General features: G+C 71.9%; 52 protein-coding genes and 5 pseudogenes (1 of these 57 cut by a window edge). 32 read left to right on the top strand and 25 right to left on the bottom strand.

Translation table 11 applies throughout. The features are described 5' to 3' along the window. Positions 1 to 872, bottom strand: partial view of a serine/threonine-protein kinase gene (locus ACZ3KP_RS27685; protein ID WP_467502505.1) — the start only. The gene continues 1,234 nt to the left of window position 1, outside the view; only the first 872 of its 2,106 coding nucleotides appear in the window; its start codon is at positions 870 to 872; its stop codon lies beyond the left edge, outside the window. Between the two features lie 158 nt (positions 873 to 1,030). Further along, complete coding sequence (locus ACZ3KP_RS27680; protein ID WP_467502504.1) at positions 1,031 to 2,335, bottom strand: DUF6986 family protein; 1,305 nt, start codon at positions 2,333 to 2,335, stop codon at positions 1,031 to 1,033. A gap of 197 nt (positions 2,336 to 2,532) precedes the next feature. On the opposite strand from ACZ3KP_RS27680, the gene ACZ3KP_RS27675 reads away from it, so the two are divergent. After that, positions 2,533 to 3,477 (top strand): endonuclease/exonuclease/phosphatase family protein, encoded by a 945-nt coding sequence (locus ACZ3KP_RS27675; protein WP_467502502.1) that lies wholly within the window; start codon positions 2,533 to 2,535, stop codon positions 3,475 to 3,477. A gap of 100 nt (positions 3,478 to 3,577) precedes the next feature. On the opposite strand, the gene ACZ3KP_RS27670 is transcribed toward ACZ3KP_RS27675, so the two are convergent. The 4 genes from ACZ3KP_RS27670 to ACZ3KP_RS27655 all read right to left on the bottom strand — a co-directional run bounded on the left by ACZ3KP_RS27670 (position 3,578) and on the right by ACZ3KP_RS27655 (position 6,731). Continuing rightward, positions 3,578 to 4,540 (bottom strand): electron transfer flavoprotein subunit alpha/FixB family protein, encoded by a 963-nt coding sequence (locus tag ACZ3KP_RS27670; protein ID WP_132887446.1) that lies wholly within the window; start codon positions 4,538 to 4,540, stop codon positions 3,578 to 3,580. Positions 4,541 to 4,592: 52 nt separating this feature from the next. Next, positions 4,593 to 5,381, bottom strand: coding sequence for an electron transfer flavoprotein subunit beta/FixA family protein (locus ACZ3KP_RS27665; RefSeq protein ID WP_358973480.1), 789 nt, complete (start codon positions 5,379 to 5,381; stop codon positions 4,593 to 4,595). Between the two features lie 218 nt (positions 5,382 to 5,599). Continuing rightward, entirely contained in the window at positions 5,600 to 6,109 is a 510-nt protein-coding gene (locus tag ACZ3KP_RS27660; protein ID WP_467502499.1) for a flavin reductase family protein, read from the bottom strand. A 208-nt stretch (positions 6,110 to 6,317) separates the two neighbouring features. Next, entirely contained in the window at positions 6,318 to 6,731 is a 414-nt protein-coding gene (locus tag ACZ3KP_RS27655; RefSeq protein ID WP_467502825.1) for a TlpA family protein disulfide reductase, read from the bottom strand. A gap of 105 nt (positions 6,732 to 6,836) precedes the next feature. On the opposite strand from ACZ3KP_RS27655, the gene ACZ3KP_RS27650 reads away from it, so the two are divergent. Together ACZ3KP_RS27650 and ACZ3KP_RS27645 are read left to right on the top strand one after the other, a co-directional pair. After that, the gene (locus ACZ3KP_RS27650; protein WP_467502497.1) at positions 6,837 to 7,253 is read left to right on the top strand and encodes a DUF4395 domain-containing protein; all 417 of its coding nucleotides are present in this window, start codon (positions 6,837 to 6,839) and stop codon (positions 7,251 to 7,253) included. Between the two features lie 188 nt (positions 7,254 to 7,441). Further along, a complete protein-coding gene (locus tag ACZ3KP_RS27645; RefSeq protein ID WP_358973473.1) occupies positions 7,442 to 8,170 on the top strand; it encodes a lysophospholipid acyltransferase family protein in 729 nt (242 codons plus the stop codon). Between the two features lie 16 nt (positions 8,171 to 8,186). Here ACZ3KP_RS27645 and ACZ3KP_RS27640 read toward each other — a convergent pair whose 3' ends face one another. The 4 genes from ACZ3KP_RS27640 to ACZ3KP_RS27625 form a co-directional block, all read right to left on the bottom strand. Beyond that, positions 8,187 to 8,780 (bottom strand): transglutaminase domain-containing protein, encoded by a 594-nt coding sequence (locus tag ACZ3KP_RS27640; protein WP_467502495.1) that lies wholly within the window; start codon positions 8,778 to 8,780, stop codon positions 8,187 to 8,189. Between the two features lie 69 nt (positions 8,781 to 8,849). After that, positions 8,850 to 9,923 carry a threonine aldolase family protein gene (locus ACZ3KP_RS27635; RefSeq protein ID WP_467502493.1) on the bottom strand — a complete coding sequence of 358 codons (1,074 nt, stop codon included), beginning with the start codon at positions 9,921 to 9,923 and terminating at the stop codon, positions 8,850 to 8,852. Further along, positions 9,920 to 10,666 carry an SDR family NAD(P)-dependent oxidoreductase gene (locus tag ACZ3KP_RS27630; protein WP_360565200.1) on the bottom strand — a complete coding sequence of 249 codons (747 nt, stop codon included), beginning with the start codon at positions 10,664 to 10,666 and terminating at the stop codon, positions 9,920 to 9,922. The genes ACZ3KP_RS27635 and ACZ3KP_RS27630 overlap by 4 nt, the downstream gene beginning before the upstream one ends. Positions 10,667 to 10,707: 41 nt before the next feature. Continuing rightward, positions 10,708 to 12,105 carry a DUF6421 family protein gene (locus ACZ3KP_RS27625; RefSeq protein ID WP_467502491.1) on the bottom strand — a complete coding sequence of 466 codons (1,398 nt, stop codon included), beginning with the start codon at positions 12,103 to 12,105 and terminating at the stop codon, positions 10,708 to 10,710. Positions 12,106 to 12,517: 412 nt separating this feature from the next. On the opposite strand from ACZ3KP_RS27625, the gene ACZ3KP_RS27620 reads away from it, so the two are divergent. Beyond that, on the top strand, positions 12,518 to 13,201 hold the full coding sequence (locus ACZ3KP_RS27620) for a glycerophosphodiester phosphodiesterase (RefSeq protein ID WP_387146258.1): 684 nt from the start codon (positions 12,518 to 12,520) through the stop codon (positions 13,199 to 13,201). Between the two features lie 33 nt (positions 13,202 to 13,234). On the opposite strand, the gene ACZ3KP_RS27615 is transcribed toward ACZ3KP_RS27620, so the two are convergent. Next, positions 13,235 to 13,774, bottom strand: a complete 540-nt coding sequence (locus tag ACZ3KP_RS27615; RefSeq protein ID WP_467502824.1) for a GNAT family N-acetyltransferase — start codon at positions 13,772 to 13,774, stop codon at positions 13,235 to 13,237. A gap of 117 nt (positions 13,775 to 13,891) precedes the next feature. Here ACZ3KP_RS27615 and ACZ3KP_RS27610 point away from each other — a divergent pair, with 117 nt between their 5' ends. Beyond that, complete coding sequence (locus tag ACZ3KP_RS27610) at positions 13,892 to 14,284, top strand: VOC family protein (protein ID WP_467502489.1); 393 nt, start codon at positions 13,892 to 13,894, stop codon at positions 14,282 to 14,284. Between the two features lie 10 nt (positions 14,285 to 14,294). Here ACZ3KP_RS27610 and ACZ3KP_RS27605 read toward each other — a convergent pair whose 3' ends face one another. Continuing rightward, a complete protein-coding gene (locus ACZ3KP_RS27605) occupies positions 14,295 to 14,915 on the bottom strand; it encodes a MarR family winged helix-turn-helix transcriptional regulator (protein WP_467502487.1) in 621 nt (206 codons plus the stop codon). Continuing rightward, positions 14,912 to 16,558 (bottom strand): FUSC family protein, encoded by a 1,647-nt coding sequence (locus ACZ3KP_RS27600; RefSeq protein ID WP_467502486.1) that lies wholly within the window; start codon positions 16,556 to 16,558, stop codon positions 14,912 to 14,914. Before ACZ3KP_RS27600 ends, ACZ3KP_RS27605 begins: the two co-directional genes overlap by 4 nt. A 227-nt stretch (positions 16,559 to 16,785) precedes the next feature. Between ACZ3KP_RS27600 and ACZ3KP_RS27595 the strand changes: the two genes are divergently transcribed. From ACZ3KP_RS27595 to ACZ3KP_RS27565, 7 genes are all read left to right on the top strand, one after another. Next, positions 16,786 to 17,352, top strand: a complete 567-nt coding sequence (locus ACZ3KP_RS27595; protein ID WP_467502484.1) for a DUF5134 domain-containing protein — start codon at positions 16,786 to 16,788, stop codon at positions 17,350 to 17,352. Between the two features lie 95 nt (positions 17,353 to 17,447). Further along, the gene (locus ACZ3KP_RS27590) at positions 17,448 to 18,383 is read left to right on the top strand and encodes a M56 family metallopeptidase (RefSeq protein WP_467502483.1); all 936 of its coding nucleotides are present in this window, start codon (positions 17,448 to 17,450) and stop codon (positions 18,381 to 18,383) included. A 55-nt stretch (positions 18,384 to 18,438) separates the two neighbouring features. Next, positions 18,439 to 19,134 (top strand): phosphatase PAP2 family protein, encoded by a 696-nt coding sequence (locus tag ACZ3KP_RS27585; protein WP_467502481.1) that lies wholly within the window; start codon positions 18,439 to 18,441, stop codon positions 19,132 to 19,134. Further along, on the top strand, positions 19,131 to 19,853 hold the full coding sequence (locus tag ACZ3KP_RS27580) for an HAD family hydrolase (RefSeq protein ID WP_467502479.1): 723 nt from the start codon (positions 19,131 to 19,133) through the stop codon (positions 19,851 to 19,853). Before ACZ3KP_RS27585 ends, ACZ3KP_RS27580 begins: the two co-directional genes overlap by 4 nt. 135 nt (positions 19,854 to 19,988) lie before the next feature. Beyond that, positions 19,989 to 20,669, top strand: coding sequence for a TetR/AcrR family transcriptional regulator (locus ACZ3KP_RS27575; protein ID WP_467502477.1), 681 nt, complete (start codon positions 19,989 to 19,991; stop codon positions 20,667 to 20,669). Between the two features lie 116 nt (positions 20,670 to 20,785). Beyond that, complete coding sequence (locus ACZ3KP_RS27570; RefSeq protein ID WP_467502475.1) at positions 20,786 to 22,156, top strand: FAD-dependent oxidoreductase; 1,371 nt, start codon at positions 20,786 to 20,788, stop codon at positions 22,154 to 22,156. A 119-nt stretch (positions 22,157 to 22,275) separates the two neighbouring features. Next, on the top strand, positions 22,276 to 23,628 hold the full coding sequence (locus ACZ3KP_RS27565) for a nucleobase:cation symporter-2 family protein (RefSeq protein ID WP_467502473.1): 1,353 nt from the start codon (positions 22,276 to 22,278) through the stop codon (positions 23,626 to 23,628). A 16-nt stretch (positions 23,629 to 23,644) separates the two neighbouring features. On the opposite strand, the gene ACZ3KP_RS27560 is transcribed toward ACZ3KP_RS27565, so the two are convergent. After that, a complete protein-coding gene (locus ACZ3KP_RS27560) occupies positions 23,645 to 24,970 on the bottom strand; it encodes an SGNH/GDSL hydrolase family protein (protein WP_467502471.1) in 1,326 nt (441 codons plus the stop codon). 375 nt (positions 24,971 to 25,345) lie between these two features. On the opposite strand from ACZ3KP_RS27560, the gene ACZ3KP_RS27555 reads away from it, so the two are divergent. After that, positions 25,346 to 26,140, top strand: a complete 795-nt coding sequence (locus ACZ3KP_RS27555) for a pectate lyase (protein WP_467502469.1) — start codon at positions 25,346 to 25,348, stop codon at positions 26,138 to 26,140. Positions 26,141 to 26,201: 61 nt separating this feature from the next. On the opposite strand, the gene ACZ3KP_RS27550 is transcribed toward ACZ3KP_RS27555, so the two are convergent. From ACZ3KP_RS27550 to ACZ3KP_RS27540, 3 genes are all read right to left on the bottom strand, one after another. Further along, complete coding sequence (locus ACZ3KP_RS27550; RefSeq protein ID WP_358973422.1) at positions 26,202 to 26,549, bottom strand: hypothetical protein; 348 nt, start codon at positions 26,547 to 26,549, stop codon at positions 26,202 to 26,204. Positions 26,550 to 26,719: 170 nt separating this feature from the next. Further along, a complete protein-coding gene (locus tag ACZ3KP_RS27545) occupies positions 26,720 to 27,601 on the bottom strand; it encodes an alpha/beta fold hydrolase (protein ID WP_467502467.1) in 882 nt (293 codons plus the stop codon). A 47-nt stretch (positions 27,602 to 27,648) separates the two neighbouring features. Then, on the bottom strand, positions 27,649 to 28,404 hold the full coding sequence (locus ACZ3KP_RS27540) for a PaaX family transcriptional regulator C-terminal domain-containing protein (protein WP_467502822.1): 756 nt from the start codon (positions 28,402 to 28,404) through the stop codon (positions 27,649 to 27,651). A gap of 72 nt (positions 28,405 to 28,476) precedes the next feature. Here ACZ3KP_RS27540 and ACZ3KP_RS27535 point away from each other — a divergent pair, with 72 nt between their 5' ends. Further along, positions 28,477 to 30,150 carry a DNA alkylation response protein gene (locus ACZ3KP_RS27535; RefSeq protein ID WP_467502466.1) on the top strand — a complete coding sequence of 558 codons (1,674 nt, stop codon included), beginning with the start codon at positions 28,477 to 28,479 and terminating at the stop codon, positions 30,148 to 30,150. A 127-nt stretch (positions 30,151 to 30,277) separates the two neighbouring features. Continuing rightward, a complete protein-coding gene (locus ACZ3KP_RS27530; RefSeq protein ID WP_467502464.1) occupies positions 30,278 to 32,257 on the top strand; it encodes a HEAT repeat domain-containing protein in 1,980 nt (659 codons plus the stop codon). A 44-nt stretch (positions 32,258 to 32,301) separates the two neighbouring features. Here ACZ3KP_RS27530 and ACZ3KP_RS27525 read toward each other — a convergent pair whose 3' ends face one another. Then, a complete protein-coding gene (locus ACZ3KP_RS27525; RefSeq protein WP_467502463.1) occupies positions 32,302 to 32,937 on the bottom strand; it encodes an Rv1733c family protein in 636 nt (211 codons plus the stop codon). A gap of 282 nt (positions 32,938 to 33,219) precedes the next feature. Between ACZ3KP_RS27525 and ACZ3KP_RS27520 the strand changes: the two genes are divergently transcribed. Together ACZ3KP_RS27520 and ACZ3KP_RS27515 are read left to right on the top strand one after the other, a co-directional pair. Continuing rightward, entirely contained in the window at positions 33,220 to 34,305 is a 1,086-nt protein-coding gene (locus ACZ3KP_RS27520; protein ID WP_467502462.1) for a WD40/YVTN/BNR-like repeat-containing protein, read from the top strand. Positions 34,306 to 34,431: 126 nt separating this feature from the next. Further along, positions 34,432 to 35,181 (top strand): IclR family transcriptional regulator domain-containing protein, encoded by a 750-nt coding sequence (locus ACZ3KP_RS27515; protein WP_467502460.1) that lies wholly within the window; start codon positions 34,432 to 34,434, stop codon positions 35,179 to 35,181. A gap of 36 nt (positions 35,182 to 35,217) precedes the next feature. Here ACZ3KP_RS27515 and ACZ3KP_RS27510 read toward each other — a convergent pair whose 3' ends face one another. Further along, complete coding sequence (locus ACZ3KP_RS27510; protein ID WP_467502458.1) at positions 35,218 to 36,060, bottom strand: IclR family transcriptional regulator; 843 nt, start codon at positions 36,058 to 36,060, stop codon at positions 35,218 to 35,220. A gap of 121 nt (positions 36,061 to 36,181) precedes the next feature. Here ACZ3KP_RS27510 and ACZ3KP_RS27505 point away from each other — a divergent pair, with 121 nt between their 5' ends. The 5 genes from ACZ3KP_RS27505 to ACZ3KP_RS27485 all read left to right on the top strand — a co-directional run bounded on the left by ACZ3KP_RS27505 (position 36,182) and on the right by ACZ3KP_RS27485 (position 40,641). Beyond that, the gene (locus ACZ3KP_RS27505; protein WP_467502456.1) at positions 36,182 to 37,087 is read left to right on the top strand and encodes an ABC transporter substrate-binding protein; all 906 of its coding nucleotides are present in this window, start codon (positions 36,182 to 36,184) and stop codon (positions 37,085 to 37,087) included. Next, positions 37,084 to 37,914, top strand: a complete 831-nt coding sequence (locus ACZ3KP_RS27500) for an amino acid ABC transporter permease (protein ID WP_467502454.1) — start codon at positions 37,084 to 37,086, stop codon at positions 37,912 to 37,914. Before ACZ3KP_RS27505 ends, ACZ3KP_RS27500 begins: the two co-directional genes overlap by 4 nt. Further along, positions 37,914 to 38,663, top strand: a complete 750-nt coding sequence (locus ACZ3KP_RS27495) for an amino acid ABC transporter ATP-binding protein (protein ID WP_132887690.1) — start codon at positions 37,914 to 37,916, stop codon at positions 38,661 to 38,663. Before ACZ3KP_RS27500 ends, ACZ3KP_RS27495 begins: the two co-directional genes overlap by 1 nt. After that, entirely contained in the window at positions 38,660 to 39,580 is a 921-nt protein-coding gene (gene mmuM, locus ACZ3KP_RS27490; RefSeq protein WP_467502452.1) for a homocysteine S-methyltransferase, read from the top strand. The genes ACZ3KP_RS27495 and mmuM overlap by 4 nt, the downstream gene beginning before the upstream one ends. Before the next feature lie 77 nt (positions 39,581 to 39,657). Beyond that, positions 39,658 to 40,641, top strand: a complete 984-nt coding sequence (locus tag ACZ3KP_RS27485) for an isopenicillin N synthase family dioxygenase (RefSeq protein WP_467502450.1) — start codon at positions 39,658 to 39,660, stop codon at positions 40,639 to 40,641. 39 nt (positions 40,642 to 40,680) lie between these two features. Here ACZ3KP_RS27485 and ACZ3KP_RS27480 read toward each other — a convergent pair whose 3' ends face one another. Further along, the gene (locus tag ACZ3KP_RS27480; protein ID WP_358973389.1) at positions 40,681 to 41,358 is read right to left on the bottom strand and encodes a uracil-DNA glycosylase; all 678 of its coding nucleotides are present in this window, start codon (positions 41,356 to 41,358) and stop codon (positions 40,681 to 40,683) included. A 206-nt stretch (positions 41,359 to 41,564) separates the two neighbouring features. Here ACZ3KP_RS27480 and ACZ3KP_RS27475 point away from each other — a divergent pair, with 206 nt between their 5' ends. Both ACZ3KP_RS27475 and ACZ3KP_RS27470 read left to right on the top strand, forming a co-directional pair. Beyond that, the gene (locus ACZ3KP_RS27475) at positions 41,565 to 42,569 is read left to right on the top strand and encodes an N-acetylglucosamine kinase (RefSeq protein WP_467502448.1); all 1,005 of its coding nucleotides are present in this window, start codon (positions 41,565 to 41,567) and stop codon (positions 42,567 to 42,569) included. Between the two features lie 142 nt (positions 42,570 to 42,711). Next, positions 42,712 to 43,635, top strand: a complete 924-nt coding sequence (locus ACZ3KP_RS27470) for a sirohydrochlorin chelatase (protein ID WP_358973386.1) — start codon at positions 42,712 to 42,714, stop codon at positions 43,633 to 43,635. A 143-nt stretch (positions 43,636 to 43,778) separates the two neighbouring features. Here ACZ3KP_RS27470 and ACZ3KP_RS27465 read toward each other — a convergent pair whose 3' ends face one another. From ACZ3KP_RS27465 to ACZ3KP_RS27455, 3 genes and pseudogenes are all read right to left on the bottom strand, one after another. After that, the gene (locus ACZ3KP_RS27465; protein WP_467502446.1) at positions 43,779 to 44,810 is read right to left on the bottom strand and encodes a lactonase family protein; all 1,032 of its coding nucleotides are present in this window, start codon (positions 44,808 to 44,810) and stop codon (positions 43,779 to 43,781) included. Positions 44,811 to 44,953: 143 nt separating this feature from the next. Continuing rightward, a pseudogene (locus ACZ3KP_RS27460) lies at positions 44,954 to 45,588 on the bottom strand (FUSC family protein); the annotation flags it as partial. Positions 45,589 to 45,709: 121 nt separating this feature from the next. Further along, positions 45,710 to 46,279 (bottom strand): TetR/AcrR family transcriptional regulator, encoded by a 570-nt coding sequence (locus ACZ3KP_RS27455; protein ID WP_467502444.1) that lies wholly within the window; start codon positions 46,277 to 46,279, stop codon positions 45,710 to 45,712. A 291-nt stretch (positions 46,280 to 46,570) separates the two neighbouring features. Here ACZ3KP_RS27455 and ACZ3KP_RS27450 point away from each other — a divergent pair, with 291 nt between their 5' ends. The 3 genes from ACZ3KP_RS27450 (at position 46,571) to ACZ3KP_RS27440 (ending at position 49,842) form a co-directional block, all read left to right on the top strand. Beyond that, positions 46,571 to 47,947: a carboxypeptidase regulatory-like domain-containing protein gene (locus ACZ3KP_RS27450; protein WP_467502442.1), complete on the top strand. Its 1,377-nt coding sequence runs from the start codon at positions 46,571 to 46,573 to the stop codon at positions 47,945 to 47,947. A 225-nt stretch (positions 47,948 to 48,172) separates the two neighbouring features. Continuing rightward, a complete protein-coding gene (locus ACZ3KP_RS27445; protein ID WP_467502440.1) occupies positions 48,173 to 49,084 on the top strand; it encodes an NAD(P)H-binding protein in 912 nt (303 codons plus the stop codon). Between the two features lie 440 nt (positions 49,085 to 49,524). After that, positions 49,525 to 49,842, top strand: a complete 318-nt coding sequence (locus ACZ3KP_RS27440) for a hypothetical protein (protein ID WP_467502439.1) — start codon at positions 49,525 to 49,527, stop codon at positions 49,840 to 49,842. A gap of 742 nt (positions 49,843 to 50,584) precedes the next feature. On the opposite strand, the pseudogene ACZ3KP_RS27435 reads toward ACZ3KP_RS27440, so the two are convergent. After that, positions 50,585 to 51,336 (bottom strand): annotated as a pseudogene (locus tag ACZ3KP_RS27435) (transposase). 248 nt (positions 51,337 to 51,584) lie between these two features. Further along, a pseudogene (locus tag ACZ3KP_RS27430) lies at positions 51,585 to 52,754 on the bottom strand (FMN-binding glutamate synthase family protein); the annotation flags it as partial. A gap of 546 nt (positions 52,755 to 53,300) precedes the next feature. On the opposite strand from ACZ3KP_RS27430, the gene ACZ3KP_RS27425 reads away from it, so the two are divergent. From ACZ3KP_RS27425 to ACZ3KP_RS27405, 5 genes and pseudogenes are all read left to right on the top strand, one after another. Continuing rightward, complete coding sequence (locus ACZ3KP_RS27425; RefSeq protein ID WP_467502437.1) at positions 53,301 to 53,579, top strand: hypothetical protein; 279 nt, start codon at positions 53,301 to 53,303, stop codon at positions 53,577 to 53,579. A gap of 168 nt (positions 53,580 to 53,747) precedes the next feature. Further along, positions 53,748 to 53,978, top strand: a pseudogene (locus ACZ3KP_RS27420) (IS982 family transposase); the annotation flags it as partial. Positions 53,979 to 54,075: 97 nt separating this feature from the next. Next, positions 54,076 to 54,354, top strand: a complete 279-nt coding sequence (locus ACZ3KP_RS27415) for a transposase (RefSeq protein ID WP_159014958.1) — start codon at positions 54,076 to 54,078, stop codon at positions 54,352 to 54,354. After that, the gene (locus ACZ3KP_RS27410) at positions 54,351 to 55,271 is read left to right on the top strand and encodes an IS3 family transposase (RefSeq protein WP_467502435.1); all 921 of its coding nucleotides are present in this window, start codon (positions 54,351 to 54,353) and stop codon (positions 55,269 to 55,271) included. Before ACZ3KP_RS27415 ends, ACZ3KP_RS27410 begins: the two co-directional genes overlap by 4 nt. Positions 55,272 to 55,305: 34 nt before the next feature. Next, a pseudogene (locus tag ACZ3KP_RS27405) lies at positions 55,306 to 55,399 on the top strand (IS982 family transposase); the annotation flags it as partial.

Genomic DNA, 55,399 nt, shown 5'->3' with positions numbered 1-55,399 from the left:
GGGGTGTCCGGGCCCGGTTCCCGCGCCACCTCCCGCAGCAGTTCGCAGGCCTCCTCGGCGCCCGGTCGGGCTTCGGGGCGTTTGGCCATCAGGCGCCGCAGGACGGGGGCGAGCGGTCCGGCCCGGTGGGGTTCCGGGAGGGGCTCGTCGACGATCGCGGTGAGCGTCGAGAAGGTGGACGTACGGCTGAAGGGTGAGGCTCCCTCGACGGCCGCGTAGAGGGCGGCGCCGAGCGCCCAGACGTCGGCGGCCGGGCCGGGATCGGCGCCCCGGGCCCGCTCGGGGGCCATGTAGTCGAGCGAGCCGACGAGTTCGCCGCCGCGGGTCAGATGCGTGGCGGAGCCGTCACCGGGGTCGGCCATGGTGGCGATGCCGAAGTCGGTGAGGACGACCCGGCCCGAACGGTCGAGGAGGATGTTGCCCGGCTTGACGTCCCGGTGCAGGACGCCGACCCGGTGGGCCGCGGCCAGGGCGTCCAGGACCTCGGCGCCGATGCGGGCGGCCTCGCGGGGGCCCACGGTGCCGCGCTCGCGCAGCACGTCGTCCAGAGAGGGTCCGTCGACCAGTTCCATGACGATGAGCGGCCGGCCCTCGACCTGGGTGATGTCGTGCACCACGATCACCGCGGGATGGCGCACCCGGGCGGCCGCCCGTGCCTCACGCTGCATCCGCAGCCGCAGGTCGGCCAGTTCGGGCCCCGCGCTGTCCGTGTAGGCACGCAGTTCCTTGACGGCGACCTCGCGGCCGAGAACCTCGTCCAGGGCGCGCCACACCACACCCATGCCGCCGCGCCCGAGCCGGGCCACGACCCGGTACCGCCCGGCCAGCAGGCGACCGGTCCCGTCAGCCTGTCCGTACGTACCCGACACCACAGCCCCGCTCCTGACACTCCGTGAATGGCGCACCAGAGTACGGGGCGGTGACAGGGACGGTTCAAGTGGCCCGCGCATGCTGTGACTTGGCCGCTACCTGACCGTGCCACGGCGCTGCCCGACGAGGGTGTGGACCCGGGCGGGGTCGACGAGGGGATCTAGTGTGCGGAAGTCGTCAGGTCGCCGCGCCTGGGTGTCGCGAAGCCGTCCAGGTCGGCGCGGGTCAGACCGGTCAGGTGTGTCACCTCGGCGGTGTCGAGGGCACCGCAGTCCAGGCCGCGCAGCAGGTAGCCGCTGAGGGCCTTGGCGGTGGCGGGCTCGTCCATGACGTCGCCGCCGGTGCGGTTGGCGTACCGGGCGAGTCTGGCGGCGGCCTGCTCCAGGCCCTCGCGGTAGAAGGCGAAGACGGCCGCGTACCGGGTGGGGAGGTGACCGGGGTGCATGTCCCAGCCCTGGTAGTAGGCGCGGGCCAGGGCGCGGCGGGTGAGGCCGTAGTGCAGCCGCCAGGCTTCGTGCACGTGGGCGGTGGGCCCGACCGGCAGCAGGTTGGTGGAGCCGTCGGACACGCGGACCCCGGTGCCCGCCGCGGCGACCTGCATGACCGCCTTGGCGTGGTCGGCGGCGGGATGGTCGGCGGCCTGGTAGGCGGCCGAGACGCCGAGGCAGGCGCTGTAGTCGAAGGTTCCGTAGTGCAGTCCGGTGGCGCGGCCGTCGGCGGCCTGGATCATCCGGGCGACGGTGGCGGTGCCGTCGGCGGCCAGGATGGCCTGGCTGGTCTCGATCTGGATCTCGAACCCGATCCGGCCGGGCGCCAGGCCGTGCACCTTCTCGAAGGCCTCCAGGAGCCGGGCCATCGCGGTGACCTGCTCGGGGTACGTCACCTTGGGCAGGGTCAGCACCAGCCCGTCGGGCAGGCCGCCGGCCTGCATCAGGCCGGTGAGGAAGATGTCCAGGGTGCGGATGCCCCGGTCCCGCACCGCGGCCTCCATGCACTTCGTGCGGATGCCCATGTACGGCGCCGCGGTCCCGATCCGGCAGGCCTCCGCGATCAGCCGGGCCGCCCTGGCCGCCGCCGCGTCCTCCTCGGGGGCGGGGCGGGGGCCGTAACCGTCCTCGAAGTCGACGCGCAGGTCTTCGACCGGCTCGCGTTCCAGTTTGGCGCGGACGCGGGAGTACACGGGTTCGGCGAGGTCCTCGGACAGGCCGAGCACGGCGGCGAAGGAGGCGGCGTCCGGGGCGTGTTCGTCGAGGGCGGCGAGCGCCCGGTCACCCCACGAGCGGATGGTGCCGGCCTCGAAGGCGTCCGCGGGGACGTACACGGTGTGGACGGGCTGGCGGGTCCCGGGATCACCCGGATAGCGGCGCTCGAGTTCGGCGTCGACGGGGGCGAGGGAGGCGCCGATCTCCTCGCTGACGGCGCCCGCGAGGCTCGTCGCCACCTTCTCCTGCTGGCCCTGGCCCATCCCACACCCTCCTGTTTTCCACTGTACGGAATCAACAATCCGTTGAGTGAAGTTATCCGGGTGCCTTCGCGGCGGTCAACACCATGTCCACGGGACGACACGCCCCCATCTGGGCATGTTCACGCTCATCACACACCTGGGTATCAGACTGCTCGTCGCCCGCCCGTCCGGCTTGTGCCCCCCCTGAAGGAGCCGTCGTGCCGAACCAGCGCCGAGTCACCCGCCGGCTGGGACTGCAGGTCCTGTTGGCCGCAGCGGTCACCCTGCCCCTCTCCAGTGCCGCCGTCACCGCCTCGTCCGCCTCCTCCGCCGCACCGCGCGCCCGCCGGACCGCCGCCCTCGCGGCACCGGCCGGGCCGGCACCCCGCCTCGACGTCATGACCTTCAACCTGCGGTACGCCGACACCGCCGAGCCGAACAGCTGGGCCGACCGCCGACCGGTGATGCGTGAACTGCTGCACCGGGCGCGGCCCCAGGTGATCGGCACGCAGGAGGGGCTCTACCAGCAACTGCTCGACATCGGCGCCGACCTCGGGCCGCACTACGACTGGATCGGCACCGGCCGCGAGGGCGGCAGCCGGGACGAGTCCACCGCCGTCTACTACGACCTGCGCCGGCTGGCTCCCGTGGAGCACTACACCTTCTGGCTCTCCGACACCCCGGAGGTCATCCGCTCCAACACGTGGGGCGCGGCCTTCCCCCGCATCGTCACCTGGGTCCGCTTCCGCGATCTCGCCGACGACGGACGGGAGTTCTACGTCGCCAACACCCACTTCGACCAGCGGAGCCAGTACGCGCGCGAGCGCAGCGCCACGCTCCTCGCCAAGCGGATCGCCGAGTTCGACCCGGCGCTGCCGGTCGTGGTGACCGGCGACTTCAACGCCTACGCCCACAAGAACCCGGCCTACGACACCCTGCTGGACTCCGGGCTCGTCGACACCTGGGACGCGGCGGAGCACCGCGGCCCCCGGTACGCGACCTTCCACGGTTACCGCCGGCTCAAGCCGGACGGCGACCGGATCGACTGGATCCTGACCTCGCCGGGTGTGATCACGCACCGGGCGACGATGGACACCTTCTCGATGCACGGCCAGTTCCCGAGCGACCATCTGCCGGTACAGGTCTCGCTGAGCCTGCGCTGACGAGCCTGCGCCGATGAGGCTGCTCCGATGAGGCTGTGCCACACGTAGAGGCCCCCGTGACCGGTGCCGGTCACGGGGGCCTCGGGCAGCCTGGTGGCGGTCAGCCCTTGCGGGCCTTGACCTCGTCGGTGAGCTGCGGGACGACGTCGAAGAGGTCGCCGACCACGCCGAAGTCGACCAGCTCGAAGATCGGGGCCTCGGCGTCCTTGTTGACGGCCACGATCGTCTTGGAGGTCTGCATGCCCGCGCGGTGCTGGATGGCGCCGGAGATGCCGTTGGCGATGTACAGCTGCGGGGAGACGGACTTGCCGGTCTGGCCGACCTGGTTGGTGTGCGGGTACCAGCCGGCGTCGACGGCGGCACGCGAGGCGCCGACGGCCGCGCCGAGGGAGTCGGCGAGGGCCTCGATGATCGCGAAGTTCTCGGCGCCGTTGACGCCGCGGCCACCGGAGACCACGATCGCGGCCTCGGTCAGCTCCGGACGTCCGGTCGACTCACGCGGGGTGCGGCCGGTCACCTTGGTACCGGTCGCCTTGTCCGAGAAGGTCACCGCGAGCGCCTCGACCGCACCGGCGGCCGGGGCGGCCTCCACGGCGGCGCTGTTGGGCTTGACCGTGATGACCGGCGTGCCCTTGGAGACACGGGACTTGGTCGTGAAGGAGGCAGCGAACACCGACTGGGTGGCCACCGGACCCTCGTCGCCGGCCTCCAGGTCGACGGCGTCGGTGATGATGCCCGAACCGAGGCGCAGCGCCAGACGCGCGGCGATCTCCTTGCCCTCCGCGGAGGACGGGACCAGGACGGCGGCCGGGGACACGGCGGCGACGGCGGCCTGGAGCGCGTCCACCTTCGGCACGACCAGGTAGTCGGCGTACTCGGACGCCTCGTGGGTGAGGACGCGGGTCGCGCCGTGCTCGGCGAGCGCGGCGGCGGTCTCCGCGGCGCCCGCGCCGAGGGCGACCGCGACGGGCTCGCCGATGCGGCGGGCCAGGGTCAGCAGCTCCAGGGTGGGCTTGCGGACGGCACCGTCCACGTGATCGACGTAGACGAGGACTTCAGCCATGGGATTGCTCTCCTGCGAAACGAAGTTGAGGTGCGGTCGGCGGCTGCGGGGCTCAGATGAACTTCTGGCCCGCGAGGAACTCGGCGAGCTGCTTGCCGCCCTCGCCCTCGTCCTTGACGATCGTGCCCGCGGTACGGGCCGGACGCGCGGCGGCGTCCTCGACCTTGGTCCAGGAACCCTCCAGACCGACCTCCTCCGCCTCGATGTCGAGGTCGGACAGGTCCCAGGAGGTCACCGGCTTCTTCTTGGCCGCCATGATGCCCTTGAAGGACGGGTACCGCGCCTCACCCGACTGGTCGGTCACCGACACGACGGCCGGAAGCTGCGCCTCCAGCTGCTCGGAGGCGGCGTCGCCGTCCCGGCGGCCCTTGACCGTGCCGTCCTCGACCGAGACCTCCGAGAGCAGGGTGACCTGCGGGACGCCGAGGCGCTCGGCCAGCAGCGCCGGGACGACGCCCATCGTGCCGTCGGTGGAGGCCATACCGGAGACCACCAGGTCGAAGCCGGCCTTCTCGATGGCCTTCGCCAGCACCAGCGAGGTGCCGATCGCATCGGTGCCGTGCAGGTCGTCGTCCTCGACGTGGATCGCCTTGTCCGCGCCCATCGACAGCGCCTTGCGCAGCGCGTCCTTGGCATCCTCGGGGCCGACGGTCAGGACGGTGACCTCGACGTCGTCGTCCGAGTTCTCCGAGATCTGCAGCGCCTGCTCGACCGCGTACTCGTCCAGCTCGGAGAGCAGACCGTCCACGTCGTCCCGGTCGACGGTCAGGTCATCGGCGAAGTGCCGGTCGCCAGTGGCGTCGGGCACGTACTTCACAGTGACAACGATCCTCAGGCTCACGCCGGCTCTCCTACTGCATCGTCTTTTCTGGGCTGCCTCTTGCAGGCAGCATAGGCTCCTGAAGCGGCCGATCCCGGTCGGGGCGGCCGCGCGCTCCGAACGAAATATTACTCGTCAGTACACTCAGTTCGTTCCCGCTAAGCAAGCGCTTTGAACTGTGACCTTCGCAACGCAGCGTAACCGGAACTCGACGCCCGCGCGGAACCAGGGACGCGTGATCAATCCCGCAGGCCGTTGAAGCCGCCCTGGTGGTAGAGGAGCGGGCGGCCGGCCCGGGAGGGATCGCCGAGGACCACCTCGGCCAGCACGATGCGATGGTCGCCGGCCGGGACCCGGGCGACGATCCGGCACACCAGCCAGACCAGGACGTCGTCGAGGACGGGAACACCCGCGTGCCCCTCGCGCCAGCCGGTGGACGCCCCGAAGCGGTCGGCGCCGCTGCGCGCGAAGGTGGCCGCGAGCTCCGCCTGGTGCTCGCCGAGGATGTGGACGCCGATGTGCTCGGCGGTCGATATCGCGGGCCAGCTGGAGGCGCCCGTGCCGATGCCGAAGGAGAGCATCGGCGGCTCGGCGGAGACGGACACCAGGGAGGTGGCGGTGAAGCCGACCGGGCCGCCGGCGCCGGGTGCGGTGATCACCGCGACGCCGGCCGCGTGCCGCCGGAAGGCGGAGCGGAGCAGATCGGGAGAGGCGAGCTGGGGCGTGCCGAGGTCGGGCGTGGCCGTCATGGAGATTTCCTTCTGCGGGAGGCGGTCTTCGGGGCCGTGGCTGCTCAACGGCCCGGACAGCGCGCGCTCGCGGTGCGTGCCAGGTCCACGTGGACCCGTCCGAAGAGAAGGAGTTCCTGAGGCATACGGTCAGGCTGACGATAGGTGGTGCGCCCAGTCAAGTACGTCCCGGCATATGGGAGCTGCCTCACCGTCATCAGCACGTCCGTCAGACCGCCTCTCCCAGCGCCGCTATGACATCCGCCCGGCGGGGCTGTCCGGTGGCCCGGCGCACCACTCGCCCCTGCGCGTCGAGCACCAGTACGGTGGGCGTCTTGAGGATGTCCAGCTCGCGTACGAGGTCGAGATGCGCCTCCGCGTCGATCTCGACGTGCGCCACGCCGGGGACCATTCCCGCGACCTCGTCCAGGACCCGTCGGGTGGCCCGGCACGGGGCGCAGAACGCGCTGGAGAACTGCACCAGCGTGGCCCGCTCACCCAGTTCGCCGCCGAGTTGCGCCGCTCCGAGCCGCTTTCCCTCGTCCCGCCCGCGCACCCGTATCCTCCCGCTCCGCCGCCTGTGCAGCACTCCGTAGACGCCCGCCGCCGCGAGCACCGCCACGCACACCACCAGTCCGGTCACCATCCGGACAGGTTGACACGCGGCGGCCCGTCACCGGCAGCAGCGTTCACAAGACTGCAAAGATTCCCGGCCCCACCACGGCCTCCGGGGCGGAATCCTTGGTTCATGGACATCGACGCACGTGGGCCGCGGTTCGGCGCGGCCGTGACGACGGTCGTGCTGGCCGCCGCACTGATCACCCGCAACCCCTGGATCCTGGCCTGGCAGACGCTGGCGTTCGCGTTCGGCGCGGCCGGCGGGGTGGGCCGCTCACCGTACGGCTGGGTCTTCCGGACCGTCGTACGCCCGAGGCTCGCTCCCCCGACGGAGTTCGAGGCGCCGGAGCCGCCCCGGTTCGCGCAGGCGGTGGGGCTGGTCTTCGCCGGGCTGGGTCTGGTCGGATTCACCCTCGGTCCGGAGTGGTTGGTGCTGGCGGCGACCGGGGCCGCGCTCGCCGCGGCTTTCCTCAACGCGGCGTTCGGATACTGCCTGGGGTGCGAGATGTTCCTGCTCGTACGGAGGCTGACGGTACGTGCAGAGTAAAGGATGGTTAAAAGTCCAAGGTGGATCACTAGGCCAACGTGACGAGGATCTCGCCGCTCCACGGCACCAGGGCTGGCTCCCCGTCCGTTCTTCGGGCACGATCTGCGAGACGCCGTAAAACCTACGGCTGCGTAACTTCCCGCCGGGAACCCCTTCCCCAGGCAGAGCAGAAAGGGTCCGTCCCGCCCATGGCAGAGCTGGTCTACCGTCCCGTCATCGGTTTCGCCAAGACGCTGTTCAAGGTCTGGGACCTGAAGATCGACTGCCAGGGGTCGGAGAACATCCCGCGCTCGGGCGGTGCGGTGCTGGTGAGCAATCACATCAGCTACCTCGACTTCGTCTTCGACGGCCTGGCGGCACTGCCGCAGAAGCGCCTGGTGCGGTTCATGGCGAAGGAGTCGGTCTTCCGGCACCGCATCTCGGGTCCGCTGATGCGCGGGATGAAGCACATCCCGGTGGACCGCGCGCAGGGCGAGACGGCGTACGAGCACGCGCTCGACTCGCTGAAGTCCGGTGAGATCGTGGGGGTCTTCCCGGAGGCGACCATCTCCCAGTCCTTCACCCTGAAGAGCTTCAAGTCGGGCGCCGCCCGCCTCGCCCAGGAGGCCGGGGTCCCGCTCGTGCCGATGGCACTGTGGGGCACCCAGCGCATCTGGACCAAGGGCCAGCCGCGCAACTTCAAGCGCAACCACCTCCCCGTCACCATCCGGGTCGGCGAGCCGGTCGAGGCGCCCCGTGACCAGTACGCGGGCGCCATCACCCGCCGGCTGCGCGGCCGCGTCCAGGAGCTGCTGGAGGCCGCCCAGCGTGCCTACCCGGCCCGCCCGAAGGACACCACGGACACCTGGTGGCTCCCGGCCCACCTGGGCGGCTCGGCCCCCACCCCGGAGCAGCTGAAGGCAGCCGAGGCGATCTGAGCCCCACCTCACCGCCTCAGAGCGCGGTGGGCAGTGTCCTCCAGAGGTGGGCGCGGTCTCGTGCCGCTTTGAGGGCGCCGAGCACGGCCGGGTGCGGTTCGGCGTACAGGAACGGATAGTCCACCTCGCCGCACTCCCGGTCCGGGACCCAGGCCAGCCGCTCGCCGTCGAGGGAGAAGCGGGCGTCGACGCCCGGTTTGTTGCCGCGCGGGTCCTGCCGGCGCCAGGCGCCGTGGAAGCGGACGGCGACCAGACCGTGCACCGCCCAGCCCGCGCCGTCGTCGTGCGCCAGCCGCTGGTAGCACAGGGCCGCCGGGACGTCCTCGGCCCGCAGCAGGGCGGCGAGGGCGTGGGCCTTGGCGTAGCAGATGCCGGTGCGCCGCTCCAGGACGTCCGAGGCGCGCCAGGTGACCCGGGGGTCGCCGGAATCGGCGGAGTGCGGGATCGCGTCCCGGACGAACTCGTATGCCGCCCGCGCATAGGCATACGAGTCCTCGGCCTCCCCCGCCAGCCTCGCGGCCGCCTCGCGCACCACCGGGTGGTGGTGGTCGATCGCCTCGTCGGCAGCCAGATATGCGGACAGGTCGGCGTTGTTCTGGATCAGCTCCATGGCGGCAGAGCATAGAAAAGCGATCACCCGAGCGTCAATGACCTTTCGAATGACCGCATATCTATGCATCTACTGGCGCGCCATCTCCTCCTTGAGCGCGGCCACGAAGGCGTCCACGTCCTCCTCGGTCGTGTCGAAGGCGCACATCCAGCGCACGTCGCCGGCGGCCTCGTCCCAGAAGTAGAACCGGAACCGCTTCTGCAGGCGCAGGCTCACGTCGTGCGGGAGCCGGGCGAAGACGCCGTTGGCCTGCACCGGGTAGAGGATCTCCACGCCGTGCACGGCACGGACGCCCTCGGCGAGCCGCTGGGCCATGTCGTTGGCGTGCCGGGCGTTGCGCAGCCACAGGTCCCTGGCGAGCAGGGCCTCCAGCTGCACCGACACGAAGCGCATCTTGGAGGCGAGCTGCATGGACAGCTTGCGCAGGTGCTTCATGTGGCTGACCGCGTCCTGGTTGATCACCACGACCGCCTCGCCGAACACGGCGCCGTTCTTGGTGCCGCCCAGGGAGAGGATGTCCACGCCGACGGCGTTGGTGAACGTGCGCATCGGCACGTCCAGGGAGGCCGCCGCGTTGGCTATCCGGGAGCCGTCCAGGTGCACCTTCATCCCGTGCGCGTGGGCGTGCTCGCAGATCGCGCGGATCTCGTCCGGGGTGTAGAGGGTGCCCAGCTCGGTGCTCTGGGTGATGGACACGACCTGCGGCATCGCTCGGTGTTCGTCGTCCCAGCCGTACGCCTGCCGGTCGATGAGCTCCGGGGTGAGCTTGCCGTCGGGGGTGGGCATGGTGAGCAGTTTGAGGCCGCCCATGCGCTCGGGGGCGCCCCCCTCGTCGACGTTGATGTGCGCGCTCTCGGCGCAGATCACCGCGCCCCAGCGGTCGGTGACCGCCTGGAGCGCGACGACGTTCGCCCCGGTGCCGTTGAACACCGGGAAGACCTCGGCGGTGGCCCCGAAGTGGCTGCGGATGATCCGCTGGAGGTTCTCGGTGTACTCGTCCTCGCCGTAGGCCACCTGGTGGCCGCCGTTGGCCAGGGCCAGGGCGGCCAGCACCTCGGGGTGCGCACCGGCGTAGTTGTCACTGGCGAAACCGCGGACCTGCGGGTCGTGGTGGCGACGCGCGTCGGTCTTGGGAGGGTTCACGGCTTCTCGGTCAGCCACAGACGGTTTCCGTTCAGTTCGGCGGCGGGCTTGCTCCAGACGCCCTCGATGGCCTCGGCCAGGTCCTTGACGTCGGTGAAGCCCGCGAACTTCGCGTTGGGCCGCTCGGCGCGCATCGCGTCGTGCACCAACGCCTTCACCACCAGGATGGCAGCGGCCGAGGTCGGGCCCTCGGGCCCCCCGGCCTTGCGGAAGAAGTCGGCCAGGGCGAGCGTCCACGCCTCCGCGGCGGCCTTGCCCGCGGCGTACGCGGCGTTGCCCGCGGTGGGCCTGCTCGCGGCGGCCGCGCTGATCAGGACGTACCTGCCGCGCTCGCTGCGCTGCAGCGCCTCGTGGAAGGCGAGGGAGGTGTGCTGCACGGTCTTGACGAGCAGCAGTTCCAGGAAGTCCCAGTCGTCCAGGCTGGTCTTGGTGAAGGTCTCGCTGCCCCGCCAGCCGCCGACCAGGTGCACCAGGCCGTCGACGCGGCCGAAGTCCTTCTCGACGTGGGTGGCCCAGTCCCGGGTGGACCGGAGGTCGAGCAGGTCGACCGTGTCCCCGATGACGCTGGCGCCGCCGGACGCGTAGCGGGCCGCGTCCACGGCCTCCGACAGCCGCTGCGGATCGTTGTCCGCCCCTACGACGGTCGCGCCCGCCTCGGCCAGACGCAGCAGCGTCGCCCGGCCCGCGGGGCCGCCCGCGCCCGCCACCGCGATCACCGCACCACTGAGAGACCCGTTGCCCACCATGTGCTTCCCCTCTTGAGCGGAGTTCCGCGGCCGCTCGCTCACGCGGCGACCGGCTCGGCGCTGTCCGCGGTGATGCCCTTGGTCTCGGCGATCACCGTCTTCAGCTTCTTGGACAGGGCCTCGTAGAACATGCTCAGCGGAAACTCGTCCGGAAGCACGTCGTCCACGAGCTTGCGGGGCGGCAGGCTCAGGTCCAGGGCGTCCGGGCCCTTGGCCCACTTGGAGCCGGGGTGCGGGGCGAGGTAGGTGGCGACCAGTTCGTAGCCGGCGAACCAGTGCACGAGCTTCGGGCGGTCGATGCCGTCCTTGTACAGCTTCTCGATCTCGGCGCACAGCTGGTTGGTGACCAGCGGGGCGCGCTCCCAGTCGATGGCGAGCTTGTTGTCGGTCCAGCGGACCACGTCGTGCTTGTGCAGGTAGGCGAAGAGCAGCTGACCGCCGAGCCCGTCGTAGTTGCGGACCCGGTCGCCGGTGACCGGGAAGCGGAACATGCGGTCGAAGAGCACCGCGTACTGCACGTCACGGGCCTGCGGGACGCCGTCGGCCGCCAGCTTGACGGCCTCCTTGAAGGCGGTGAGGTCGCAGCGCAGCTCCTCCAGGCCGTACATCCAGAACGGCTGGCGCTGCTTGATCATGAACGGGTCGAACGGCAGGTCGCCGTGGCTGTGGGTGCGGTCGTGGACCATGTCCCACAGCACGAAGGCCTCCTCGCAGCGCTTCTGGTCGTGGACCATGGCGGCGATGTCCTCGGGCAGGTTCAGGCCCAGGATGCCGACGGCCGCGTCGGTGACCCGGCGGAACCGGGCGGCCTCGCGGTCACAGAAGATGCCACCCCAAGAGAAACGTTCCGGCGCCTCGCGCACGGCGATGGTCTCGGGGAAGAGGACGGCAGAGTTGGTGTCGTAGCCGGCCGTGAAGTCCTCGAACTTGATGCCGCAGAACAGCGGGTTGTCGTAGCGGGTGCGCTCCAGCTCGGCCAGCCAGTCCGGCCAGACCATGCGCAGCACGACCGCCTCCAGGTTGCGGTCCGGGTTGCCGTTCTGCGTGTACATCGGGAAGACGACCAGGTGCTGGAGGCCGTCCGCGCGGTTCGCGGCGGGCTGGAAGGCCAGCAGCGAGTCCAGGAAGTCGGGCACCTGGAAGCCGCCGTCGGCCCACGCACGGAGGTCGCGGACCAGGGCCCGGTGGTACTCGGCGTCGTGCGGCAGCAGCGGCGAGAGCTCCTCCACGGCGTCGATCACGACGTCCACGGCCCGCCCGGCGTCGCCGCGGGCCGGCGCGCCCTCGGCGGCGAAGTCGATGGAACCGTCCTTGGACTGCCATGGCCGGATCCGCTCCACGGCATTCTTGAGCATGGGCCACGCGGGGTGCTCGACCACCCTGGTCACGGGAGGAACCTGCTCCTCCGAGCCCACCTGCACAAGAATTTCCGTCATGATCCATCCTCCACGGGAGATGCTTCCGTTAGGACACCGTATGCATACGGGGTTTCTCCCAGCAAGAGGGCCCTCAGGAAATTATCCTGCACCACCGCACCTTCACCGCGCTTTTTCCTGTGCGAAACCGTGAATGCAGTCACATCCACGAGAAGAGGTGAGAGAGCGTCAGCTCCGGGGCACCGCATGGATCCGGCCGGTCAATGCACGGCGCAACGCGCCCACCACCGGGTGACCGCCAGTGGGGTCAGGGACCAGACGCCGCGCGCCCGGCGCTCCAATCCCCCCGTGTAGATACGGGTTCATCGTGACGAGCGGCCATTAGGCTGCGCCCAGCCGCGTGGACAGCGACGTCCCGTCGTACGGTCCGCGCGCACCCCCACCGCCGCCGTCGACGGAAGCGAGATGAATCTTGAACTTCCTTACCATCGGTCATCGCGGAGTCATGGGCGTCGAGCCCGAGAACACCCTCCGTTCCTTCGTCGCCGCGCAGCAGGCCGGCCTCGACCTGATCGAACTCGATCTGCACCTCAGCAAGGACGGCGCCCTGGTCGTCATGCACGATGCCGAGGTGGACCGCACGACCGACGGCTCCGGCCCGATCGCCGAGAAGACCCTGGAGGAACTGCGCGCCCTTGACGCGGGCCGGGGTGAACGGGTGCCGGTGTTCGAGGAAGTCCTGGAGGCGGTGCAGTCCCCACTACAGGCCGAGATCAAGGACGTCGCGGCGGCCCGCGCGCTGGCCGAGGTCATGCAGCGGCGGGACCTGGTGTCCCGGGTGGAGGTGTCCTCGTTCCACGACGAGGCCGTCGCCGAGATCGCCAGGCTGGTGCCGGGGGTACGGACCGCACTGATCGCCAGCCGGTACGGCACCGACGTGGTGGAGCGGGCCCGGGAGGCGGGGGCGGCGACCCTCTGCCTCAACATCCGGCGGCTGACCCTGGAGGTCGTCGAGCACGCCCGCAAGGCGGACCTGCGGGTGATCGGCTGGGTGGTGAACACCCAGGACCAGCTGCGGCTGGTCCGCGCCCTGCAGCTGGACGGCGCGACCACCGACTACCCGGAGATCAAGCGCACCGCCCGCTTCACCGCCTGAGGTCACACCGCCTGAACTCACACCGCCCGAGGGTCACACCAGGGGCTTGACCAGCAACTCGAACCGCAGATCGGCGCGCAGCGGGATGCCGAAGCGCTCGTCGCCGTACGGGAACGGGGTCATCTCTCCCGTACGGCGGTAGCCGCGCCGCTCGTACCAGGCGATCAGGTCGTCGCGGACGGAGATCACCGTCATGTGCATCTCCGTGGCGCCCCAGTCCTGCCGGGCCCGGCGCTCCGCCTCGGCGATGACGGCCTTGCCGAGCCCGGCGCCCTGGAGGGCGGGGCTGACCGCGAACATGCCGAAGTAGGCGTGGGTACCGCGGTGTTCGAGCTGGCAGCAGGCGACGACCCGGCCGTCCCGCTCGACGGTGAGCAGTTCGCTGTCCGGCGACTTGATCACCTGGAGGACGCCCTCGGGGTCGGTCCGCTGCCCGTCCAGGATGTCCGCCTCGGTGGTCCAGCCGGCGCGGCTGGCGTCGCCCCGGTAGGCCGACTCGATCAGCGCGACCAGCACGTCCACGTCGGCGTCGGTGGCGGCGCGGAAGGCCAGTGCGGCGGGGGCGTTGTCCATGGGCTCCATGGGCGGGTTCTCCGATCTCGGGCGCGGTGAGCCGGGGACGAGCCTATCGCCGCTGTTCGGCTCCGGGTTCCCGGGACCGTCCACGGCCGGGCACTACGCTCCGGTCCCATGGTGCACGTACTCAGCAGCCGTACCCTGGTCCACCCCACCGACCCCGAGCGCTCCCGTGCCTTCTACGGCGAGCAGCTCGGCCTCCCCGTCTACCGCGAGTTCGGTACGGGACCGGAGCGGGGCACGGTCTATTTCCTCGGCGGCGGATTCCTGGAGGTCTCCGGGCGCTCGGACGCCGCCGCCGCGCCGGCCGTGCAGCTGTGGCTCCAGGTCGCGGACGCCGCGGCGGCGCACGAGGAGCTGGTGGCGAAGGGCGTCGAGATCGCACGGCCGCCGGTGCGGGAGCCATGGGGGCTGGTCGAGATGTGGATCACCGACCCGGACGGCATCAGGATCGTGCTGGTGGAGGTGCCGGACGACCATCCCCTGCGCTACCGGCCGGGGATCTGACGGCAGGGGCTCAGGCCCGCAGCGCGCCCATCCTGCCCTCCAGCCGGCCCAGCAACTCGGCGAGCAGTCCAGCGAGTTCGCCCTGGCCCTGCGGGGCGAGGACGGACAGAACGGCCGTCTCGTAACCGAGCTGCTCGGGGAGGATGCCGTCGACGAGTTCACGGCCCGCGTCGGTGAGGCGGAGGTGGGCGACCCTGCGGTCCCGGGCGTCACCGCGCCGCTCGACCAGGCCGCGCTCGGTGAGCTGCTTGAGGCGTTTGGTGACGGCGGCGCCCGAGGAGAAGGTCTCCTTGGCGAGTTCGCTCGGGGTCAGCTCGTGGCCGGTGCGGCGCAGCGCGCCGAGCAGGTCGAACTCGGGGCGGCTGAGGCCCGCCCGGCGCAGCGGGGCGTCCTCGGCCTGCTGGAGGAGGGCGGCGCAGCGGTTGATCCGGCCGATCACCTCCATGGGCCCGGTGTCCAGGTCGGGATGGACGGACCGCCACTGCCGGACGACCGCGGCGACGGTGTCGTCCCGGCCGGCGATCCGGTCCGGGCCCCGCGTGGCCTCGCCGGCCGCGCTCCGTGCCCCGCTGCCTGCCGCTTCCCTCCCCGTCCCGCCGTCGGCCGCCGGTCGTCCGTGGGTCGCCGTCATGGCCGTACGTCCTCCGTTGTCCTCGCGCTGTCCCAGGTGTGCGGTCCCTGGCGTCGTACCGTCGCGGCGAGCGTACGGTGTCCGGACTGTTCGGCGAGCACGACCCGCTCCTGGGGCAGCGCGCGTTGCCACCACTCGCCGGACGCGGCGTCGGCCGTGGCGCGCAGCTCGGCGAGGGCGGCGGACAGGGTGCGCCGGGCGGTTTCCAGGGCGCGGGGGGCCGGCTGCGGCTCGGCGAGCAGGCGGGCGGCCTGTTCACGGGCCCGCTCGACGGCGGTCAGCGCGTGTTCGAGGCGGTCGCCGGCCCGGCGGTTGGTGACGATGACCGCCGTGCCGAAGCCGACGAGCGCGCCGACCAGCGTGTCGACGACCCGTTCGGTGATCAGCTGTCCGGCGTCCTGGGCGCGGGCGAACTCGGTGACGAGCAGGGCCATGGGGGTGACGCAGACGCTGCCGAGCCAGTAGTTGCGGCTGATCAGCGCCTCGGCGCCGAAGTTGAAGGCGAGACAGCACAGCACCAGGGCGGCCGGGTGCAGATGGGCGAGCGGTACGACGGCGGCGAAGACGAGGACGCCGAGGACGTTGCCGACGACGCGCTGGACGCCCCGGCTCCAGGTGAGGGTGACGTTGGCCTGGTAGAGGGAGGCGGCGGTGACCAGCGCCCAGTAGGGGCGGCCGACACCGAGGGCCAGGGAGGCGTAACCGGCGAGGGCGCAGCCGAGCACGGTGCGGGCGGCGAGGGGGGCGAGCGGGCCCAGTCGGCGCCACAACGGGCTGTGCGGCGCGGCGAGTTCGGCGTCGAGGCCGAGGAGTTCGTCGTCGGCTCCGGCCACCCGGGGGACGCGTCCGGTGCCGCGCAGGGCGCGGGCCCAGCCACGGAGCGGGGCCGGGTCGGCGTCGGCGGGTGCGGCGAGGGCGACCTCGGCGCGGACGACGAGGTGTTCGAGGGCGCGGCGGGTGCGGTCGGTGCGGGCCCCGGTGGCCAGCAGGGACTGCCAGGCGGCCTGTACGGCGGCGGCCGCTGCGGCGCGGGCCTTCGCGTGGCCGTCCGCCGTGCCGCGTGTGTCGGCGTAGGCGGCGGTGGCGTCGAGGGCGTGTGCGGTGGCCCGGCGCTCCGGGCCGTGCGGGCGCAGCAGCCCCGGGGCCATGCCGACGAGCCAGGCCCAGGCGCCCGTCGCCAGGGCCAGCGCGACATGGCCGGGGACCTGGCCGGGGGTTTGCGGCGCGAACAGCGAGGCGGAGCTGATGAAGGTGAGGACCACGTTCCCGGGCGGGCCGACGCGGGTGGCGTCGCAGAGGGCCTTCTGCACGGCGGCCAGGAGGGCGCCGGCGGTGACCAGGACGACCGCGTTCGTGGTGAGCGAGGCGGTGGTGAGGGCCACGGCGAGACCGGCGACCATGCCGAGGATCACCCCGGCCAGCGTGCGGGCGCGGGCCGGGTAGGGACGGTTGTGGCCGTAGAGGGCGCACAGCGATCCGGCCATCGTGTACATCGCCAGGTCGAGGCGGCCGAGGGCCAGCAGGGCCAGGTTGGGCGGGGCGACCGCGGCGACCACGCTGAGGGCGGGCTTGAACCAGATGTCGGAGGGCCGGCCGAGGCGCAGCACCCCGGCGAGGGGAAGGGGACGGGTCGCGGTGCTCATACCAAGCAATTTAGCATGTGTTTTACTCGTAAAACACTCGCGAACGCCCTCGCGAACGCACTCGCGGGCGGCCGGACCGGCACGCTCGGCGCGACGCGGCGTGGGACAGCCCCTGCTCACCCGCCGTGCTCCGGCGAATGCTCCCCGTGTACACCCTTGCGCTGGCGTGCGCGCTGCCTGGCCGGGGCATCGCATCCATCGATGCGACGTCGAGCGGGGAGGTGCGCGTGCACGGACCGGCTTCGCCCGGCTGGCTGCTGGTCGCGCTGTGCGCGGCGACCGGGGCCTACTGTCTGCTGCGGATGCGCAGCAGCGTCGAGGCACAGCGGCGCGCCGCGGGCGGCGAGGCGCTGATGGGGTTCGGCATGGCCGCGATGGCCGTGCCCCCGGCCGACTTCACCCCGCCGGTGTGGGCCTGGCCCCTGTACGCGGCGGTGTTCGGGGCGGCGGCGCTGCGCGCGCTGTGGAGCGTCCGCGGCGGCCCGCACCATCTGCACCACCTGGTCGGGGCCGCGACGATGGTCTACATGGCGGTGGCGATGGCGGCCTCCCCCGGCGGCCACCACCACGGCGGCTCCGGAGTCCCGCTGCTGACCGGGCTGTTGCTCCTCTACTTCACCGGCTACGTCCTGCTGGCCGGGGCGCGGCTGGTGCCCGGCGCGGTGGCGGCCGCCGGTGCCGGGGCCGCCGGAGCCGGAGCCGGCGCGACCGGCTGGGGCGACCGGCCCGAACTGGCCCGCGCGTGCCGGTTGTCGATGGGGATCGGCATGGTGGCGATGCTGCTGGCGCTGTGAGGAAGTGACGGCTCTCGCGGCGCAAACGTTGCTTGCGTCACTTTGGCGCAACAGGCTGTACCCCTGTGCGGTTCCCCGCTCATAGGGTGCTGGCCATGATGGTCCCTGTGGCACTGCTGCTGCTCGGCGCCCTGACCGCCGTCGTCGGCCCGCGGCTGCTCGCCCGCGCCGACTGGACGGAGCGGGAGCCGGTGGTCGCCCTGTGGACGTGGCAGTGCGTGGTGGCGGCCGTACTGCTGTGCTGCGCGCTGTCGATGACGCTGAGCGCGGCGGCGGCCTGGCGGGCGGTGCGCGGGCACGTGTTCGCGACTGCCCCGAGCGGGGTGGCGGACGCCTACCCGCTCGGTACCGACGGACCGTGGGCGGCGGCGACCGCGGTGGCCCTCGCCTGCGCGGGGCTGTGGAGCGGGGCGATGCTGGTGCGCGAGGTACTGCGGGCCAGGGCCCGGTTGCGCCGTCGCCGGGCCGAACTCCTGCTGCGGGCGCCGCTGTTGCCCGGTGAGGAACCGGCGGGCGGCCGGCTCGTCGTCCTGGAGGGCGAGCGTGCCGACGCGTGGTGGCTGCCCGGCCCGGCGCCTCGACTCGTCGTCACCACGGCCGCGCTACGGCGACTGAAGGGCCGCCGGCTGGACGCGGTGCTCGCCCACGAGCAGGGGCACGCACAGGCCCGGCACGACTGGCTGCTGCACTGCTCGGCCGCGCTGGCGGACGGGTTCCCGCAGATCCCGGTGTTCGCCGCGTTCCGCGAGGAGATGCACCGCCTGGTCGAGCTGGCCGCCGACGACATGGCCTCCCGGCGACACGGCCGCCTCACCACCGCGCTCGCCCTGGTCGAACTGAACGAGGACCGGGGCGTGTTCGGCCCCGGACCCAGCCCGCACGCCCATGTCCCGCACCGCGTCCAGCGGTTGCTCACCGCCCCCGACCGGCTTCCGGCCCGGCACCGGTTGCGGCTGACCGCGACGGCCACCCTGGTCCCGGTGATCCCTGTGCTGGTGGCGCTCGTACCGGGGCTGCGCGCGCTCGGGTAAGCCTTGTCCGGCAGACCAATTGGCCTTCGGGCAATGATTCGGCAAAGATCACGCCATGCCACCCGCACCCAGCGACCGCCCCGCCCCGCTCCTCACGACCGCCGTTCTGGCCCTGTCCTCGGCGCTGCTGCTCGCCCTCGTCGCGGGCGAGTGGCCACCTCTTCTCGCGGTGGACGAGAGCATCGCCGGCACCACCCACCGCTGGGCCGTGGCGGACCGGGACACCACCCACGTGCTGCGCATCCTCGCTGACTGGGTCTGGGACCCGCTGACCATGCGCCTGCTCTGCGCGGCCGTCGCGGCGTGGCTGGTGTGGCGGCACGCGGCCTGGTGGACCGCGCTGTGGCTGGCCCTGACCTGCGCGCTGGGCACGGTCGCCCAGCAGTCCCTCAAGGCCGCCGTCGGCCGTCCGCGCCCGCAGTGGCCGGACCCGGTGGACTCGGCGCACTACGCCGCCTTCCCCTCGGGTCACACGATGACGGCGACGGTGGTCTGCGGCCTGCTGCTGTGGCTGCTGCACCGCTGCGGCACCGGCCGTGCGGTGTGGCGTACGGCGCTGGTGGCGGCCTGGGTGTCGGTCACCGGCGTCGGCGTGACCCGGGTCTGGCTCGGTGTGCACTGGCCCTCGGACGTGCTCGGCGGCTGGCTGCTCGGCGCGCTGGTGGTGGCCCTGGCGGTGCTGGCCTACGAGTGGGAGCGCGGCGGCCGGGAGCATGCGTGGCCGGCGCCGTCGGTAGAGTCCGGCGCATGACTGCCGTGCTCTTCGACTTCTCCGGGACCCTCTTCCGCGTCGAGTCCACCGAATCCTGGCTCCGGGCGGTGCTCGCCGCAGCCGAAGTGGGCTACTCGGAAGGGGAGTTGCTGGACGCCGCGCGAGCGCTCGAGGTGGCCGGGGCACAGCCCGGCGGGGCGAACCCGGTCGCGCTGCCCGAGGAGCTGGCCGGGGTGTGGGCGGTGCGGGACGAGAGCGCGGAACTGCACCGGGCCGCCTACACCGGCCTGTCCCGTCGGGTGACACTGCCGGACCCGGCCCTGCACGACGCGCTCTACGAGCGGCACATGACCCCGGCGGCCTGGACGCCGTACCCGGACACCGAGGAGGTGCTGCGCACGCTGCGCGGGCACGGCGTCGGCATCGGTGTGGTCAGCAACATCGGCTGGGACCTGCGCCCGGTCTTCCGCGCGCACGGGCTCGACGCGTACGTGGACACCTACGTCCTGTCCTACGAGCACGGGATCCAGAAGCCGGACCCGCGGCTCTTCGCGGTCGCCCTGGACGCGCTCGGGGCCGAGCCGGCCGGGACGGTGATGGTCGGGGACAGCAGGACCGCCGACGGCGGGGCGGCGGCGCTCGGGTGCCGGGTGCACTTCGTGGACCACCTGCCGGTGGACGAGCGGCCGGACGCACTGCTGCCGGTCCTCGATCTGGTGGGCGTGGCCCGCCGACCGGCCACGCCCACACAGGCCTGACCGGCCGCGCGTCCGCCCGAGACGCTCCCCCGTGTCGCCCCGGGCGGACGGCAGCCCTGACCCGGCCCCGCGCAGTGCGGTGCCCGCCGCGTCGATTATAGTTGGCTGGCAGCCAGTCAACGCAGGAGTTCCAGGATGTCCCCGCGCAGCGCATCGGTCAATGAAGAGTTGCGCCGGCGTTCCCGGGAGCGGCTGCTGCAGGCCGCGGTCGAGCTGGTCGACGAGCACGGCTTCGAGGCCACCACGCTGGGCGACATCGCCGACCGGGCGGGATCGGCGCGCGGACTGGTGTCGTACTACTTCCCCGGCAAGCGACAGCTGGTCCAGTCCGCCGTGCACCGGCTGATGCACCGGACGCTGGAAGAGGCGCTGGAGCACGAGCCGCACACCGAGGACGGCCGGGAGCGGCTGGCGCGGGCCATCGACGCGATCCTCGGCCTCGCCGACGAGCGGCCGGTGCTGATGCGCCAGCACATGGCGGGGCTGCTCCAGGCCGAGGGGTTCGTGCAGTGCCCCGAGCAGCGCCGGCTGGCGGAGCTGCTCGGCGACACCGTCGCCCGGTACGGCTCGCAGAACGTGACGACCGACTACCCGATGCTGCGGGCCCTGCTGATGGGGGCCGTGTACGCGGCGCTGGTCCCGGGCGCCCCGATGCCCGTACCGGTCCTGCGGGCGGAGCTGTTCGCACGCTACGGCCTCGACCGGGAGCTGGGTCTTCCGCCGGATGCCGCGCCGTCGGCCGCACGGCGGGACCTGTCCCGGTTCTTCGCCACGGAGGACCGGACGGGTCACCGCCAGGACACCACTGAGCGATAACATCATCACACTCCGCGCACGTTGACCCGCGTCCGCTTCACCCCTGCGGCCCCTGTCGAGGTCGCCGGGCCGGTGGGATGCTGGAGCCACCAGCCCCTCGGGCAAGGAGTCTCCTCGTGTTGCGTGTCGCCGTCGTCGGCTCCGGGCCGAGCGGGTGCTACACCGCCCAGAACCTCGTCCAGCTCGACTCCACGGTGCGGGTGGACGTCCTGGACCGGCTCCCCTGCCCGTTCGGGCTGGTGCGGTACGGGGTCGCCCCGGACCACGAGAAGATCAAGTCACTGCAGGGCAACCTGCGCACCGTCCTGGAGCACGAGCGGGTGCGGTTCCTCGGCGGGGTGCGGGTCGGCGGGCCGGGCGGAGTGCCGGTGGAACGGCTGCGGGAGCTGTACCACGCGGTGGTGTACTGCGTCGGGGCGGCCACCGACCGGCGGCTCGGGATCCCCGGCGAGGACCTGCCGGGCAGCTGGTCGGCGACCGAGTTCGTGTCCTGGTACAGCGCCCATCCGGACGCCGTCGACGCCGGGTTCGTACGCGACGCCCGGTCGGCGGTGGTCATCGGGGTCGGCAATGTCGCGGTCGACGTGGCGCGGATGCTGGCCCGGGGCGCGGCGGAGCTGAGCCCGACGGACATGCCGCAGGCGGCCCTGACGGCGCTGACACGGAGCCGGATAAGAGAGGTCCACGTGGTGGGCAGGCGGGGTCCGTCGCAGGCCCGGTTCACCACCAAGGAGCTGCGCGAGCTCGGCGGCCTACCCGGCACCGAAGTCATGGTGGAGCCGGGCGAGTTGGCACTCGACCCGGACTGCGCCGAGCCGTCGGCGCTGCCCGCCGCCCAGCGCCGCAACGTGGAGGTGCTGCGCGGCTGGGGCGACCGCGGCGGCGGGGCCGGCGACCGCCGCATCCGGTTGCGCTTCTTCCTGCGCCCGGTCGAAGTGCTCGACGACGACGGCCGGGTGGGCGGGGTGCTCTTCGAACGCACCGAGCCGGACGGATTCGGCGGTGTGCGGGGCACCGGCCGCTACGAGACCGTCGAGGCGCAGTTGGTGCTGCGTTCGGTGGGATACCGCGGAGTGCCGCTGGACGGACTCCCGTTCGACGAGGAGAGCGGGACCGTGCCGCACGAGGCGGGCCGCGTCCTGCACAGCTGCTTCGGCGTGTCCGGTGACTACGTGGCGGGCTGGATCAAACGGGGTCCGACCGGTGTCATCGGCACCAACCGGCCCGACGCCAAGGAGACGGTGACGTCCCTCCTGGCGGACACCCCCGTGCTGCTGCGCAGGGAAGTGGCACGGGATCCGGTCGCTGCGCTGCGCGCGGAGGGCGTCGAGCCGGTCGAGTGGACGGGGTGGCAGGCCATCGAGCGGGCCGAGGCGGCGCTCGGCGCCCGGCTGGGCCGGAGCGTGGTCAAGCTCGCCGACTGGGACTCCCTGCTGGCGGCGGCGCGGACGGGGTCACGGCAGGCAGCGGTGCGGACGGAGTCGTAGCGGACCCCATCGCGCCCGGTGGGCTCGACACGTATCGGCAACCCCCCAGAAATCAACAAACCGTTCAAGCCGCTTACGGTCTCGTGCTGTCCGGATGTCGTCCCCGCTCTGGAGTACCCGTGGCCACGACCACCGCCCCCGTCCATCCCGTCGACGAGGTCCCGCCCGTACGGCAATTGGCCGCGTTCGGCCTGCAGCACGTGCTCGCGATGTACGCGGGCGCCGTCGCCGTGCCGCTCATCGTGGGCGGTGCGATGAAGCTGTCGCCGGCCGACCTGGCGTACCTGATCACCGCCGATCTGTTGGTGTGCGGGATCGCGACGCTCATCCAGTGCGTCGGTGTCGGGCGGTTCGGCGTACGGCTGCCGATCATGCAGGGCTGTACGTTCGCGGCGGTCTCGCCGATGGTCCTCATCGGTACGACGGGCGGCGGGCTGCCCGCGATCTACGGCTCGGTGATCGTGGCGGGGCTGGCGATCATGCTGCTCGCGCCGGTCTTCGGCAGGCTGTTGCGTTTCTTCCCGCCCCTGGTCACCGGCACCGTGATCCTGATCATCGGACTCTCCCTGCTGCCGGTCGCGGGCAACTGGGCGGCGGGCGGCGTCGGTGCCAAGGACTTCGGGGAGCCGAAGAACCTGGCACTGGCCGCCTTCGTGCTCGCGGTGGTGCTCGGCGTGCAGCGGTTCGCACCCGCCTACCTGGCCAGGATCGCCGTCCTGACCGGCATCGCGGTGGGCCTCGCGGTGGCCGTGCCCTTCGGGTTCACGGACTTCGGCGGGGTCGGGGACGCCGACTGGCTCGGCATCAGCACGCCGTTCCACTTCGGCACCCCGACGTTCCATGTCTCGGCGATCGTCTCCATGCTGGTGGTGGCCCTGGTGACCATGACGGAGACGGCCGGTGACCTGATCGCGGTGGGCGAGATGACCGGCCGGGCGGTCGAGCCGCGGTCCCTGGCCGACGGGCTGCGCGCCGACGGGCTGTCGACCGTCCTCGGCGGTGTCTTCAACACCTTCCCGTACACGGCGTTCGCGCAGAACGTCGGCCTGGTGGGCATGACACGGGTGCGCAGCCGCTGGGTGGTCGCGGCGGCCGGCGGCATCCTGGTGCTGCTCGGCCTGCTGCCCAAGCTGGGCGCGGTGGTCGCGGCGATTCCGGCGCCGGTGCTGGGCGGTGCGGGTCTGGTGATGTTCGGGACGGTCGCGGCGAGCGGTCTGCGCACGCTCGCGACCGTCGACTTCCAGGGCAACAACAACCTGACGGTGGTGGCCGTGTCGGTGGCGGTCGGCCTGCTGCCGGTCGGGGTGCCGGGGGTCTACGGGAAGTTCCCCGACTGGTTCCAGACGGTGATGAACAGCGGCATCAGCGCGGGCTGCCTGACGGCGATCGTCCTGAACCTGCTCTTCAACCACCTTCCGGCGAAGGCCGGTTCGACCCCGGCGACCGTTCCGACCGAAGCCGGTCCGGCCTAGAAGGCGTGTTGCCGGGTCAGGAGCGCGCGCCGAACAGGTGCGAGGGGACCGCCGCGGCCAGCGCCCCGTACCCCGTCGGGTTGAGGTGGAGCCCGTCGCCGACCTGGAGGTCGGCGCGCAGTCGGGCGGGATCGGCCGGGTCGCGTACCACCCGGTCGAAGTCGAGCACCGCGTCGAAGTGGCCGGGGACCCGGATCCAGGCGTTGACCCGCTGCCGGGCCGCCTCCCGGACCCCCGCTCCGTCGTCGTACGCGTTGCCGCCGAAGGGCAGCAGGGTGGCGCCGTAGACACGGATGCCCTGGGCGTGGGCGCGCACGACGATCTGCCGGTAGGCGGCGATCAGGTCGTCGGCGACGGCTCGCTGGGCCTGCGGGGTGGCGGCAGCCGTCCCGATGTCGTTGACGCCCTCGAAGACGATCAGCCAGGAGACTCCGCTGCTGGACAGGACGTCACGGTCGAGGCGGGCCAGGACGTTGGGGCCGAGGCCGTCGTTGAGGACCCGGTTGCCGCCCGCCGCCTGGTTGATCACCGCGATGCCCGAGGTGGCGGGAAGGGACCGGAGCCGGTCGTAGAACTGGTCGGGCCAGCGGTCGTTGCCGTTGGTGGTGGAGCCCCGTCCGTCCGTGAGGGAGTCACCGACGACGGCCACGGTACGGGTCGCGGCAGGCGCCCGCACTTCGACGGCGCTGAGCAGGTACCAGTGGTCGACCGGTGTGGCACCGGTGAGGTCCGGGTCCTGGACGTGGTTGCCGCGCAGGAGGTACGACGTGGTGCGCGATCCGGGGTGCGAGGTGAGCGCATGGTCGGGCTGGCCCTGCGCGGTGTACGCCGTGACGGTGAGTTCGGCGCCGGGGTCCGTTTCCAGGTCCACGGGATCGGAGACGACCTGGGCGCCGACGGGTACCACGATGGCAGCGCGCCCGGAGAAGGTGACGGGCTGGACACTGCCGGGGACGACGGCGCTGACGCCGGCCCGGCCGCCCTCGGGGAGCGCCACGGTCACCGCGGTGAGCGGGAGCGGGGTGTCGCCGTAGGCGTTGGAGAAGCGCAGCCTCAGCCGGTGCCCGCCGGTGGTGACCCGGACGGTCTGGCGCAGGGTGGTGTCGGCCAGGACCGACGACTCCCCCGTGAAGGGCGCGGGCGGCAGATTGCCGACCTCGGTGAGCTGGGGCATCGCGGTCCAGGTGGCCACCCAGTGGTCGGCCCGGGCGGCGCCGGTGGTCACCTGACGGGGGCCGCGGGCCAGCGCCGTGACGGCGGCTGCCGTCACCACCAGGGCGAGGACGAGGACACAGACGCTGAGGAGCGAGGCGAACGGCGTTCTGCTGGGCTGCGGCTTCACGGGGGCCTTCCTGACGAGGGGTGACGGGACCGTCAACTGGCCGTGCAGGTGGTGCCGTTGAGCGTGGGGGTCAGCCGGGCACCGGCCGGGGAGCTCCCGGCATCGTGGCATGCACATGGCCCGCTTTGGAAGCGCTCCCACGTCCGCATGCGGGGCTCGCCGCCATGTCGGCCGAATCCTGTGCGAGGCGTTGACTAGAAAGCGCTTTCACCCTACGTTCCGTTCAGCACGCTGACCGACGGGCCCGGCGACGACCCTGTCCGCACAGGCGTCCGACCGAAGAGTTCACATGTGCGTCCATCATTCAACACAGAGAACATCGACCTGAAAGGCACCCCACCAGACCCCCCACACTCGAAAGAAGGCATACGGGACATGACTTCACGAGCACGGACCAGTGCACGCCCCCTGCTGGGCGGACTGGCCGCCCTGGGGCTCTCGTTTGGCATGGTCATGACTAACGGAGCGCAGGCGAACGCGGCCACCTGGCCGACCGCGAGCGGCAGCCAGGCGGTCACGGCGACCATCAAGCTGTCCGGCACGAAGGACTACGGGATGCTGCGCCTGTACGGCAGCGGCGCCCTGGGCACCGGCGGACAGAGCGAGGACCAGGACCCGATCCTCGACCTGGCGGCCGGCACGGTCCTCAAGAACGTCATCATCGGCGCGCCCGCCGCGGACGGGATCCACTGCGAGGGCAGCTGCACGCTGCAGAACGTGTGGTGGGAGGACGTCGGCGAGGACGCGGCGACGTTCAAGGGCTCCTCGTCGTCCAACGTGTACACCGTCTCCGGCGGTGGCGCCAAGGAGGCCAGCGACAAGGTGTTCCAGTTCAACGGCGCCGGAACGCTCAACGTGTCCACGTTCGCGGTGCGGAACTTCGGCAAGCTGGTCCGCTCGTGCGGCAACTGCAAGACGCAGTACAAGCGCACGATCAACCTCAACACCATCGAGGCGACCTACAAGGGCAGCGCGCTGGTCGGCATCAACACCAACTACGGTGACAGCGCGACGCTGAAGAACATCACGATCGTCGGGGACAGCAGCAAGAAGATCGTGCCCTGCCAGAAGTACATCGGCAACAACACGGGCGCGGAGCCGCCGACGAACGGGAGCGGGCCGGACGGGACCTACTGCAAGTACGCGAGTTCGGACATCACTTACAAGTGAGCCGGGCGGGCCGGCCGTCGCCGCTCAGCGGACGGTGACGGCCCCCGTCGGGGTCCTGGCGTCAGTGGCGGACCGCGGCGCAGGTGAGTTGGGTCTTCCCGTCGGCCGTCGTCACGACGAACGTGCCGCCGCTGAGACCGCCGAGGTCGAACCTGCCCGCACGGTCCGTGGAGACGGTGCCCGCGGAGGACTGCGGGGTGGCACCCGAGTAACTCACCCTCATGTCGCTGGGGAAACCCTCGCCCCACAGGTGATACCGCCCGGCCGAGTCCGTTTCGACATGGCAGGCCGCGAGGGACACGGCGCCCGGCGGGACGGCGGCCCAGGCGTGGGCGGCCGTCGCGGGGCTCATCGCGAGCGCGGGGGTGACCAGGAACGCGAGTGCGGTGGGGCGGCGAGTTCGGTTCATGATTCACCTGCTTCGGTGCTGCGGACGCGGCCGGGGAGCCGTACCACGGGCCGGAGAGCCGGACGTCAGGGAAACTCGGGCTGCAACCCGCTTCCACCGTATCGTCCGTCATGTCCCGTGGCATCTCGCGGATCACGGCCGTGCGCGGGGCGGGCGTCCGGGACGTGTGCTCAGCCGGTGTGCCTCACCAGGGCGTCGATGATCTCGGGCCAGAGCCGGCGCGGGCGGTCGTGTCCCATGTCGGGGACCAGGAGGAGTTCCGCTCCGGGCACCAGCTCAGCGGTGCGCCGACCGCCGCTGACGTCGATCAGCGTGTCGTCCAGGCCGTGGATCACCAGAGTCGGTACCCGCAGGTGCCGGAGCGCGTCCGCGCGCGAGCCGCCGAGCACCATCGCACCGAGCTGGCGTCCGAGCCCGGCGGGGTGGTGCGCACGGTCGTAACTGGCCGCGGCCAGCTCCCGGAGGACCGCGGGATCCCCGTAGCGCTTCGACGCCCACACCAGTTCCCGGTCCGCCGCCGCGATGTACCCCTCGCGGTCCGACGGTTTCGGGCTGAACAGCGCCGCCTGCGCCTCGGGGGTGGACCGGCCGTATGCGCTCTCCCCCGTCGAGGACATCATCGACGTGAGCGTCAGCACCCGCTCCGGCCGGCTGATGGCCATGGTCTGGGCGATCATGCCGCCCATCGACGCGCCGACCACGTGGGCCCGTTCGACACCGAGCACGGTGAGGAGGCCGAGGCCGTCGTCGGCCATGTCCTGAAGACGGTAGGGGACCATGGCGAGGGCTGCCGCCGTGTCCCCCGAGCGCACCGTGGCGATGAACCGGGCGACGTCGACGGGGTGTTCGTCGAACCTGGTGGACAGACCGCTGTCCCGGTTGTCGTAGCGGATCACGTACCGGCCGCGGTCCGCCAGCGCCCGGCAGAAGTCCTCGTGCCAGGCGATCATCTGGGCACCGAAGCCCGTCACGAGCAGTACAGGGGGGTCACCGGGATCGCCGAATCCTTCGTAGGCGAGGGACACTCCGGGCGACACTTCGACGATCGGCATGCGCGGATCCTGCCAGCCTCCGTCGGCGGAGCGCACCTGGATTGTCGTCAGGTGGGCGGGGGGAGCGTCGGCTCTCCCCACTCCGCCCGGTAGTCCGCGTACGCGGCGCGCAGACGGTCGCCCGGCCAGTCGGGTGGGAGGAGGTCCGGGGGCAGCACCGGGTCCGTCAGCAGATGGCGGACCGCGGCCGCGAAGACCGTGAAGCGGGCCGGCGGGAGAGGGGACTCGGCCGCCTGGAGCAGAAGGGCTCGGGCCTTGGCGGACCAGTTTGTCAACGGCCAGAGGGCGGAAGCCAGTTCGGCCGCCGGGCGGGCCGGGCGGGACGTGTACGACTCGGCGATCTCCTGGAGGTCGGCCGGCAGGGCCCTCGCCAGGTTCGCCGGGCGCAGCCAGACCCCCTCGCGGAGCTCGGCGAGCCGGAGAGCGGTCAACCGGGTGCGCAGGTCGGCCCGCTCGGCGGGCCCGCGACCCGTGGCCGTGATGACCAGCATCTCCCAGTCGCCGTCCCATGCGCGCGTGCGTGGCCGTACCGCCTCGTCCTGGCGGCGCTGCCGGGCCAGCAGCCGGTCGCTGAGGCCGTAGACGGCGTCATCGGTCCGGCGGAGGTCACCGGAGGCCGTCATGCGGCTGAGGGCGGCCCTGAGCGTCGAGCCGCCGATCCCGAAGGGCTCGACGAGCCGCACGAGGTCCTTCACCGGCAGCTGCGGGGGGTGCATGCCCAGCAGCAGGCTCAGCACGACCGACCGGGCGGACAGGGGCCGCGGGTCGACCTCGACGGGCTCGGCGGACACGTTCACGGGCATGGTCACGTACTGTACGTGCGACTCCATGTTGCATCATTGCTACGACCGCAGATTAAGTGCAACATGAAGGCCATGGATTCCACCGCCGCGCTTCCGCAGCCACAGCCCACCGCCACCGCCGCCACCCACGACGTCACCAACCAGGCGCCGCCGCTCGCTCCCTACGACGCCTCCGACGACCCGGTCCTGCTCGAAGGTCTCCGCCGGGAGGGTGCCGGGTGGGCCGAGGAGGGGATCCGGCGGCTCGGGGCACGTGCCGGGAGCGCGGAGGCCCAGGAGTGGGGTGAGCTGGCCAACCGGTACGAGCCGGAGCTGCGCACCCACGACCGGTACGGCCACCGCATCGACGAGGTCGAGTTCCACCCCGCCTGGCACCACCTGATGCGGGTGGCGGTGGCCGAGGGGCTGGCGGGGGCGGCCTGGGCGGACGACCGTCCCGGCGCCCACGTCGCGCGGACCGCGGGCGGGCTGGTGTGGGGACACACCGAATCCGGCCATGGTTGTCCGACGTCGATGACCTACGCCGCCGTTCCCGCGCTGCGCGCGCAGCCGGAGCTGGCCAAGGTCTACGAACCGCTGCTGACCAGCAGGGTCTACGAGCCCGGGCTGCGGGTGCCGACGGACAAGCCCGGGTTGCTCGCGGGGATGGGCATGACCGAGAAGCAGGGCGGTTCGGACGTACGGACGAACGCCACGACAGCCGCCCCCACGTCCGAGTCCGGCGTCTACACGCTGCGCGGCCACAAGTGGTTCACCTCGGCCCCGATGTGCGACGTCTTCCTGGTGCTGGCGCAGGCGCCGGGCGGGCTGTCGTGCTTCCTGGTGCCGCGGGTACTGCCCGACGGGAGCCGCAACCCGTTCCGCATCCAGCGGCTGAAGGACAAGCTGGGCAACCGGTCCAACGCCTCGTCGGAGCCCGAGTTCGACGGGACCTTGGCCTGGTCGGTCGGCCCGGAGGGGCGGGGCGTGAAGACCATCATCGAGATGGTCAACTGCACCCGGCTGGACTGCGTGATGAACTCGGCGACCCTGATGCGCAAGACGCTGGTGGAGGCCGGTCATCATGCCCGGCACCGCGTCGCGTTCGGCGCACGGCTCGTCGACCAGCCGCTGATGCGCAACGTGCTGGCCGACCTGGCGCTGGAGTCGGAGGCCGCGACCACGCTGACACTGCGTCTCGCGGGGGCCGCGGACCGCGCGGTGCGCGGGGACGAGGAGGAGCGGACGTTCCGCCGGATCGCGACCGCCGTCGGCAAGTACTGGGTCACCAAGCGCGGCCCGGCCTTCACGGCGGAGGCCCTGGAGTGCCTGGGCGGCAACGGCTACGTCGAGGACTCCGGCATGCCCCGGCACTACCGGGAAGCTCCGCTGCTGTCGATCTGGGAGGGTTCCGGGAACGTCAACGCGCTCGACGTGCTGCGGGCGCTCTCCCGTGAACCCGGCACCGCCGACGCCTTCTTCGGCGAACTCGCGCACGCCCGCGGGGCGGACGCCCGGCTGGACGCCGCGATCGCCCGGCTGAAGACCGGAGCGGCGCAAGCCGATCAGGCGGGCGCCCGCCGCCTGGTCGAGCGGATGGCGCTGACCCTGCAGGCCTCGCTGCTGGTCCGGTACGCCCCCGCGGCCGTCGCCGACGCCTTCTGCGCGACCCGGCTCGGCGGCGACTGGGGGTACGCGTTCGGCACCCTGCCCGCCGGAACCGGACTCGACCCGATCCTGGAGCGGGCGCTGCCCGGCGCGAACTGACCTCTCCCGGTGTGCCGGTGGCCGGTGACCGCCGACGGATCGCACACAGTCGTCGTGCGATTCCGCATCGTTGTCAGTGCCGTGGTGCAGACTCCCGAACAGGTGGTACTCGCCTGGGGAGGACAACGTGTTCACGGGGATCGACGAGGTCGACTGGACCTCGCTGCGGCACGCCCACGGCAGCGCGGCGGACGTGCCCGGGCTGCTGCGCCGACTGGCATCGGCGGACGCGGCCGAACGGGAGGCCGCGCTCGACGGGTTGTACGGCTCGGTGCACCACCGGGGCAACGTGTACGACTCGACGCTCGCCTGCGTCCCGTTCCTGTGCGCGCTCGTCGCCCGCCCGGAGGTGCGGGACCGGGGCGCCATAGTGGAACTGCTGGTCAGCATCGGCTCGCAGAGCGTCGGCAGCCGGGCCCGGGCCGCCGTACTTGCGCGTGCCGAGGTGTTCGTGCCGCTCGCCGACGACCCGTGCCCCGGGGTGCGGCGGGCGGCGGCCGACGCGCTGGTCCGGTTCCTGGACGAACCGGCTCGGGTCCTGGAGGTGCTCGGCCGCCGGATCAGGTCCGAGAGCGACGAACAGGTGCTGCGGGCGCTCGCCGAGGCCCTCGGCCTGTTCGTGCTGCGCCATCCGGTGCAGGCGGCCGGGGCGCTGGACCTGCTGGCCGCGCAGAGCGAGCCGCCCTACGCCCCGGGAACACGGCTCGCCGCACTGGGGCAGCTGGCGCTGCGCGCGCCGCAGCGGCTGCCCGCCGATCCGGTCCCGACCGTGGTCCGGCTGCTGCGGGAGCGTACCGAGCGCCGATCGTCCGGTACGGACCGCGCGGAGACGGACACGCTCGTCGGCCGGATACGGCGGCTGCGGCCGTCGGACGAGGAGGGGTCGTCCCTGCTGCGCACCCTGCACCAGGCCCTGGACGACCGGGTGGCCGACCGGATCGACCTGCTCGTCGGCCAGTTGAGCAGCCCGGGGGCGATGGACCGGTGCAACGCGGTGCGGATGTCGGCCGGGCTGTTCCGTGCCTGGCGGGCGGACTTCACGGCTCCCGTCCGCCTGATCGGCGCTCAGCTGCGGGCCATGGAGGACCAGGTGCGGGACGCGGCCGTCTCGGTGCTCGCCGAACTCTTCGGGCTGGCCGCGCCCGCGGCCGACGAGCTGCACATGCTGGTGACGGTGCGTCCCGACCTGTGGGTGCGGACCTGGGAGCGGGGCAGGCCCTCGCTGGGCGGCCCCCTCAAGGCCCTGGCCAGGAGCGGCGATCCGCGTGCGGTGCCCGCCCTGGCCCAGTTACTGGCCGGGCCGGTGGTGCCCGCCGGTCTGGGTTTCGAGGTGGTCCACCTGGGCCGGGCGGCCGCTCCGCTCGCCCCGGCGCTGCGGCACCGGCTCGGCCGTGTCCCGCTGGACGCACCGGACGCCGCCGAGACGGCAGCCCCGCTGCTGGCGGCGGTCACCGCGCTGGCGGACGCCGCGGCGGTGCCCGAGGTGCTGCGGCTGCTGCGCGGCGCACCGGACGGGCTCGGGGCGCGGGAGGCCCTGGTCGGGCAGGCGGTGCGGGCGCTGGACGCGCTGGGGAGCGCCGCGCGGGCGGCGGTGCCGGTGCTGCGCGGGCTGCTCGGCACCCGGCACGCGGCGGGGGCGGCGGGGGCCCTGTGGGCGGCGGAGGGCGACGCCGATGCCGTGCTCCCGGTTCTGATGCGGGAGTTGGTGGTCGGCCGCGGTCGCGGTGTCAGGTCCGCTGCCGAGCAGTTGGGCCGGCTGGGCCCCGTCGCCCGGGACGCGTTGCCCGCGCTGCGTGCGCTGGCCGCGTCCGGCCGGGTGTGGGAGCGGACGGGGGCGGCATGGGCCCTGTGGCGGATCGGCGGGGATCCGGAACCGGTGCTGCCGGTGTTCCGGGCCGCCTGGTCGGAGAACCCGTACACACGCCGCACGATCGCCGGGTGCCTGGCGGCGATGGGCCCGGCAGGTGCCCCGCTGCACGACCTGCTGACGGCCGAACTCGCCACCGCGCGGCGGCACACGGCACGGCCGGGTGGTTACGGAAGTCACGACATCGCCCAGGACGAGGACCTGCTCGCCCACTGCCGGACGGCACTGACGAGCACCTGACCGGCGGCATCGGTGGTGCGCGGGGCATCGGTGGTGCGTGGGCGTCAGCCGGTCATCCGGCCCCACTGCGGTCCGAGTCGCGACCACTCGGCGTCCCAGCGGTCCATCCGGCGCCGCTCCAGCCGTCCCCGCGCCACCAGTCCGGCGACGAACGGCACGGCCGCCGCGCTCAGGCCGACCAGGCCGCCGATCAGCGCGGAGCGCAGGTGTGCCTCGGAGGCGGTGGCGGGCCGGGTGACGAGGTGGCCCTGGGGATCCGTCCAGATGGTCACCGGGGTGCCCGCCCTGCTGCCCGCCGGGACACGAGCCTGGCCGGTGTGCACCGAGCCGTCGTCGACGCTCCAGCCCACTCTCGCCCAGACGCGTTCACCGCCGGAGGCTCCGGACCCGGACCCGGACTCGGAACGGGACCCGGACCCGGACCCGGACTCGGTGGCGGATCTGCCGGGAGCCTTCTCCACGACGTGGGCCACGACCGGATGCCATTCGACGCGCTCGCGGGCCAGGCCGCCCTCCACCGACCGGGCCGCCGTCAGCCCGGCGAGCACCCCGGCCAGGAGGGTGAGCAGCCAGGCGCCGAGCAGCACCCAGGCCTCCAGCGTGTCGGCGCGACGCTTCAGCGGATTGCGCCGCCAGCGCCACAGCCAGACCTTCGGACCACGGAACGCCTTCAAGGGCATCCTCCTCACGCGCGCACGGACAGCCCGGACCGCCCTCCCATACGGCAGAGGCCGCCCTGTTGCTCACGGCTGCTCACGGCGAACCTCCGTGTCGACGGTCGCACGACTGGCCCCGCTCGCGCAGGCGTCTTCCGGAACGCGTTCCGACGACCTGTTCTGCCGACCGACACGACGGCTCTGACCTGCGGCGACGCGATCCCGCGGGGGACTGTCAGTGGTGGGGTGCACACTGGCCGACATCTGAGGACTGGCTGTGACGAAGACGTCATGGAGGTGATCGGCATGACCGAGGTACTGCTCGCCGTGGGCACCCGCAAGGGTCTGTTCCTGGGGCGACGGCGAGATGGCACCTGGGACTTCGACGAGAGTCCCTACTTCAACGCGCAGGCGATCTACTCGGTCGCCATCGACAACCGGGACGGCAGGACCCGGTTGCTGGCGGGGGGCGACAGCGCGCACTGGGGGCCTTCGGTCTTCCACTCCGACGACCTGGGCCGCACCTGGACCGAACCGGCCCGGCCCGCCGTGCGGTTCCCCCAGGACACCGGCGCCTCCCTGGAGCGGGTGTGGCAGCTGCACCCGGCCGCCGCCGAGCCGGACGTGGTGTACGCGGGCACGGAACCGGCCGCGCTGTACCGGTCCGAGGACCGCGGGGAGAGCTTCGACCTGGTCCGGCCGCTGTGGGAGCACCCGACGCGGGACAGGTGGGTGCCGGGCGGCGGCGGTGAGGGCCTGCACACGGTGCTCACCGACCGTCGGGACCCGCGGGCGGTGACGGTCGCCGTCTCGACGGCGGGCGTGTTCCGCACCACCGACGGCGGTGCGAGCTGGGCACCGTCCAACTCCGGTGTCTCCGCGGTGTTCCTGCCCGATCCCCACCCGGAGTTCGGACAGTGCGTGCACAAGATCGCCCAGGACGCGGGCAGCCCGGACCGGCTGTATCTCCAGAACCACTGGGGGGTGTACCGGAGCGACGACGCCGGCGCGCACTGGACCGACATCGGTGCGGGCCTGCCCTCCACCTTCGGGTTCGCGGCCGCCGCCCACCCGCACCGCGCCGGGACGGCGTACGTCTTCCCGATCAACGCGGACGCGGACCGGGTGCCCGCCCGCCGCCGCTGCCGGGTCTTCCGCACGGCCGACGCCGGCAGCACCTGGGAGCCGCTGTCGGCGGGCCTGCCCACCGACGACCACTACGGCACGGTACTGCGCGACGCGCTCTGCACGGACGACGCGGACCCGGCCGGGGTGTACTTCGGCAATCGCAACGGCGAGGTGTTCGCGTCGGCCGACGACGGCGACAGCTGGCGGCAGTTGGCCTCCCATCTCCCGGACGTGCTGTGCGTACGGGCTGCGGTGGTCGGCTGAGGGCGGCGGGCGCCGGGAAGGAGGGGTTCCGTCACGGGCCGCGGGGCCCCGTACTCGGCGGTGCTCTTGTTGCGAGGTCGCCCGTGCGGCCGCGCACCCGCCGTGCGGATCTGTAGCATCCGGCGCATGGACGTGGCGACAGGCGCACTGCCCAGGGGGCTCGGACTGGTGGAACGGGTGGTCCGGGGGGAGCTCGACAGCCGGGGCGGTCCCGGGGTGGTCCGGCTGGCGCAGGAGAGCGGGCTGGACAAGGGGCAGGCGTCGCGACTGCTGCGGGATCTGGTCGGCACCGGGACGCTCGCCCGGGACGGACACGAGTTCCGTGCCGGGGCCGACCTGCTGGCGGTCGCCGCGGAGGCCGGTCCCTGGGGGGTGGAGAGCCGGGCGCTGTTGCGGGAGCTGGTGGTCCGGTTCGGGGCGTGTGCCTATGTGGACGTGCTCTGTGGGGCGATGGTGCTCTCGGTGCGGGCCGAGCTGGCGGCCTGGGCCGAGTTCTCCTGGGCGCGCGCGGGACGGCTGACACCGGTCTGGTGCACCGGGGCGGGCCGGGCGCTGCTCTTCGACCACTCGCGTGAGGAGGTCGCCCGGCTCCTCGGCGGCGAGGACTTCATCGGGGCGGGCGGCCCCTACGCGCCGCGGACCGTGGACGACCTGCTGGCGCGGGTCGCCGCGGACGCCGCGCGCGGGGTCGCGGTCTGCGAGAGCGAGTACGACGAGGACGTGCTGGAGGTGGCCGCCCCGGTGCGGGACGAGCACGGGGACGTGGTGGCGGCGGTCAGCGCGGTCGTGCCGCACGCGGCGGCCAGGGACGACCGGGGCGAGATCGTCGCCGCCATCGGTGACGCGGCGACGCGACTGGCCACTCTGCTCCGCTGAGCCGGGGCCGGTCTCAGCTGAGCCGGGCCCGGACGATCAGGCCTCGTCCGTCGAGCGCAGGGCGGCGGTCAGCCAGGCGCTCCAGCGGACCACCGACGCCGCGCAGGCCGCCGTCGCCGGCTCGAGACGACGGCGCGGGCCGACGACCTGCACGGCGGCGACGATCTCCCCGCGGAAGTCCCTGACCGGAGCGGCGAGCGAGTACAGGCCGGGCTCGGCCTCCTGGTCGACGATCGAGTAGCCCCGCTCGCGGGCCGCGGCCAGCCGGGCCAGGAAGTCGTCCAGGTCGGCCGGGGTGTTGGGGCCGTGCCGGACGAAGGCGGTGCGGGCGAGGACGGCGGCGACCTCCGCGGGGCCCGCGTCGAACAGCAGCGCCTGTCCGGCGTCGCTGCAGTAGGCGGGATAGGCGCGGCCCACCCACGAGACGAACGAGGACAGTGCCGGTGGCATCGATTCGAGGATCGTCACCGAACTGGCGCCCCGCAGGACCCCCAGGTACGCGCACTCCCCCGTGTCGGCGGCGACGCCCTCCAGCGCGGTGCGGCCGTCCCGGCGCAGGCGTGCCTCGGTGATCTGCTGGGCGCGCGCGTACAGCTCCCAGGCGACGGAGTAGCGCAGCGACGCGGGATCACGGCGCAGGAACCGGGCCGTCTCCAGGCTCCGCAGGATCCGGGAGACCTGGCTGCGTTCGCGGCCCAGCAGCGCTGCGACCTCGGCGGCGGTGTGACCGCGCGGGTCCTGGGACGGGTGCTGGGCGAACAGGCGTAGTACGGCCAGGCCGCGTTTCAGGCTGCTGTCGGTGGTCATCGCGGGCCGAGCATAGCGCCGGGCCGTGGCGGTGCCGCAGGCGATCCCCGTGGCGGTGCCGCGGGCGATCATTGCGCGGACATTGCAGGTTCATTGCAAGGTGCGTGCATGATGAGCAACTGGACTTGTCTATTTCGCATCCGCGGATAGTCTCCCGTCATCCCTCGCATTTCAGGCTCATCAGGAGTTCGCCTTGTCCGCTCTGCGCCCGCTAGTACTCCTCGGCTCCGCGACGCTGCTCCTGGCGGGCTGCGCCGACCCCTCGGAGCCGGCCGGCGCCTCCTCCGGCACGGCGTCCGGCACGTCCTCCGCGTCCGCCGCGCCGATCGCGAGGAACGCCGCGCTCGCCGCCAAGGTCCCGGCCGCGCTGCGGAAGAGCGGGATCACGGTCGCCAGTGACGTCAGCTACCCGCCGATGGACTTCTTCGCCTCCGACAACAAGACGGTCGTCGGCGCCGAGGCCGACCTCGACAAGGCCCTCGGCACCGTCCTCGGCGTCAAGGTCACCATCGTGAACGTGCCCTTCGACTCGATCCTGCCGGGGCTGCAGTCGGGCAAGTACCAGCTCGGCGTCTCCTCCTTCACGGACACCGCCGAGCGGGAGAAGGTCGTCGACTTCGTCACCTACTTCGACGCGGGCACGTCCCTGCTGGTCCCCGCCGGAAACCCCAAGGCGCTCAAGCCCGGGGGCGACTCGCTGTGCGGCCGTGCCGTCGCCGTGGCGAAGGGGTCGACGCAGGCGCTCGTGGACCTGCCGGCCCGCGCCAGGACCTGCAAGACGCCGATCAAGGTCAGCACCTTCCCGGACGGCACCGGTGTGAACCTCGCGGTCACCAGCGGCCGCGCCGACGCCGCCCTGGCCGACTCCCCGGTCGCCGCGTACGCGGCCAAGCAGTCCGGCGGCAAGCTGGAGGTCACCGGGGACTCGTACGGCAACGCGCCCTTCGGCATCGCCGTGCCGAAGAACAGTGAGCTGACCGGGCTGCTCAAATCGGCCCTGGAGGACCTCAAGGCGAGCGGCGGCTACCAGCAGGTCCTCGCCAAGTGGGGCCTCGCGTCCGGTGCGCTGGACTCGTTCAAGATCAACGCTGCCTCATGACCGAGGAGTTGCCGCTCTACCGCCGTCGCAGGCCGGGCCAGTGGGCGTTGACCCTCGTGGTCGTGCTCCTGGCCGCGAGCCTGGTCCAGTCGCTGATCACCAACCCGCGCTTCGGCTGGCGCACGGTCGGCGCCTGGCTGTTCAGCCGGACCGTGATGACGGGCCTGCTGACCACCTTGGAGCTCACGGCCGCGGCCATGGCGATCGGGCTCGTGCTCGGCATCGCGCTGGCGCTCATGCGACTGTCGGACAACCCCGTCGCGCGGACCGTGAGCTGGGCGTACATCTGGCTCTTCCGGGGCACCCCGCTCCTGGTCCAGCTGCTGTTCTGGGGCTTCATATCCGCGCTGTACCCGACGCTGTCGCTGCACCTGCCGCTCCTGCCGGCGATCGGCGGCGTCCCCGCGAACTCCGTCGTCACGACCTTCGCCGCGGCCCTGCTGGGTCTCGGCCTGAACGAGGCCGCCTATCTCGCCGAGATCATCCGCGCCGGGATCGTCTCGGTCGACCCCGGGCAGCTGGAGGCGGCGGACGCGCTGGGCCTGTCCCGGGCCAGGACGCTGCGCCGGATCGTCCTGCCCCAGGCGATGCGGGTGATCATCCCGCCGGTCGGCAACGAGACCATCTCCATGCTCAAGACGACCTCCCTGGTGAGCGTGCTGGCCTACGCGGAACTGCTGTACTCCGTGCAGATCGTGTACGCCCGCACCTACCAGACGATCCCGCTGCTGATCGTCGCCAGCATCTGGTACCTGGCCGTCACGACCCTGCTCAACATCGGCCAGCACTACCTGGAACGGCACTTCGCGAAGGGCGGCAGCCGATGATGATCGAGGCCACCGGGGTCCGCAAGTCCTTCGCGGGGCGGGAGGTGCTGCGCGGGGTCGACCTCTCCGTACCGCGCGGGACGGTCACCTGCGTGATCGGGCCCTCCGGGTCGGGGAAGTCCACCTTCCTGCGGTGCGTGAACCGTCTGGAACGGCCCGACGGCGGCCGGATCCTGGTGGACGGCGAACCGATCGGGTACGAGCCGTACCGGGACGGGCTGCGCGAGCTGCGCCGCCGCGACCTGGCCCGGCAGCGCCGTGACATCGGCATGGTCTTCCAGCGCTTCCACCTCTTCCCGCACCTGACGGCCCTCGCCAACGTCGTGGAGGGGCCGGTGGGCGCGGGCCGTCCCCGCGCCGAGGCCACCGGCGAGGCGCTGGCGCTCCTGGACCGGGTCGGTCTCGCCGACCGGCGGGACGCCTACCCCGCCCAGCTCTCCGGCGGCCAGCAGCAACGGGTCGCCATCGCCCGTGCCCTGGCCATGCGGCCGAAGCTGATGCTGTTCGACGAGCCGACCTCCGCCCTCGACCCGGAACTGGTCGGCGAGGTCCTGGACGTCATGCGCGGCCTCGCCGCCGACGGCATGACGATGCTCGTCGTCACCCACGAACTGGGCTTCGCCCGCGAGGTCGCCGACGAGGTCGTCTTCTTCGACGACGGCCGGATCCTGGAGTCCGGAGCGCCCACCCGCGTCCTGACCGCCCCCGAACACCCCCGAACCCGCGACTTCGTGACGAGAGTGCTGTGACGACCTTCCGCGACGCCCTGGCCGCCGGACCCCTCGTCCTGGACGGCGGCATGTCCAACGAACTGGAGGCCCAGGGCCACGACCTGAGCGGCACCCTCTGGTCCGCCCGCCTGCTCCGCGACGACCCCGACGCGATCGCGGCCGTCCACCGCGTCTACTTCGCGGCGGGCGCACACGTCGCCATCACGGCCGGCTACCAGGCCACCTACGACGGATTCGCCCGGCTGGGCATCTCCCGCGCCGAGACCACGGCACTGCTGAAACGCAGCGTGTCCCTGGCCCGCGAGGCCGCCGAGGCCACCGAGGCCGCCCTGGGCGAGACACCGCAGAAGCGCTGGGTGGCCGCGTCCGTGGGGCCGTACGGCGCGATGCTGGCCGACGGCTCGGAGTACCGGGGCGACTACGGCCTCAGCGTGGCCGAGCTGACCCGTTTCCACCGACCCAGGCTGGAGGCGCTGGCCGAGGCCGCCCCCGACGTCTTCGCCGTCGAGACCATCCCGGACCTGCGGGAGGCCGAGGCCGTGCTGACCGCCCTGGACGGCCTGGGCATCCCGGCGTGGCTGTCGTACAGCATCCGCGGGACGACCACCAGCGCGGGTCAGCCGCTGACCGAGGCCTTCGCCCTGGCCCGGAGCAGCGACGCCGTCGTCGCCACGGGGGTGAACTGCGCCCCCGCCGCCGACGCGACCGCCGCACTGGCCCTGGTCACCGGAGTACCCGGCGTCGTCTACCCGAACGGTGGCGGCGTCTGGGACGCCGCGACCCGGAGCTGGCTGGGCGCCCAGGACGAGATCGCGGACCTGGCACCGGCCTGGCTGCGCGCCGGAGCGTCGCTCGTCGGCGGCTGCTGCCGGGTCGGCCCCGCCGAGATCGCGGAACTGGCCGCCCGCCTCGGCCCTTCGACGGCCGACCGCTGAGCGCCCCCCGAGGTCCGACCGACCACCGACCACACAGGCGGACTCCGTACCCGCACCACTCGCAAGGAACGCCCACCATGTCCCAGCCCGACACCCTCCCGGTCATCGACCTCTCCGCCCCCGACCGTGACGCGCTCCACCGGGCCGCTCGCGACGTCGGCTTCTTCCAGCTGGTCGGACACGGCGTCACCGTCGCCGAACAGGCCCGGCTGCTCGGTACCGCTCGCGACTTCTTCGCCCTGCCCGAGGCCGACCGGCACGCAATCGACAACCTCAACTCGCCCCATTTCCGCGGCTACACGAGGATCGGCAACGAGCACACGCAGGGGCGCCGCGACTGGCGCGACCAGCTGGACATCAGCAACGAACTGCCCACCCGCGTGCCGGCCCCGGGCGAGCCGCCCTACTGGTGGCTGGAGGGGCCGAACCAGTGGCCCGCGGCCCTGCCGGTGCTGCGGGAGGTCGCCCTGGAGTGGATGGACCGGCTCGGCGCGGTCGCCCACCGGCTGCTGCACGAACTGCTCGCCGCCGTCGGCGGCCCCGAGGACTTCTACGACGACGCCTTCTCCGGCCACCCGCGCAACCACCTCAAGCTGATCCGCTACCCGGGGCGGGCCCCCGAGGGGGACGACCAGGGTGTGGGCGTCCACAAGGACTACGGCTTCCTGACCCTGCTCCTGACCGACGAGGTGCCCGGCCTCCAGGTGGAGACACCGGACGGACGGGGCTTCATCGACGTGCCGCACCTGCCGGGGGCGTTCGTGGTGAACCTGGGCGAGTTGCTGGAGGTCGCGACGAACGGCTACCTGAAGGCGACGAACCACCGTGTCGTCTCGCCTCCGGGGGCACGCGAGCGCTTCTCCGCGCCGTTCTTCTACAACCCCCGGCTGGACGCCCGGATCGCTCCGCTCCCCTTCCCCGGCGCGGCGGACGCGCGGGGCGTGACGGAGGACCCGGACAACCCGCTGTTCGCGGAGTTCGGCTGGAACGAGCTCAAGGGCTGGGTGCGCGCCCACCCCGCTGTGGTGCGCAAGCACCACCCGGAGCTGACGGTCGTCTGACAGCCCACTGCCCAAGGCTCGCGACACGCGGCCCGCGGCTCATGGCAGGCGCCACTCCACCGGCTGTGCCCCCTGCCGGGCCAGCAGGTCGTTGGCCCGGCTGAACGGACGCGAGCCGAAGAAGCCCCGGTCCGCCGACATCGGGGAAGGATGGGCGGACTCGATCGCCGGGAGGTCCCCGAGCAGCGGCCGCAGATTGCGCGCGTCACGCCCCCACAGGATGGACACCAGCGGCTTGCCGCGCCCCGCCAGCGCCCGGATCGCCTGCTCGGTGACCTCCTCCCAGCCCTTGCCCCGGTGCGCACCAGGACTGCGGGGGGCGGTCGTCAGCGCTCTGTTGAGCAACAGCACCCCCTGCCGGGTCCACGGCGTCAGATCACCGTTGGACGGCCTGGGCAGCCCCAGGTCGGTGTTCATCTCCCGGAAGATGTTCTCCAGGCTCCCCGGCAGCGAGCGCACTTCCGGCGCCACGGCGAAACTCAGCCCGATGGCCATCCCCGGCGTGGGATAGGGATCCTGGCCGACGATCAGGACGCGCACGTCGTCGAAGGGCTGCTGGAACGCCCGCAGGACGTTCGCACCGGACGGGAGGTACGTCCGGCCGGCCGCTATCTCCGCCCGCAGGAATTCCCCCATCGCGGCGATCCGTCCGGCCACCGGGTCCAGGGCCTTCGCCCAGCCGGCCTCTACAAGTTCGTGCAACGGTCGTGGTGCCACAGCGCGTCACCCTACTGGCACACGCCGGTGGCACGCACATACGGAGCGCCTCCGCCCCCGGACGCCGCCCGCAGGGTTACCCTTCCTCCCCGTCGAGCTCGTCGCCCCGGTCCGGCAACTCGCGCCGCCGGTAACGGAGACGGAGGGGAGAGCCCCGTGCCGCCAGTGATCCTCCGGGTGCCGGACACCGGCCGACGGGTGGCCCGGTGTCCGGCGTGAGCGGCGCCCGGCCCGAGGGAGGGCTCTCCGGATTCCTCGCGGTCGACTCCGGTGGCTCCGGGCTGCGGGCCGTCGTCGGTGCCCCGGGACGGGAGCCGTCGGCGCCACGGGAGTCGCGGGTTCCGGCGCGGACGGGGGGCCGGGGCATCGACCCGGAGCATCTGCTGGAACAACTCCTGCCCATGGCACGGGCGGCGGCCGACGAGTACGGCCTGGACCGGGTGACCGCGGTCGTGGTGGGCGCCGCCGGGCTGGCCACCCTCGGGGACGCCCTGCGGGCCGAACTGCCCGGCGCACTGGCCCGGGAGCTCGGCGTGCGGACGGTCGCGCTGGCCGCCGACGCGGTGACGGCGTACGTCGGCGCCCTCGGTCCGCGCCCGGGCGCGGTGGTCGCCGCGGGCACCGGTCTGATCGCGATCGGTACCGATCTGGACGGCTGGCGACGGGCGGACGGCTGGGGTCACCTGCTCGGCGACTGCGGCGGCGGAGCCTGGATCGGCCGGGCCGGACTGGAAGCGGCGCTGCGCGCCTTCGACGGGCGCCACGGCGGCTCGGCCGCGCTGCGGGCCCGCGCCGAGGAGCGGTTCGGGCCGCTGCCCGGCCTGCCCGGTCTGCTCTACCCGCGCACCGACCGGCCCGCCGTGCTGGCCTCCTTCGCGCCGCAGGTCGCGCACTGCGCGGCGGACGACCCGGTCGCGGCCGGGATCCTGCGGGCGGCGGCCCGGCACCTGGCCGAGTCGGCCGCCGCCGTGTGCCCCACGGCCGGCGCGCCCCTGGTCGCCGTCACCGGTGGCCTGTTGCGACTCGGGGACCCCCTGCTCGTACCGCTCGCCGCGGAGTTGGCCGAACTGCTGCCGCACGCCCGGCGGGTTCCCGCGGAGGGCGATCCGCTGCACGGAGCGGTGCGCGTCGCGAGTGACCTGGTCACCGGGCGGCTCACCCTACCGGGTGATGATCGGCTGTTCTCGGTGGTCGACACAAAAGCGGATTGATCCGACCGCGACCTGAAGTGTCCGGCAGATGGCGGGATCACGGCCGAATCATGCGTAACTCATCAGACAAAACCGGACGGATACCGCTCACCTGCACCCTCCCCGAACAGGGGAGCCCCGGTTGCCAGTAACATGCGGCGCCATGAGCTCCCCCACTGGGCCCGCCGGCCTGCCAGTACGAATGCCGCGCCCCCGCCAGCCCGGACGGCACCGCCGTCCCGAGCCGCTGGTCGCTCCCCAGGACGCGCCCGCGCTCGTCCTCGCGGTGCCCGGTACGCCCAGCGCGGCCACGCGCGGCCTCGCCGAGGAGGTCGTGAGCATCGCCCGCTCCGAGCTGCCCGGCCTGGACGCCCGGATCGGGTACCTGGACGGGGACGACGCGGAGTTCCCCACCCTCCAGTCGGTGCTCGCCCGTGCCGCCGAGGAGCGCACCGCACGTTACGAGCAGGCCGTCGCGGCCGGCGTCGAGGGCATAAAGGCGCCGGACGGCCCGGTCGCCGTCGTCGTGCCGCTGCTGGCCGGTCCGGACGGTTCGCTGCTGCGCCAGGTCCGCCAGGCCGTGATGGAGAGCCGGGTCGCCGCGGACCTCACCGACGTGCTCGGTCCGCACCCGCTGCTCGCCGAGGCCCTGCACGTGCGCCTGTCCGAGGCCGGTCTGGCCCGTGCCGACCGGGCTCGGCTGTTCACCGTGGCGACGGCCGCGGACGGCATCATCCTGGCGTCGGTGGGCGGCGACGAGGCGGTGCAGGCCGCCGGGATCACCGGCATGCTGCTCGCCGCGCGCCTCGCCGTGCCGGTGATGGCCGCCGCGCTGGACCAGGAGGGCTCCATCGCCTCGGTCGCCGAGCAGCTGCGGGGTTCCGGTTCGCAGCAGCTGGCGCTCGCGCCGTACCTGATCGGCCCCGAGATCGACGCGGCGCTGCTGGCCGCCGCCGCGGAGGAGGCCGGTTGCGCCACCGCCGAGCCGCTGGGGGCGTATCCGGCGATCGGCAAGCTGGCGCTGGCCAAGTACACGACGGCGCTGGGGATCGCTCCGCAGCAGCCGCAGGGGGCACCGGTTCGCTGATGCCGACACACGCCGACGGCTCCCTTTCTCGGAGAGGGCGCCGTCGGCTGTTTTTCAGGGGGTGCGGCCGGTCCCTGGCCGCGGGCCCGGTGGGGGCCGGTCGCGCAGTTCCCCGCCCCCCTCACGGGGCGCCGCAGGCGACCTCAGTCGAAGACGACGCAGGACGGTGCCGGAATCTCCACCTGGCCGTCGTAGCGCGGCACGCCCGTCCCCTCGTCGACGGTGAACCAGGTGATGTTCCCCGAGCGTTCGTTCGCCGCGTACAGGTGGCCGTCGGACTCGGCGAGCGCCCGGGGCCAGTGGCCCCCGCAGGGGACCGCCGCCGTCAGGCGCACGTGGTCCCCCTCGATCGCGAACGTCGTCAGGACGTCCTCGCCGCGGGTCGCCGTCCACAGGAAGCGGCCGTCGGGCGCGACCACGATGCCGGACGGGTAGGCGTCTCCGGCGGGGGCACCGGGCAGGACCGGCGTCTCGCTGAGCGGCCGCAGTGACCCGGTGGCGGCGTCCCACCGGCAGACGGTGACGGTCGGGGTGAGTTCGTTGACGACGTAGGCGTACCGGCCGTCGGGATGGAAGGCCAGGTGGCGGGGGCCCGAGCCGGGGCGCAGCGCGAACTCGCGGTGCAGTACGGGGACGCCGCCCACCACGGTGCAGACGCGGACCGAGTCGGTGCCCAGGTCGACGCTGACCGCCCAGCGGCCGCTGGGGTCGGGTTGCACCTGATGGGCGTGCGGGGCCCGCTGACGCCGCTCGTGCGGGCCGGAGCCGGTGTGCTGGAGCACCCCGGAGGCGGCGCCGGCCGGCGTGCCGTCCGGGCGCACCGGGACGGCGCTGACGCTGCCCGAGCCGTAGTTGGCGGTCAGCACGTGGCCGCCGAAGACGCTGAGGTGGGTGGGGCCGCTGGCGTCGACCGGCACCGGAGGCCCGGCGAGGCGCGGCTTGTCGTCGTGGACGTGGTACGCGGCCACCGCGCCGTCCGCGGTCTCGCTGACCGCGTACAGGGTGCGCCCGCCCGGGGCGAGGGCGAGGTACGACGGGTCGGGCACGCCGTCGACGCTCTCCAGGAGGGCCAGGGCGCCGCTGTGCGGGTGGACGGCGGCCGTGACGACCCCGGGTCCGCCCGCCGCCGTGAACGACCCGATGAACGCCCTGCGCCGCCTGCCGCCGTCTGCCACCGCTGTCCCCTCTCGATGCGTTCTCGGTACGTTTTCGATGCGTTCTCGATCCGCTCTCGGTACCGGGACGGTACGAGTCGGTACGGGCCGGTCCGGGGCCGACGGTAGCAGTTCGCGGTCTAGACCAAGGGGCGGGGCGCGTCTCAGGCGCCGACCAGGGGGGAGCCCGGGGGCGTCCGCAGGGGCTCGGCAAGGTCGGCCAGCGCCCGTTCCAGACCGTGCCGGTGGGCGAGGGCGGGTTCCGTGGGCGGCTCGGCGGGTGCGGTGATGTGCTCCGAACCCCTGGTGAGGGCTTCCACGGCGGCCTCGACCCGCCAGCAGGCCGCGGCCAGCCGGGCGTCGTGGGAGGCCTCCGGGTCACCAGCGACGGCGCCAGGCCGCGGACCTCCCGCGCGCAGTCGTCCAGCAGGGCGAGGACCCGGCGGGCGCGGCGCTTGCGGCCGGACATCCGGGTTGAGCGGGTGGACGAGCGGGGCGACCGAGAGCCGTACCCGGCCGAGCAGCTGTTCCAGTTCGGCCACCCGGGGCGCCGGGTCGGCGGCGGTGGCGCCGGCGAGCCGGGCCGCGGCCTCGGCCGTGCAGTCGTGCACGCAGCCCAGGGCGCGCCTGATCCAGGCGTCGGTGGTGAGGTGGGTGGTGACCGGCAGCACGAACAGCACGGCGAGTACGGCGCCGAGCGCGCCCACCGCGGTCTCGGCCAGGCGCAGCGCCGGCAGGTCCGGGGTTCCGGGGTGAGGACGCCGAGCAGGCCGTAGAGCGGCTCGGCGAGGAAGGTCACCCCATGTCACGCGCCGATGGCAGGAGTCGTCGCCTCGAAGCGGCTCCCGACCACCGGACAATGTCGTACGTACGCCCCGCAGACCAGCGCCCTGGCTGACCTGGCGGCGGGGGCCGCAGGCTCAGTCGGCCCTCGTGACCGCGTCCCTGATGAGGCGGCGGGCGGCCGCGTCGGTACGCGCGACGTCATGGGTCACCAAGCGGTCCTGGCACAGACCGCGCAGGCCGGAGACGAGGAGCGTGGCCGCTGTACGCGCCTGCTGTGGCGGGTGACCCAGCCGGACGTAGGCCGCGGCGATGGGGCCGATCATGACCTCGACGGTCTCGGCCGCGATGTCGCCGTACTGCTCGGGATCGGTGGCGGCCAGGCTGAGCAGCTGCAGCAGCATGCGGACCGGCCCGGACTGCTCCCCGACGGTCATCGCCTCCCACAGGGTATGAGCCGCCTTGCGCAGCCCCGCGCTGTCGCGGACGTCGTCGAACATCGCGTGCGCGTCGGGACGGCAGGCGGCCAGCGCCTGGGCCAGCAGGTTCTCGCGGCTGCCGAAGTAGTACAGAAGCATGCGCTTGGTGGTGCCGATCGACTCGGCGAGCGGACTCAGCGACATCTGCGCGACACCGTGGTGCTGGAGGTGGTTCACCACCTGCCTGAGCAGCTCGGCGCGCTTCTCGGCGTTGACGGGGCGAGGCACGCTTTGACTGTACCGACCGGTACGCGTAAGGTCCAGCAGACGTAAATGTGCCGATCGGTACGTTAATCGAGGTGGCGCCATGGCGACGGTCAGGCGCGGCACAGCCGAGGGAGGCGCCGTGAAACCGGTCGGATCGCGAGCAGTAGGGGATCACCGGTACCGGAGAGGCGGCCAAGCGGTGACCGGGGCTCCGGTCGGCCGGGTGTGCCGCGGTCTGTGCGGCATGGCCCGCCGTGGCCCCCTGGGGGTGGCCCTGTGAAACACCGGGTCGCGCGTCCCCGAGGCATATCCGTGGCCAGAGTCCTCGTCGAGACCCTCACGATCCCGGCAGTGCTCTTCCTCGGCCTGCTGTTCAGCTTCCCCATGGCCTTCCACCAGCCGCAGCCCCACCACGCCAAGCTCGTGATCGCCGATCCCGCGGTGGCACACAGGGTCGGCACCGCACTGCAGCGGCAGCATCCCGGGGGGTTCGACGTCGCCGCCGTCCCGGACGCACGGGCAGCCCGCCGGGCGGTGCTGGACCGGGACGCCGCGGCAGGCTTCGCCGTCACGGACAGACATGCCACCGTGCTCTACGTGGCCAAGGCCAACGGCACGTCCCTCGAGCAGGCGCTGACCAAGGGCTTCACCCAGCTCGCGGCGCACAACCACCAGAAGCTCACCGTCACGGACGTAGCCCCCACGGTCAGCAGGGACGGGTCCGGCACGACCCTGGTGTACTTCGGGATCGCCTGGAACGTCCCCGGCTACATACTCGCCACGACCCTCCTGCGGGCGGTGACCTTCAACCGGCGAACCAAGCTCATCACGGTCGCGGGCGCCGCCGGCCTCTTCAGCGCCGTGGGTTTCCTCGTCGGCGTGGGACTGGGCTTCTTCCCCAACGACCCGGCGGCCCTGGCGATCGCCTTTCTGCTCACCACGGCCGTGGCCACGTTTTCCCTCGGCATGGCGCCCTTCGTCAAGCACTTCTTCCCCCTGGCGGGTCTGGGCCTGTACGTCGTGCTGAGCGTTCCCTCCAGCGGCCTGGTCCCCGTCCAGCTGCTGCCGGGGTTCTTCCAGGCCCTGCACGCCGTCATGCCGCTGGGCAACGCCGTCGACGCCCTGAGAGGAGTGCTGTACTTCGACGGCGCCGGGGTGCTGAAGCAGGTCCTCGTGCTGTGCGGGTGGATCACCGCGGGTTGGGCGCTGCTGGGCCTGGACGCCTGGCACCACCACCGCATGGCCGTACGGCGGGGAGCGCAGGACGAGACGCAGGACATTCCCGAACCGCCGGTGGAGGACCCCTCCCTGGAGGCGCCCGCACCGACCGCGCTACCGGTCCACCCGCACCATTTCGGCGAGCCGTTGCCGATGCTGGAGGGCGCCGTCCACGACGGCGAACAGCAGCCCGTCCGCCATGCCGCGGTGACCGTCATGGACACCGGCGGCCGGCAGTTGGTGCGGACCACGACGAACGCGCGCGGCGAGTACGCCGTGACCGGACTGCCCGAGGGATACATCAGCGTCGTCGTCTCACACCCCGGCCGAGACCCCCTGGTCCACCGGAAGCTGCTGCAGTCCGGCGTGGCCGTCCGCGCCGACTTCACCCTGCACGACCCGCGCAACGGCACGTCAGTCCGCGCGGGCGCTCAACGCCTCGGCCTCGGACACGCGAGACACGGATCCTGAGACCACACGGATGGCGCCGGCCGGGGCCGACGAGGTCGATGTGCCCTGCTCGACGCACATCGCGACGATCTTGGTTTCCCGGGATGCCGCCGCGCCGCGCGGCGGTGGCCCCCGGCGCCATCGCACGACTGGAGGATGCGGCCGAATCCATCGCTCTCTTTGCTGGACGTAAGCGGAAAACAAGAACGCCGGGTTCGGCAGCGGCCCGGGCTGAAGGGAAAACACATGTCTGACAAGAATCACGCCACGGTGGCGGTCACCGGGGTGACCGGTGCGCTCGGCAGCCGGATCGCGGCCCGACTCGCCGACCACGGCGTCCCGCAACTCCTCGTCGGACGTAGTCCCGACCGCATGCCCGAACTGCCAGGCGCCCAGCGACGCGGTCCGGCCGCCTACGCCGACGCCGCAGACATGCGCAGGGCGCTCCAGGGCGCGTCGACCCTCATCCTGGTCTCCGGACACCGTACGGGTCGCCGGCTGGAAGAACACGCCACCGCGGTCGAGGCCGCGATCGCGGTCGGCGTGAGCCGGGTCCTGTATGTGTCCCTCGTCAGCGCGGCGCCCACCGCCACCTACCTCAACGCCCGTGACCAGTGGCTGACCGAACAGTTCCTGGCAGGGACCGGGATCCGCCATACAGTGCTTCGGGCGGGCTTCTACGCGGCGACACCTGCCGCTCTCGCCGACGAGGAACTTGTCGTAAGCGGCCCTGCGCCGACAGGCCGGGCCGCCTTCGTCACCCACGAGGACATCGCCGACGTGATCACGGCCGTCGCCATCGAGGACGGTCCCCGCTCCGAGCACGACGGCGCGACCCTGGAGATCACCGGGCCCGAGGCCCTGACACTCGACGAAGCTGTCACCCGGATCGCCGCAGCCACCGGTCGGCCCTACCGCTACGAACCCGAGACCCTCGAGGAAGCCTTCGCACGGCGATGGCGACTGGGTATGAGCGGGGAACAGATCGAGACCTGGATCTCGTGGTATCAGGCGATCGAGAGGGGCGAGGTTTCCGTGGTCACCGACGTGGTTCCTCGACTCACCGGCTCACCGGCGACCCCGATCTCGAACGCAGCCTGGTGGCCCGCGCCGAACACCGCCCGGGGCACCGCTGAGGTGAGGCGGAAGCACAGCTAAGGCGTGTGCGGTCCGAAGTCGCCCCGGGCTCCCTGACACCAGCGACATTCGGATTGAGGACCGCAATTCCGTGTACGCCCGAGGCGTCCCCTCAGGAAGGCCGGCCTGGCCTTGGGAGCGCTGTCCATCAGGGCGTACAGGCATGCTGCAGTACGAGAACAAGGCTGACACCGAGGACAAGTGCGATCACTTCCAGAGCCCGTCACTTTCGTCTGATCGCTCATCTGCGGCCGTTCATTCGCGCGGACGGTTCGGTTCCTACCAAGTACTGCCGGACACACCCGACATCCGCGCGGGCGAGCGGTCAAGCACGAAAGGGACGCCTCGAAGAAGGGCGGTGAGTCGCACGCCGACCAATCACTCGATCGTGCGATGCTCCCCGCCCTTTTCCGATCCATATTGATTCCTGTCGGCGATCGATGAAGCAAGGAGAAATGATCATGAAAAGGCTCGCACATCGCATCGGGATCGCGACCACATCTCTTGCCGTCGCCGCAGGTGCTCTCTTCGCTTCCAACGGTTCGGCGAGTGCGGCCGCTTTCCCGGCGGACACGCCCACCCGCGCCCCATCAGGTGTGGTTGCGGGGACGGGAGCCACCGGCTGGAACCACGGCGGGTACGGCGGAGTCAGGAGTGAGGGGCACCGCCACCACGGGAAGCCCTCGGACGGGCACTGCGGCCGCTACGCCTACGACCGTTTCGACCGCTTCTACCCCTGGGTCTGGGACCAGCTCACAGAGTTCGGACACGTCAACTGACCCGGGGTGTCCGTCGACGCGAACTCCCCGCACCAGCATCACAGTCCGAGCGACCGGCACCGCCACAAACTACCGCGTGCCGAGAAGAAGCCGGGGGTGTTTTGCACGATGAGCGGTATTGACAGTGTCCTGAGCTCTACGCCAGCCGATTCCCAACCTTACTCGTCTTGTCACACGCGCACCCCGGAGTGCGCCTCCACCGATCTCGACTCTCCGAAGCATGAGCCAGGCCAAACATTCACAGACGGACTGGAGCCCTGGCTTTCAGCGTGGCTGGCAGTCGGCCAGGAGTATCACTGACATGAGGCTGATGAGCCGAAAATGCCTATCGTCGACAACGCCAGGGACCAGCAAGAACGGTGCCTGCACTATGACTCCATCGACAGATGGGAATGTGAGCTCGCGGAGGACTCCTGCTGAACGTCGTCCGCCACGGCCCAGCATGGAAGCGCCAAGCCGGGCATGGGGTAGTACCGGTGAGTCAGTCAGCGCTGGGGAGCGTGGCGAGGGTCTGGCGTGGGTGGGACGGTCTTGGACGGACTGTCCCACCCACGTGTGGCCGCACCGCATCCAGTGAGCGTTCTCGGAGTGGCCACTGAAAGGTTGGCCGTTCTCGCTGAATTCTGACGTACGCCCGGTGCGGACGTCGGCATCAGCAGCGCCCAGTGGCTCCTGGGCCCGGGTCGCGCACTCGCGCGATTCACGGTGTCACCGCAGGGGCCGCAACCCACACTGAGCTTCTTCAGCGTTGCCGCTCCAGGGTGAGGATGGCCTTGGCGATTGACGACATGCGGTTGGGGCTGCAGCGGGATCTACGGAAGATTCGCCAGGTCTTCAGGCGAGCGACGCCGCGTTCGACAGGTGCCCGTGCCGTCGCCAGGGCCCGGCTGACGGTCTGCTCGGTGAGGGTGAGTTCCTGCAGGGGTCTGCGCTTGATACCGGTGGTCACCCAGGGGCCACCGCCCTGGTAAGCGAGATCGGCCAGGATGGGGACGCCCTGGCCGCTCGCAGATGCGGTTGATCCGGTGGTTGCGGGCCGCGGTCAGGTCATGAGCCCGGCCCGGCAACGCGGGTGACAGCTCACAGCAGCCGGCCGCCCGGATCGGTGATCACCTGCACGTTCACCCCATGCCTGCGGTGCTTGTGGGAGTAGTCGGCCCGTCCGTCGCCGACCCGGTCGCACTCGGCGAGCGTGCCGTCCAGAAGGACGAAGTCCGGGTCGGCCTGGCGTAGGACTTTCAGCAGGCCCGGCGCACGTTCGGCAAGCAGGTCGATGACCTGGCTGGTGTAGGCGTGGGCGGTGGACTCGCTGATACCGAATCCGGCAGCGATCTTCGCCAGGGTGGTGTGTTCGCGCAGGTACACCGGTGCCACCATCGCGCGCTGGGACGGGCGGAGCTTGCAGCGCCGGTCGCCCTCACGGGTGACGACCAGCATGGTCACCCACTCCACGAGCGCATGCGGCAGGTCGAGTGCGGCAGGATGGATGACCAACGAGGCCCCCGAGCAGGGTTGTTGAGACGTCAGACATCTCGATCAACAGCCCGGGGGCCTCGCTCGTTGCGCTTCGTGGACGTCACCTGATCGGTGGCCAACTCGAAGGAGCTCACTGATCGCGCGGATCGGATTCCCCCTCAGGAACCGGGCTCCAACCCGTAGGACGGCGCTTTGTCGACAGGTCTTTCGTCGGCTGGGGCGCGCCGACGGCGAAGTCTTCGTGGATCGGGGTCTTGGTCGAGCGGCCCGACGATAATGCTCGCCGTCATGTCGGCTCCGGTGGCCACCTTGCCGCTGGCGCCGATCCTGATCAGGTCCCGCAGGCCGGCGCCGACCAGAGCGTTGTGGACCGTGATGAGGCCCTCGGTGAGGGGACTGCCCAGATGGTCGGCGAACTCCAGCGGGGCGGCTCCGGTGCCGCCCTCCGCTCCGTCGACGATGATGAAATCGGGTGCGGTGCTCTCCTCGATCATGGCCTTGCACACCGCCAGGAACTCACGCCGAGAGCCCACACAGAGCTTGAAGCCGACCGGCTTGCCCCCGGACAGCTCGCGCATCTCGGCGATGAACCGGATCAGTTCCCGTGGGGTACTGAAAACCTCGTGGTACGGGGGCGAGACGACGGTCCGCCCCTCGGGGACTTCGCGTACCCGGGCTATCTCGGCGGTGACCTTCTCCCCGGGCAGCACTCCTCCGATGCCGGGTTTGGCTCCCTGGGACAGCTTCAGCGACACGCACTTCACGCTGTCGTGAGCAGTCTTTTGCGCGAACCGCGCCCGGTCGAAACGGCCGTCCTCGGTGCGGCAGCCGAAGTATCCGGTACCGATCTCCCACACCAGGTCGCCACCGTGCCGCAGATGGTATTCCGACAGGCCGCCCTCACCCGTGTCGTGTGCGAAGCCCCCGAGGGCGGCGCCCTGGTTCAGGGCGAGGACGGCGTTGGCGGAAAGCGAGCCGAAACTCATCGCCGAGACATTGAACAGGGACATGTCGTAAGGCTTGGTGCAGTCCGGACCACCGATGCGGACCCTCGGCTGCTCCGCCGGAACCGGGCGTGGCCTCATCGACGACTCGAAGTACTCATACCCTTCGGCATAGACGTTCCGTTCGGTCCCGAACGCTTGCTCCGCTTCCAAGCCCTTGGCGCGCTGATAGACGAGACTGCGCACATCCCTGTCGTAGGGGCGGCCGTCGTAATTGCGCTCGATGAAATACTGCTGCAACTCCGGCCGGATCGACTCCAGCATGAAGCGCACGTGTCCCAGCACAGGGTAGTTGCGCAGCACCGAGTGGCGCTTTTGGAGGAGATCGTAGACACCCACGCCCGCCAACGCCGCGCACAGTACGGCGGCTGGCCCCCACCAGGGAGACACGGTCGCCGCGAAGAATCCGAACGCGACTGCAAGAACTCCCATAAATGCGACCGATACAATTCGATTCACGTGCGAAACCACTCCTGTCCCAGTAGGGTCACAATGTTCGTGTGATGCGACATACGGCACATTCGGTGCACGGAAGTCCTATCGGCTCGGCGGCCTCCGAGACGCACCTCGGCCTCCCCGTGCCGCTCGATCTCCACCCGCCTGCCGCCGAAAGTGCGCGGCGCATCGGAGCTGGACGTGGCGATTCCGCGTTCGGCCGACTCCCGGCAGATCCGAACGGCCGCCAACCAGTCCTCGCCGCGTGTGAGGCAGGGGGCGGATACGGCGTATGCCCATCTGGAAAGCTCGTGCGGTATCAGCTCTCTGGACAGAGTGGACCGGAAAGGAACGGAGAACATCGCACAATCTAGCGATTGTTGCGACTACCAAGTCTCGACTCAAACCCACCGTACATACCTGCAGCACGGCCCCATCTGGGCAGCAGTCAATCACCAGATCATGCGATGCACTACGCACCTTCCCGATCGAAACTGGCTGCGTTGGCCGTTTCTACTCTCCGGAAACCAGGGAATGATTTCTTTGCGCACCAAGAACAAGCTCGTACGGCGTCTGGCGACCACCGCCGCCGCTCTGGCGTTCGCCGGAGGCACTCTCCTCGTCGCCGGGGGTTCCGCGAACGCGGCCGCTCTTCCGGCCGACGCACGCGTCCCCGCCCGAGCGGCTGCGGTGGCCGAGACGGGAACCGTCGGTGGGCACCACGAAGGACATCGCGGACACGTCTGGGACTGTTCCACGTACGACCGCTTCTACCCGTGGATCTGGGAACAGCTGAAGACGTTCGGTTGGCGTAGTGGGTGACACCGGCAGCGCCCGCGGCCCGAGAGGTTCGGTGGCACACCGCGGGAATATTCGGAACGACGTGTACGGCTGTGCCCACGTGGAGGAAGTACGCGAGGACGGACCCCTAGATGATCTATTCCAAGGGGTGCCTGTAGAGACGTAAATGAGGGTGTCCAAGATCGTTGTGTGACGAACAACCTGGACACCCTCGCGACCGCACTCTACGTGAGAACCGACGACCTGCTGAAAGCGGCTCCGCAGCTGGGGCCGTGGCGGCCGGCGGTGGGCATAGCACCCAAACTCAGCGACGCCGAACTGGTCACCCTGGCGGTGATGCAGGCCCTGCTCGGTTTCACCGGCGAGGCCCGCTGGCTGCGCCACGCCCATGCCCACCTGCGCCATCTCTTCCCCTACCTGAGGTTCCCCCGAGATGCGGGGAAAGGTGGCAGCAGGTCAGATGGGTCTCATGAGAGGAGCCCAGACGATGCCTGCCCCGAGGAAGTACCCGCTGGAGTTGCGTGAGCGTGCGGTGCGGATGTACCGGACGGCCGAGCCGAAGCCCGTGATCCGCCGTATGGCCGAGGAACTCGGCGTGCATCACGAAGCCCTGCGGAACTGGATCCGGCAGGCAGAGGCCGACGCCGGCGAGCGGGATGACCTGCTCACCACCGAAGAGAAGAACGAGCTCGCCCAGTTGCGGCGCGAGGTGCGGGACCTGCGCCGGGCGAACGAGGTCCTGCGGACGGCCTCGGCTTTTTTCGCCGCGCAGCTCGACCCGACCCGGCCCAGGTGAGAGCGCTCCTCGACGAGCACCCGCACCTGGGGGTCGAGCCCGTACTGCGGGAACTGCACATCCCCTCTTCCACCTACTACCGCTGGCGCCAGGCCGAGAAGGATCCCTGCGAACGGATCCTCAAGGACACCGAGCTGACCGGGCAGATCCGGCAGATCCATCAGGACTCCGGCGGGATCTACGGATCGCCCAGGATCCATGCCGTCCTCAAGCGCGAGGGCGTCCATGTCGGCCGCAAGCGGGTCGAGCGGCTCATGCGCCAGGCCGGCCTGGCCGGGATCAGCCCCCGCAGGAGCAAGAGCTTCACCCGCCGCGACCCAGACGCCGACCATGCTCCTGACCTGGTGCAACGCGACTTCACGGCACACGCGCCGAACCGGCTGTGGGTCACCGACCTGACCATGATCCCCACCCTGGAGGGGCCACTGTGGCTGTCGGCGATCCGCGACGCCTTCTCCCGCAGAGTCGTGGCCTGGGAGACCTCCGCCCACGCGGACGCCGACCTCGTCCTCACCTCCCTCGAGTACGCGCTGGCCAGCCGCGAGGTCACCCCCGGCGAACTCGTCCACCATGCCGACCACGGCACGCAATACACGTCCATCAAGCTCACAACACGCCTGGTCAGAGCAGGTGTTCAAGCCTCCATGGGCTCGGTCGGCGACTCCTTCGACAATGCCCTGGCGGAGAACCTGTGGATGCTGATCAAGACCGAGTGCATCCGCGGACGGACCTTCGCCACCAGAGCCGAGGCGAATCTCGCGCTCTTCGAGTACATCGACGGCTTCTACAACCCCCGCCGCATCCAAAAGCGCCTCGGCTACCTCAGCCCCATCGAGTTCGAAGAGAAGCACTACGCCGACCAGGCAGCGGCCGAACCAGTGAACCTGAAACCACGTCAACCCGCCCTGACCTGCTAGTCAGCCACTCCCGCGCAGCGGGGGAACCTCAACCCTGCCCCAGCAGCCCGGCTACAACAAGCGCCTGCGGGCAGCGGCTTCGCTGATTCGCCGCATCGTCCGCGTTCTGGCCAGCGACACCACGCTGT

The organism is Streptomyces sp. NPDC020958 (genome assembly GCF_055562175.1).
The sequence above is the reverse complement of the archived record's forward strand: the minus strand, read 5'-3'. Positions and strand labels throughout refer to the sequence as shown.

What these genes read in the sequence shown, in the direction of transcription:
- ACZ3KP_RS27680 (WP_467502504.1), bottom strand. Translation starts at nt 2,335, where the DNA reads ATGGGCCAGGGCCAGCAGGAGAAGGTGGCGACGAGCCTCGCGGGCGCC.
- ACZ3KP_RS27670 (WP_132887446.1), bottom strand. Translation starts at nt 4,540, where the DNA reads ATGGCTGAAGTCCTCGTCTACGTCGATCACGTGGACGGTGCCGTCCGC.
- ACZ3KP_RS27660 (WP_467502499.1), bottom strand. Translation starts at nt 6,109, where the DNA reads ATGACGGCCACGCCCGACCTCGGCACGCCCCAGCTCGCCTCTCCCGAT.
- ACZ3KP_RS27650 (WP_467502497.1), top strand. Translation starts at nt 6,837, where the DNA reads ATGGACATCGACGCACGTGGGCCGCGGTTCGGCGCGGCCGTGACGACG.
- ACZ3KP_RS27645 (WP_358973473.1), top strand. Translation starts at nt 7,442, where the DNA reads ATGGCAGAGCTGGTCTACCGTCCCGTCATCGGTTTCGCCAAGACGCTG.
- ACZ3KP_RS27640 (WP_467502495.1), bottom strand. Translation starts at nt 8,780, where the DNA reads ATGGAGCTGATCCAGAACAACGCCGACCTGTCCGCATATCTGGCTGCC.
- ACZ3KP_RS27625 (WP_467502491.1), bottom strand. Translation starts at nt 12,105, where the DNA reads ATGACGGAAATTCTTGTGCAGGTGGGCTCGGAGGAGCAGGTTCCTCCC.
- ACZ3KP_RS27615 (WP_467502824.1), bottom strand. Translation starts at nt 13,774, where the DNA reads ATGGACAACGCCCCCGCCGCACTGGCCTTCCGCGCCGCCACCGACGCC.
- ACZ3KP_RS27610 (WP_467502489.1), top strand. Translation starts at nt 13,892, where the DNA reads ATGGTGCACGTACTCAGCAGCCGTACCCTGGTCCACCCCACCGACCCC.
- ACZ3KP_RS27605 (WP_467502487.1), bottom strand. Translation starts at nt 14,915, where the DNA reads ATGACGGCGACCCACGGACGACCGGCGGCCGACGGCGGGACGGGGAGG.
- ACZ3KP_RS27600 (WP_467502486.1), bottom strand. Translation starts at nt 16,558, where the DNA reads ATGAGCACCGCGACCCGTCCCCTTCCCCTCGCCGGGGTGCTGCGCCTC.
- ACZ3KP_RS27590 (WP_467502483.1), top strand. Translation starts at nt 17,448, where the DNA reads ATGATGGTCCCTGTGGCACTGCTGCTGCTCGGCGCCCTGACCGCCGTC.
- ACZ3KP_RS27585 (WP_467502481.1), top strand. Translation starts at nt 18,439, where the DNA reads ATGCCACCCGCACCCAGCGACCGCCCCGCCCCGCTCCTCACGACCGCC.
- ACZ3KP_RS27580 (WP_467502479.1), top strand. Translation starts at nt 19,131, where the DNA reads ATGACTGCCGTGCTCTTCGACTTCTCCGGGACCCTCTTCCGCGTCGAG.
- ACZ3KP_RS27575 (WP_467502477.1), top strand. Translation starts at nt 19,989, where the DNA reads ATGTCCCCGCGCAGCGCATCGGTCAATGAAGAGTTGCGCCGGCGTTCC.
- ACZ3KP_RS27555 (WP_467502469.1), top strand. Translation starts at nt 25,346, where the DNA reads ATGACTTCACGAGCACGGACCAGTGCACGCCCCCTGCTGGGCGGACTG.
- ACZ3KP_RS27550 (WP_358973422.1), bottom strand. Translation starts at nt 26,549, where the DNA reads ATGAACCGAACTCGCCGCCCCACCGCACTCGCGTTCCTGGTCACCCCC.
- ACZ3KP_RS27545 (WP_467502467.1), bottom strand. Translation starts at nt 27,601, where the DNA reads ATGCCGATCGTCGAAGTGTCGCCCGGAGTGTCCCTCGCCTACGAAGGA.
- ACZ3KP_RS27540 (WP_467502822.1), bottom strand. Translation starts at nt 28,404, where the DNA reads ATGCCCGTGAACGTGTCCGCCGAGCCCGTCGAGGTCGACCCGCGGCCC.
- ACZ3KP_RS27535 (WP_467502466.1), top strand. Translation starts at nt 28,477, where the DNA reads ATGGATTCCACCGCCGCGCTTCCGCAGCCACAGCCCACCGCCACCGCC.
- ACZ3KP_RS27525 (WP_467502463.1), bottom strand. Translation starts at nt 32,937, where the DNA reads ATGCCCTTGAAGGCGTTCCGTGGTCCGAAGGTCTGGCTGTGGCGCTGG.
- ACZ3KP_RS27520 (WP_467502462.1), top strand. Translation starts at nt 33,220, where the DNA reads ATGACCGAGGTACTGCTCGCCGTGGGCACCCGCAAGGGTCTGTTCCTG.
- ACZ3KP_RS27515 (WP_467502460.1), top strand. Translation starts at nt 34,432, where the DNA reads ATGGACGTGGCGACAGGCGCACTGCCCAGGGGGCTCGGACTGGTGGAA.
- ACZ3KP_RS27510 (WP_467502458.1), bottom strand. Translation starts at nt 36,060, where the DNA reads ATGATCGCCCGCGGCACCGCCACGGGGATCGCCTGCGGCACCGCCACG.
- ACZ3KP_RS27500 (WP_467502454.1), top strand. Translation starts at nt 37,084, where the DNA reads ATGACCGAGGAGTTGCCGCTCTACCGCCGTCGCAGGCCGGGCCAGTGG.
- ACZ3KP_RS27495 (WP_132887690.1), top strand. Translation starts at nt 37,914, where the DNA reads ATGATCGAGGCCACCGGGGTCCGCAAGTCCTTCGCGGGGCGGGAGGTG.
- ACZ3KP_RS27485 (WP_467502450.1), top strand. Translation starts at nt 39,658, where the DNA reads ATGTCCCAGCCCGACACCCTCCCGGTCATCGACCTCTCCGCCCCCGAC.
- ACZ3KP_RS27470 (WP_358973386.1), top strand. Translation starts at nt 42,712, where the DNA reads ATGAGCTCCCCCACTGGGCCCGCCGGCCTGCCAGTACGAATGCCGCGC.
- ACZ3KP_RS27445 (WP_467502440.1), top strand. Translation starts at nt 48,173, where the DNA reads ATGTCTGACAAGAATCACGCCACGGTGGCGGTCACCGGGGTGACCGGT.
- ACZ3KP_RS27440 (WP_467502439.1), top strand. Translation starts at nt 49,525, where the DNA reads ATGAAAAGGCTCGCACATCGCATCGGGATCGCGACCACATCTCTTGCC.